53 protein-coding genes (2 of these 53 cut by a window edge) are annotated in these 55202 nt (G+C 65.4%); 27 read left to right on the top strand and 26 right to left on the bottom strand.

Features of this window, described 5'->3' with window-relative positions; all coding sequences use genetic code 11:
• Positions 1-1405: the 5' portion of an acyl-CoA dehydrogenase gene (locus MU516_RS01285; protein WP_260275401.1), read on the bottom strand. 293 nt of this gene lie to the left of the window's left edge; only the first 1405 of its 1698 coding nucleotides appear in the window; its start codon is at positions 1403-1405; its stop codon lies off the left edge, out of view.
• A 112-nt stretch (positions 1406-1517) separates the two neighbouring features.
• On the opposite strand from MU516_RS01285, the gene MU516_RS01280 reads away from it, so the two are divergent.
• On the top strand, positions 1518-2468 hold the full coding sequence (locus MU516_RS01280; RefSeq protein WP_260275400.1) for an L-threonylcarbamoyladenylate synthase: 951 nt from the start codon (positions 1518-1520) through the stop codon (positions 2466-2468).
• Between the two features lie 100 nt (positions 2469-2568).
• On the opposite strand, the gene MU516_RS01275 is transcribed toward MU516_RS01280, so the two are convergent.
• Entirely contained in the window at positions 2569-3996 is a 1428-nt protein-coding gene (locus MU516_RS01275; protein WP_260275399.1) for a Glu/Leu/Phe/Val family dehydrogenase, read from the bottom strand.
• Between the two features lie 294 nt (positions 3997-4290).
• On the opposite strand from MU516_RS01275, the gene MU516_RS01270 reads away from it, so the two are divergent.
• The 4 genes from MU516_RS01270 (at position 4291) to MU516_RS01255 (ending at position 6185) form a co-directional block, all read left to right on the top strand.
• A complete protein-coding gene (locus tag MU516_RS01270; protein ID WP_260275398.1) occupies positions 4291-4941 on the top strand; it encodes a TetR/AcrR family transcriptional regulator in 651 nt (216 codons plus the stop codon).
• A gap of 142 nt (positions 4942-5083) precedes the next feature.
• Positions 5084-5434, top strand: coding sequence for a hypothetical protein (locus tag MU516_RS01265; RefSeq protein WP_260275397.1), 351 nt, complete (start codon positions 5084-5086; stop codon positions 5432-5434).
• A gap of 5 nt (positions 5435-5439) precedes the next feature.
• Positions 5440-5724: an I78 family peptidase inhibitor gene (locus tag MU516_RS01260; RefSeq protein WP_260275396.1), complete on the top strand. Its 285-nt coding sequence runs from the start codon at positions 5440-5442 to the stop codon at positions 5722-5724.
• Between the two features lie 128 nt (positions 5725-5852).
• Entirely contained in the window at positions 5853-6185 is a 333-nt protein-coding gene (locus tag MU516_RS01255) for a DUF2794 domain-containing protein (RefSeq protein WP_260275726.1), read from the top strand.
• Between the two features lie 19 nt (positions 6186-6204).
• Here MU516_RS01255 and MU516_RS01250 read toward each other — a convergent pair whose 3' ends face one another.
• From MU516_RS01250 to argH, 4 genes are read right to left on the bottom strand one after another with little or no spacing between them, the layout of a single operon-like run.
• Positions 6205-8760, bottom strand: a complete 2556-nt coding sequence (locus MU516_RS01250) for a DUF4175 domain-containing protein (RefSeq protein ID WP_425606788.1) — start codon at positions 8758-8760, stop codon at positions 6205-6207.
• Positions 8751-10016, bottom strand: coding sequence for a diaminopimelate decarboxylase (lysA, locus tag MU516_RS01245; protein WP_260275393.1), 1266 nt, complete (start codon positions 10014-10016; stop codon positions 8751-8753). The genes MU516_RS01250 and lysA overlap by 10 nt, the downstream gene beginning before the upstream one ends.
• Positions 10017-10166: a lipoprotein gene (locus MU516_RS01240; RefSeq protein WP_260275392.1), complete on the bottom strand. Its 150-nt coding sequence runs from the start codon at positions 10164-10166 to the stop codon at positions 10017-10019.
• On the bottom strand, positions 10163-11569 hold the full coding sequence (gene argH / locus MU516_RS01235) for an argininosuccinate lyase (RefSeq protein ID WP_260275391.1): 1407 nt from the start codon (positions 11567-11569) through the stop codon (positions 10163-10165). Before argH ends, MU516_RS01240 begins: the two co-directional genes overlap by 4 nt.
• Positions 11570-11592: 23 nt before the next feature.
• Between argH and MU516_RS01230 the strand changes: the two genes are divergently transcribed.
• On the top strand, positions 11593-12141 hold the full coding sequence (locus MU516_RS01230) for a TlpA disulfide reductase family protein (RefSeq protein ID WP_260275390.1): 549 nt from the start codon (positions 11593-11595) through the stop codon (positions 12139-12141).
• On the opposite strand, the gene MU516_RS01225 is transcribed toward MU516_RS01230, so the two are convergent.
• Positions 12116-12691, bottom strand: coding sequence for a DNA-3-methyladenine glycosylase I (locus MU516_RS01225; protein WP_260275389.1), 576 nt, complete (start codon positions 12689-12691; stop codon positions 12116-12118). The two genes, MU516_RS01230 and MU516_RS01225, sit on opposite strands and share 26 nt — an antisense overlap.
• A gap of 87 nt (positions 12692-12778) precedes the next feature.
• On the opposite strand from MU516_RS01225, the gene MU516_RS01220 reads away from it, so the two are divergent.
• The 3 genes from MU516_RS01220 (at position 12779) to phbB (ending at position 15826) form a co-directional block, all read left to right on the top strand.
• Positions 12779-13606 (top strand): EAL domain-containing protein, encoded by an 828-nt coding sequence (locus MU516_RS01220; RefSeq protein ID WP_260275388.1) that lies wholly within the window; start codon positions 12779-12781, stop codon positions 13604-13606.
• A 234-nt stretch (positions 13607-13840) separates the two neighbouring features.
• A complete protein-coding gene (locus MU516_RS01215; RefSeq protein ID WP_260275387.1) occupies positions 13841-15013 on the top strand; it encodes an acetyl-CoA C-acetyltransferase in 1173 nt (390 codons plus the stop codon).
• Positions 15014-15103: 90 nt separating this feature from the next.
• Positions 15104-15826 carry a beta-ketoacyl-ACP reductase gene (gene phbB / locus MU516_RS01210; RefSeq protein WP_260275386.1) on the top strand — a complete coding sequence of 241 codons (723 nt, stop codon included), beginning with the start codon at positions 15104-15106 and terminating at the stop codon, positions 15824-15826.
• Positions 15827-15900: 74 nt separating this feature from the next.
• On the opposite strand, the gene MU516_RS01205 is transcribed toward phbB, so the two are convergent.
• The 3 genes from MU516_RS01205 to MU516_RS01195 are packed head-to-tail and all read right to left on the bottom strand — an operon-like array spanning position 15901 to position 17085.
• Positions 15901-16065 (bottom strand): YdcH family protein, encoded by a 165-nt coding sequence (locus tag MU516_RS01205; protein ID WP_209054986.1) that lies wholly within the window; start codon positions 16063-16065, stop codon positions 15901-15903.
• Between the two features lie 59 nt (positions 16066-16124).
• Positions 16125-16883 (bottom strand): tRNA1(Val) (adenine(37)-N6)-methyltransferase, encoded by a 759-nt coding sequence (locus MU516_RS01200; protein ID WP_260275385.1) that lies wholly within the window; start codon positions 16881-16883, stop codon positions 16125-16127.
• A complete protein-coding gene (locus MU516_RS01195; RefSeq protein ID WP_260275384.1) occupies positions 16876-17085 on the bottom strand; it encodes a putative signal transducing protein in 210 nt (69 codons plus the stop codon). Before MU516_RS01195 ends, MU516_RS01200 begins: the two co-directional genes overlap by 8 nt.
• 76 nt (positions 17086-17161) lie before the next feature.
• Between MU516_RS01195 and MU516_RS01190 the strand changes: the two genes are divergently transcribed.
• Positions 17162-18163: a polyprenyl synthetase family protein gene (locus tag MU516_RS01190; protein ID WP_260275383.1), complete on the top strand. Its 1002-nt coding sequence runs from the start codon at positions 17162-17164 to the stop codon at positions 18161-18163.
• Between the two features lie 107 nt (positions 18164-18270).
• On the opposite strand, the gene MU516_RS01185 is transcribed toward MU516_RS01190, so the two are convergent.
• Entirely contained in the window at positions 18271-19608 is a 1338-nt protein-coding gene (locus tag MU516_RS01185) for an ammonium transporter (protein ID WP_260275382.1), read from the bottom strand.
• Positions 19609-20030: 422 nt separating this feature from the next.
• Between MU516_RS01185 and MU516_RS01180 the strand changes: the two genes are divergently transcribed.
• Positions 20031-22340 carry a transglycosylase domain-containing protein gene (locus MU516_RS01180; protein ID WP_260275381.1) on the top strand — a complete coding sequence of 770 codons (2310 nt, stop codon included), beginning with the start codon at positions 20031-20033 and terminating at the stop codon, positions 22338-22340.
• Positions 22341-22406: 66 nt separating this feature from the next.
• On the opposite strand, the gene MU516_RS01175 is transcribed toward MU516_RS01180, so the two are convergent.
• Genes MU516_RS01175 through MU516_RS01165 form a run of 3 tightly spaced genes read right to left on the bottom strand, consistent with a single transcriptional unit; the run spans position 22407 to position 24281 of the window.
• A complete protein-coding gene (locus tag MU516_RS01175; RefSeq protein ID WP_209054739.1) occupies positions 22407-22862 on the bottom strand; it encodes a YtoQ family protein in 456 nt (151 codons plus the stop codon).
• A gap of 44 nt (positions 22863-22906) precedes the next feature.
• Complete coding sequence (locus tag MU516_RS01170) at positions 22907-23509, bottom strand: MlaC/ttg2D family ABC transporter substrate-binding protein (RefSeq protein WP_260275380.1); 603 nt, start codon at positions 23507-23509, stop codon at positions 22907-22909.
• Entirely contained in the window at positions 23499-24281 is a 783-nt protein-coding gene (locus tag MU516_RS01165; protein ID WP_260275379.1) for an MlaA family lipoprotein, read from the bottom strand. The genes MU516_RS01170 and MU516_RS01165 overlap by 11 nt, the downstream gene beginning before the upstream one ends.
• 189 nt (positions 24282-24470) lie before the next feature.
• Here MU516_RS01165 and MU516_RS01160 point away from each other — a divergent pair, with 189 nt between their 5' ends.
• The 3 genes from MU516_RS01160 to MU516_RS01150 all read left to right on the top strand — a co-directional run bounded on the left by MU516_RS01160 (position 24471) and on the right by MU516_RS01150 (position 29197).
• Positions 24471-26222 (top strand): type I secretion system permease/ATPase, encoded by a 1752-nt coding sequence (locus MU516_RS01160; RefSeq protein ID WP_260275378.1) that lies wholly within the window; start codon positions 24471-24473, stop codon positions 26220-26222.
• 329 nt (positions 26223-26551) lie between these two features.
• The gene (locus tag MU516_RS01155) at positions 26552-27814 is read left to right on the top strand and encodes an HlyD family type I secretion periplasmic adaptor subunit (RefSeq protein ID WP_260275725.1); all 1263 of its coding nucleotides are present in this window, start codon (positions 26552-26554) and stop codon (positions 27812-27814) included.
• Between the two features lie 69 nt (positions 27815-27883).
• Positions 27884-29197: a short-chain fatty acid transporter gene (locus tag MU516_RS01150; protein WP_260275377.1), complete on the top strand. Its 1314-nt coding sequence runs from the start codon at positions 27884-27886 to the stop codon at positions 29195-29197.
• Positions 29198-29300: 103 nt separating this feature from the next.
• Here MU516_RS01150 and MU516_RS01145 read toward each other — a convergent pair whose 3' ends face one another.
• From MU516_RS01145 to MU516_RS01130, 4 genes are read right to left on the bottom strand one after another with little or no spacing between them, the layout of a single operon-like run.
• Positions 29301-30089 (bottom strand): heme ABC transporter ATP-binding protein, encoded by a 789-nt coding sequence (locus MU516_RS01145; protein WP_260275375.1) that lies wholly within the window; start codon positions 30087-30089, stop codon positions 29301-29303.
• Positions 30086-31159: a FecCD family ABC transporter permease gene (locus tag MU516_RS01140; RefSeq protein ID WP_260275374.1), complete on the bottom strand. Its 1074-nt coding sequence runs from the start codon at positions 31157-31159 to the stop codon at positions 30086-30088. Before MU516_RS01140 ends, MU516_RS01145 begins: the two co-directional genes overlap by 4 nt.
• Positions 31159-32007, bottom strand: a complete 849-nt coding sequence (locus tag MU516_RS01135) for a heme/hemin ABC transporter substrate-binding protein (RefSeq protein WP_425606799.1) — start codon at positions 32005-32007, stop codon at positions 31159-31161. The genes MU516_RS01140 and MU516_RS01135 overlap by 1 nt, the downstream gene beginning before the upstream one ends.
• Before the next feature lie 53 nt (positions 32008-32060).
• Complete coding sequence (locus MU516_RS01130) at positions 32061-33095, bottom strand: hemin-degrading factor (protein ID WP_260275372.1); 1035 nt, start codon at positions 33093-33095, stop codon at positions 32061-32063.
• A gap of 147 nt (positions 33096-33242) precedes the next feature.
• Between MU516_RS01130 and MU516_RS01125 the strand changes: the two genes are divergently transcribed.
• The 5 genes from MU516_RS01125 to MU516_RS01105 all read left to right on the top strand — a co-directional run bounded on the left by MU516_RS01125 (position 33243) and on the right by MU516_RS01105 (position 37768).
• Positions 33243-35270, top strand: a complete 2028-nt coding sequence (locus MU516_RS01125; RefSeq protein ID WP_260275371.1) for a TonB-dependent receptor domain-containing protein — start codon at positions 33243-33245, stop codon at positions 35268-35270.
• Positions 35271-35381: 111 nt separating this feature from the next.
• Positions 35382-36065 carry a MotA/TolQ/ExbB proton channel family protein gene (locus MU516_RS01120; RefSeq protein ID WP_260275370.1) on the top strand — a complete coding sequence of 228 codons (684 nt, stop codon included), beginning with the start codon at positions 35382-35384 and terminating at the stop codon, positions 36063-36065.
• Positions 36062-36457: an ExbD/TolR family protein gene (locus MU516_RS01115; RefSeq protein WP_260275369.1), complete on the top strand. Its 396-nt coding sequence runs from the start codon at positions 36062-36064 to the stop codon at positions 36455-36457. Before MU516_RS01120 ends, MU516_RS01115 begins: the two co-directional genes overlap by 4 nt.
• 16 nt (positions 36458-36473) lie before the next feature.
• Entirely contained in the window at positions 36474-36842 is a 369-nt protein-coding gene (locus tag MU516_RS01110; protein ID WP_260275368.1) for a biopolymer transporter ExbD, read from the top strand.
• A 5-nt stretch (positions 36843-36847) separates the two neighbouring features.
• Positions 36848-37768, top strand: a complete 921-nt coding sequence (locus MU516_RS01105) for a hypothetical protein (RefSeq protein WP_260275367.1) — start codon at positions 36848-36850, stop codon at positions 37766-37768.
• A gap of 6 nt (positions 37769-37774) precedes the next feature.
• Here the strand turns inward: MU516_RS01105 and MU516_RS01100 are convergent, their stop codons facing one another.
• From MU516_RS01100 to MU516_RS01075, 6 genes are all read right to left on the bottom strand, one after another.
• Positions 37775-38773: an ABC transporter ATP-binding protein gene (locus tag MU516_RS01100; protein WP_260275366.1), complete on the bottom strand. Its 999-nt coding sequence runs from the start codon at positions 38771-38773 to the stop codon at positions 37775-37777.
• 11 nt (positions 38774-38784) lie between these two features.
• Complete coding sequence (locus MU516_RS01095) at positions 38785-39807, bottom strand: Gfo/Idh/MocA family protein (RefSeq protein ID WP_260275365.1); 1023 nt, start codon at positions 39805-39807, stop codon at positions 38785-38787.
• Entirely contained in the window at positions 39804-40643 is an 840-nt protein-coding gene (locus tag MU516_RS01090) for a carbohydrate ABC transporter permease (RefSeq protein WP_260275364.1), read from the bottom strand. Before MU516_RS01090 ends, MU516_RS01095 begins: the two co-directional genes overlap by 4 nt.
• A gap of 10 nt (positions 40644-40653) precedes the next feature.
• Positions 40654-41571 (bottom strand): carbohydrate ABC transporter permease, encoded by a 918-nt coding sequence (locus tag MU516_RS01085; RefSeq protein WP_260275363.1) that lies wholly within the window; start codon positions 41569-41571, stop codon positions 40654-40656.
• 94 nt (positions 41572-41665) lie between these two features.
• Complete coding sequence (locus MU516_RS01080) at positions 41666-42925, bottom strand: ABC transporter substrate-binding protein (protein ID WP_260275362.1); 1260 nt, start codon at positions 42923-42925, stop codon at positions 41666-41668.
• A 56-nt stretch (positions 42926-42981) separates the two neighbouring features.
• Positions 42982-43863 (bottom strand): N-acetylmuramic acid 6-phosphate etherase, encoded by an 882-nt coding sequence (locus MU516_RS01075; RefSeq protein ID WP_260275361.1) that lies wholly within the window; start codon positions 43861-43863, stop codon positions 42982-42984.
• A gap of 153 nt (positions 43864-44016) precedes the next feature.
• Between MU516_RS01075 and MU516_RS01070 the strand changes: the two genes are divergently transcribed.
• The 8 genes from MU516_RS01070 (at position 44017) to MU516_RS01035 (ending at position 50685) form a co-directional block, all read left to right on the top strand.
• A complete protein-coding gene (locus MU516_RS01070; protein WP_260275360.1) occupies positions 44017-44856 on the top strand; it encodes a glucosamine kinase nucleotide-binding domain-containing protein in 840 nt (279 codons plus the stop codon).
• Positions 44853-45623 carry a GntR family transcriptional regulator gene (locus tag MU516_RS01065; RefSeq protein ID WP_260275359.1) on the top strand — a complete coding sequence of 257 codons (771 nt, stop codon included), beginning with the start codon at positions 44853-44855 and terminating at the stop codon, positions 45621-45623. The genes MU516_RS01070 and MU516_RS01065 overlap by 4 nt, the downstream gene beginning before the upstream one ends.
• Complete coding sequence (locus tag MU516_RS01060) at positions 45620-46645, top strand: SIS domain-containing protein (protein WP_260275358.1); 1026 nt, start codon at positions 45620-45622, stop codon at positions 46643-46645. Before MU516_RS01065 ends, MU516_RS01060 begins: the two co-directional genes overlap by 4 nt.
• Entirely contained in the window at positions 46645-47787 is a 1143-nt protein-coding gene (gene nagA / locus MU516_RS01055) for an N-acetylglucosamine-6-phosphate deacetylase (protein WP_260275357.1), read from the top strand. Before MU516_RS01060 ends, nagA begins: the two co-directional genes overlap by 1 nt.
• A gap of 137 nt (positions 47788-47924) precedes the next feature.
• On the top strand, positions 47925-49151 hold the full coding sequence (locus tag MU516_RS01050; RefSeq protein WP_260275356.1) for a glutathionylspermidine synthase family protein: 1227 nt from the start codon (positions 47925-47927) through the stop codon (positions 49149-49151).
• 20 nt (positions 49152-49171) lie between these two features.
• Positions 49172-49756, top strand: a complete 585-nt coding sequence (locus tag MU516_RS01045; RefSeq protein ID WP_209054763.1) for a DUF1190 domain-containing protein — start codon at positions 49172-49174, stop codon at positions 49754-49756.
• A 120-nt stretch (positions 49757-49876) separates the two neighbouring features.
• The gene (locus MU516_RS01040; RefSeq protein WP_260275355.1) at positions 49877-50218 is read left to right on the top strand and encodes an ArsR/SmtB family transcription factor; all 342 of its coding nucleotides are present in this window, start codon (positions 49877-49879) and stop codon (positions 50216-50218) included.
• Positions 50215-50685, top strand: a complete 471-nt coding sequence (locus tag MU516_RS01035) for an SRPBCC family protein (RefSeq protein WP_260275354.1) — start codon at positions 50215-50217, stop codon at positions 50683-50685. The genes MU516_RS01040 and MU516_RS01035 overlap by 4 nt, the downstream gene beginning before the upstream one ends.
• A gap of 173 nt (positions 50686-50858) precedes the next feature.
• On the opposite strand, the gene MU516_RS01030 is transcribed toward MU516_RS01035, so the two are convergent.
• Complete coding sequence (locus tag MU516_RS01030; RefSeq protein WP_260275353.1) at positions 50859-51401, bottom strand: invasion associated locus B family protein; 543 nt, start codon at positions 51399-51401, stop codon at positions 50859-50861.
• Between the two features lie 25 nt (positions 51402-51426).
• On the bottom strand, positions 51427-55202 hold the final stretch of the coding sequence (locus MU516_RS01025) for an autotransporter outer membrane beta-barrel domain-containing protein (RefSeq protein ID WP_260275352.1). Its footprint extends 10993 nt past the window's final position; the window shows 3776 of its 14769 coding nt (coding positions 10994-14769); its start codon lies off the right edge, out of view — the gene reads right to left on this strand; its stop codon occupies positions 51427-51429.

Raw genomic sequence — 55202 nt, 5'->3', positions numbered from 1 at the left:
CGTCGTCGGCCAGTTCGGGGTGGTCGCCATGCGCGGCCTTGGCGCCATCCGACACCTCGTCCAGAAGCCGCATCGCCGCCTCGCCGCCGTCGGCCAGCTTGCGGCCGACCAGATCCATGGCCTGAATACCGTTGGTACCCTCGTAGATCGGGGTGATGCGAACGTCGCGCAGATATTGTGCCGCACCGGTTTCCTCGACATAGCCCATGCCGCCATGCACCTGCACGCCGGTATCGGCGACGCGACAGCCCACATCGGTGCCATAGGCCTTGGCGATCGGGGTCAGGAAGGCTGCGCGGGCAGCGCAATCACGATCGTCCGTCGCGCGCTCCATGTCGATGCTGGCGGCACAGGCCAGACAGATCGCGCGCGCCGCAAAGATCTCGGCCCGTGCCGTAGCCAGCATCCGGCGCACATCGGGATGCCCGATGATCGGCCCCATCTGGTTGCGATCCTGCGCATAGGCGACCGCCTGTTGCAGCGCCGCCTCGGCCACGCCGACACCCTGCACGCCGACGCCAAGCCGGGCGCAGTTCATCATCGTGAACATCGCTGCCATGCCCTTGTGTTCCTGCCCGATCAGCCATCCGGTCGCGCCGTCATAGCTCATCACACAGGTCGGACTGCCGTGAATGCCCATCTTTTCTTCGAGGCTGACAACCTTCAGGCTGTTGGCGACGCCGGGGTTGCCATCCTCGTCGGGGATGAATTTCGGGACCATGAACAGGCTGATGCCCTTGGTGCCCTTACCCCCGTCAGGCAGCCGCGCCAGCACGGCGTGGCAGACATTCTCGGTCACGTCGCTGTCGCCCCAGGTGATGAAGATCTTCTGGCCGGTGATCGTGTAGGTGCCGTCGCCGTTGCGTTCCGCCTTCGTGGTCAGGGCGCCGACATCGCTGCCTGCACCCGGCTCGGTCAGGTTCATGGTGCCAGACCATTCGCCGCTGGTCAGTTTCGGCAGATACAACGCCTTCAGCGCGTCGCTGGCATGATGCTCCAGCGCCTCGATCTGGCCCTGCGTCAACAGCGGGTTCAGCTGCAGTGACAGGCAGGCGCCGGACATCATGTCGGCCACCGCCATGTTCAGGGATTGCGGCAGGCCCATGCCGCCATATTCCGGATCGGCGGCAAGGCCGATCCAGCCGCCTTCGGCGATCGCCCGGAACCCCGCGTCAAAGCCGGGCGAAGACCGCAGCTTGCCATTCTCCAGCCTGGCGGGGGTCTGGTCGCCGGCGCGGTTCAGCGGCGCCAGGACGTTGCTGGCCAGTTTGCCGGCTTCTGTCAGGATGGCTGTCGTGGTTTCCGGTGTCGCCTCGGCGAATTTTTCGGTGCCGGCCACATCAGGGAAAGGCACGACATGTTTCAGGATGAATTCGATTTGCTCGACCGGCGCCGCATAGCTCATCTTGACCTCGCTCCCATGCGCCTTGGCAAAACCTGCTGGCGCGACTATCAGACTGTCTCGACCGCATCTTAGGTTCACGCGGCCAAGTCTCAACCGAAACCCGGCGTCACGGATGAAGACCGAAAGACTGACCCCCGATCCCTACGGCATCGCGCGCGCGGCAGAATTGCTGGCCGCGGGTCAGACCGTCGCCATGCCGACCGAAACGGTTTACGGGCTTGCGGGCGATGCCCGCAATGGCCGCGCGGTCGCGCGCATCTTCGAGGCAAAGGGGCGTCCGGGCTTCAACCCGCTGATCGTGCATGTGCCCGACCTTGCGGCGGCGCGGGACATTGCAAGGTTCGGCGACGAGGCGCTGATCCTGGCGCAGACCTTCTGGCCCGGTGCGCTGACCCTGGTGCTGGATCTGCACGCGACATCTGACATCGCGCCGCTGGTCACGGCCGGGCTGAACACCGTGGGCATCCGCCTGCCCGATCATCCCGCCGCCCGCGCCCTGCTGAGCCGGTTCGGCGGACCGCTGGCCGCGCCTTCGGCCAATGTCTCGGGGCGGGTCAGCCCGACCAGCGCCGTTCATGTCCTGGACCCCGACGGCGGGCTGGCCGGACGGATCGCCGCAGTCCTGGACGCAGGCCCTTGCCCCGTCGGGGTGGAATCGACGATCGTCGGCTGGCCGAACGGCCGCGCCACGTTGCTGCGCCCCGGTGGCATTCCCGCCGAAGCCATCGAGGCTGCAATCGGCCACAAGCTGATCGCGCCTTCCATCGATCCGGATCGCCCCAGTGCGCCAGGCCAGCTGACCAGCCACTATGCCCCGAACGTGGCGCTGAGGCTGAACGCCGCGGCGCCACGCCCGGACGAGACCTTTATCGCCTTCGGTGCGCCCGGACGCTTCAGCCTGTCCCGGCATGGCGACCTGACCGAAGCGGCGGCGAACCTTTTCGACACCTTGCGCCGCGCAGATCGCGAAGGTCGGCCGATCGCAGTCGCGCCGGTTCCGGAACACGGGTTGGGCGCGGCGATCAACGACCGCCTGCGCCGCGCGGCGGCGCCGCGCGACTGATCGCGACGGATCCCACGGGAAGCGGAAAATGCCGAAGCCGGACCCATCGAAGGTCCGGCTTCGGCGGCGGAGGCAAGCCTCCGCCCCGCTTACGGCATACTTACAGGCCCAGAGACCCGTAAACGTTCGAGATCCGGCGAATCGCGACCACGTAGGCCGCGGTCCGCATGTCTTCGACCCGCGGATTGGCCATCCAGACTTCTTTCATCTTGCCGAACGCCTCGCGCATGGTGTCGTCCAGACCCGACCGCACCAGATCCAGCTCGTCCGCACCATGCAGGAAGGCTTCCTTGAAGCCCTTGGCCAGCTCGAAATTCGTGCCGGTATCGGCCGAGATCCGTTCCAGTTCCTCGATCAGCATCCGGGCACGCGCCTCTTCGTGGCGGCGTTCAAGACGGCCAAGACTGATCTGCGACAGGTTCTTGACCCATTCGAAATAGGACACCGTCACACCGCCGGCATTGGCATACATGTCGGGAATGATCACCACGCCCTTGCGCTTCAGGATGTCATCGGCATCCGCCGTCACCGGACCGTTCGCGGCCTCGATGATAAGCTTGCACTTGATCCGTTCGGCATTGTCCGAATGGATCACGCTTTCGACGGCGGCGGGAATCAGGATGTCGCATTCATCCTCGAGGCGGGCCAGCCCCTCCTCGTGATAATCGCCGCCCGCGAAGCCGCGGACCCCGCCGGTCGCGACAATATGGCCGCGCAGCGCGTCGATATTGATGCCCTGCGGATTGGTGATCGCCCCGTCGCGTTCGATCACGCAGGTGATCAGCGACTTGTCCTCGGCCGACAGGAACTGTGCGGCATGGTAGCCCACATTGCCCAGGCCCTGAACGATCACCCGCTTGCCGGCCAAGGTGCCTTCCAGCCCGGCCTTCTTCATCACGTCATCATGCCGGAAGAATTCGCGCAGCGCGTATTGCACGCCGCGGCCCGTGGCCTCGACCCGCCCGTCGATCCCGCCGGCCGTGCGGGGCTTGCCGGTCACGCAGGCCTTGGCGTTGATGTCATCGGGATGCAGACGTTTATAGGCATCGGCCATCCACGCCATTTCCCGCTCGCCGGTGCCCATATCGGGTGCCGGCACGTTCTGCGACGGCGAAATCAGGTTGCGCCGCGACAGTTCATAGGTGAAACGGCGGGTGACCTTTTCAAGTTCGTCCTCGTTCCAGGCACGCGGATCGATGCACAGCCCGCCCTTGGATCCGCCGAACGGCACCTCGACCAGCGCGCATTTGAAGGTCATCAGCGAGGCCAGCGCCTCGACCTCGTCCTGGCTGACATCCAGAGAATAGCGGATGCCGCCCTTGACCGGCTCCATATGTTCGGAGTGGACCGAGCGATAGCCGGTGAAGGTGTGGATCTCTCCGCGCAGCCGGACGCCGAAGCGGACCGTGTAGGTCGAATTGCAGACCCGGATCTTTTCTTCCAGGCCGGGCGGCAGTTCCATCAACCCCGCCGCATGTGTGAACATTCGCTCGACCGAGCCCCGGAACGACTGGTTCGGGTTCGCCATTGCAGTCTCCTCGCCTTATAAGTGGCGTTGATTCGCCACACCCCAAGGCGAAGCTAGGACAATTGTCGCAGATGATCCACGTTGCGTGGCTGTACAAGGAAGTGCATTTTCAGCAGTCGGACAGCCTGATCGACAGGTCTGAAGAAAGGGGAAAAACAACTTTCAGAACACCTACATACGCCTGCATTCATCAAGATTTTTGAAACCAAACCGCTCGTTTCGGCCTTTTTATACAGGCGCGTCATTTTTCTATGGGCGCGTTGCCGCATACTTTCGACTTACAGGGACATTTTAATGACCAAGAAACAAACACCGAACAAGGGACGCAAATTCGAACAGGTCCGCGAGGGCGCGAAGTCAATTTTCCTGCGGGACGGTTATTGCGGGGCAAGCGTCGATGACATCGCCGCCGCCGCCCGTGTGTCCAAGGCGACTCTTTACAGCTATTTCCCCGACAAGGCATTGATGTATCGCGAGGTGCTACATCACGAGATCGGCAGGCTGCGGGACGTCAGCCCCATCGACATTCCAGACGATGAGCCCGCGCCACAGGCGTTGCAACGGATGGCGCAGCAAATCGCCGCTTGGCTGGCATCGGACGACATCGTGAGGCTGCGTCGCGCCGGGATCGCCGAGGCCAATCGCTTTGGCGAGCAATCGCGTCAGCTTCACGCGGTGCTTTCCGACGGACTGCGCGAAGCCGCGCGACGGCACCTGGACTGCTGGATCATGGCCGGCCATCTGACGATAAAAGACAGTTCCATGGCCGCCGAACATCTGATCCGGCTGGCCGGTGCATTCGTGCAGGATCGTGCCCTTCTAACCCCTGACGACCCTGCGGATGAGGAGGCGATCCGTCAGGCTGGCGACGCCGCGGCATCCATGTTCATCGCCGCCTACGGCATTTGCACGAACAAGCCTGTCTCGCTTGCAGCGGCAAGCTGACCGCGACAGCGCCGCGACATCACGCGGTTGATGCAAACGTGATTCCGCGCTCGGGTTCTCAACCGGGTGCGGACGCCGTATGATATGGAGTCACAAACGATACAGCCTCGGACACACGAGGCAAACGAGGGACGCAGTCACTATGAGAACAACAACCCTCCTGTCGCTGGCCGTGATCGGCACCGCATTGGCAGGTTGCGCCCCGGCGCCCGCTCCGCTGCCGACACCGGCACCCGTCACGGCGCCGGCGCCAGTGCCACCTGTGCCGGCCGAGGGCATCGCCGGGCTGGAAGAGCGCGAACCGGATCTGTGCCACGCCAAGGACTACGTCGCCAATCTGGGTCAGCCGGGCACGGTGATCCCGACGCTTGGCATCACCCGCGAATATCGCGTGGTCGAGTATCGCGGCATCGAGCCTCAGGAATACAATCCTCAGCGGATTGTGTTCCGGCTGGACGCCTCGGGCAATATATACAACATCGATTGCGGATGACGATCATGCACAGAAATTCCTTTCTTGTCGGCCTGGCTGTGATCGCGGCTGTGGCCGCCTGCGAACCGGTGCCCCAGGAAGTCGCGGACCAGCCGGCCGAGGACAGCTGCGGCGCCGAAGGATATCAGGGTCTTCTTGGGCAACCGCGCGAGGTGGCGAACCAGATGACCTTCCCGGCCGGAACGCGGATCATCGGTCCCGAAGACGCCGTTACGGCGGATTTCCGGCCGGATCGGCTGAACATCGAATACGGCCGCACCGGACGGATCGACAAGATCAGCTGCTACTAGGCAGATCCGGACCGACTCGAGCGCCCGGCGCGTTCTGCACCGGACGGATGCCCTGACGGGCGCGGCATCGACCGCGCCCGTTTTTTTGCATTGCTTTGCGTAGGGGCCAATGTCACCATTCCGACATGATGAACGCATCGACGCCCCTTCACGCCGACCCGGACCGAGTGGTGTTCGACCGGCGCGAACTGGGCGCGATCATGTCGGTTTACGGTCAGTTCGTCGCCGCGGGCGAATGGCGCGATTATGCAATGTCGTTCTTGCGTGAGGTCGCAGTGTTCAGCGTGTTTCGCCGCGCGACCGAACATCCGCTGTACCGCATCGAGAAACGCCCAAGGCTGCGCGCGTCGCAGGGGGCCTATGCCGTGATCGGCATGGACGGACGCATCCTGAAGCGCGGACACGACCTGCCACAGGTGCTGAAGGTGCTTGAACGCAAGCTGATCCGCGCCGTCGATTGATCAGGCCAGGTGCCGCCGGTCAGAACCGCTCCAGCAACCGGTCCAGATAGTCGCGCTCGTCCTGCGGACGGTCGCGCTGGCCGCTGCGCCGCCGGATCTCGTCCAGCAGGTCACGTGCGCGCTTGGCCGGGTCGATGCCTTCGGCCAGGGGGTCGCCCATGGTGATCATGTTGCCGTTGCCATCGGTCTGCCGACCCAGAGGATCCAGCATCGGGCGGCGATCGCTGCCCATCCCGTCTTGGGCGGCCTGGCCCTGTTCACCGCCGGGCTGCTGGCCTTCCTGACCGTCTTGTCCCTGCTGCTGGCCGTCACCTGCCCGGCGTCGTTCCTGTTGGCCCATCATGTCCGACAACGACCGCATGCCTTCGCGCATTGATTCGATCGCGTCGGCCTGACGCTGCAAAGCGCCGCCGGTATCACCGTCGCGCAGTGCCTGTTCGGCGTCCTCCATCGCGCGACCGGCCTCGTCCAGCTGCTGCCGCGCGCGGTCGCCCTGTTCGGAACCCTGCCCCGGCAGCATGCCGCGCTGCTGGCCCAGCTCTTCGCGCAGTCCGCGCTGGCGTTCCGCCAGATCGCCGGCGTTCTCGGAAGGCTGGCCCATCTGGCCCTGTCCGAACTGTTCCTGCATGTCACGGAACGCCTCGTCCGACAGGCGCTGCTGTTCGCGCAGCGTGTCGGCCAGCCGGTTCATCTGCTGGTTGCCCTGGCTGCCCTGCTGGCCTTCCCCGCCCTGGCCTTGCGTGACCTGCAAATTCTCCATCATGCGGTTGAACTGTTCCAGCAATTGCTGGGCCTCGGCCATCCGACCCTCGTTCATCAGGCGCTGAATCTCGTCCATCATCTGCTGAATCTGGTCGCCGGTGATGCTCTGGCCCTGCTGGTTCTGGGCAAAGCGGTCAGCGGGATCCTGCTGCCCCTGTTCGGCCAGCATGCTGGTATAGGCATCGGTGGCCTCTTTCAGCTCGTCCATCAGGCGCTGGATTTCGTCGGGGCTGGCCCCGTTCCGGATCGCCTCGGACAGTTTTTCCTGCGCCTGTCTCATGCGTTCCAGCGCGTTCGACAGCCCGCCGTCCTCCAGCAGGATCGCGGCCTTCCACAGGGCTTCGGCCAGCTTGTCGCGCGCCTCTTCGGTCAATGCGCCCGACTCGAGCTGCCGGACAGCACCGCGAAGTTGCAGATACAGCGTCTGATCGATGAAGCCGTCGGGCTGCCATGTGATCGCGCGCAGGATTTCGGCGCTGCGGCGGGCGTTCTGACGCGACCACAGCAGATCTCGTCGCATCTCGATCAGCGCCGCGGCGCGCGGCTCGAAAAAACGCCTGCCGGGCAGGACCGTGTCGAAAGGTTCGGATCGACCGGTCTGATCGATGCCGTCCACCGCCTCCAGCGTCAGCGTGACGGGAAGATTCGCCCACGGGTGGCGGGCCAGATCCTCGACAAGCTGACCGGTGACCTCGCGCCGGTCGCCACCACGCGGCAAGGGCAGGGTCAATTCGACGGGATCGCGCGGCTCGGGCTGGGTCTTCAGGCCGAACTGCCGGTCCACCGAGGCCAGATCCAGCGTGATCCGCGCCTGCCCGGAGGTGATGCCGTTGTCATCTTCGGCCTCGAATTCCTGGACCATCCGACCGTCGGCGCGCCTGGTGGGCGCGGCACCTGCGCGGATCAACGGCGGGCGGTCGGGCAGAACCGTGACCTCGAACAGCCTGTCACCGATCTCGATCCGGCCCGACCGTTCGGCCCGAAATCCCGGCGCCCGCGCGTCGTCGCTGACGACGCCGCCAATGTCCTGTTCGACCGAAGCCCCGTCGCCATAAAGACGAAATGTCACCGCGCTGCCCTTCGGCAGTTCCAGAGTTTGCCCCTCGGCCAGTGCGTTCAGGTAGATTGTCGGGCGGCGCGTGTAGGCAGGCGGTTCGGCCCACCCCTCCCAGCTTGGCCCGGACGCGACAGTCCCACCGGTCAGCGGCCGACCGACCGTCGCCGCGATAGCCTCGACACCCTGTCCCATCTGTGCCGCACCGCCAAAGATCAGCGCCATGACCAGTGCGACCAGCGAGACCAGCCGCAACGCGAACGGATCGCGCCGCGCAAGACCGGCATCGGGGCGGACTGCCCTTGCATCCCGGCTGCGCGCCTGCATCTGCGCCAGATGTGCGCGCCACAGCGCACCTTCGCCACCCAGTGCAGCGTGGTCACCCAAGGCTGTCAGGGGCCTGCCCGGCAGGGTTCTGTCAAGCCGCTCGACGGCCTCGATCTCGCGCACCCTGCGATAGCGAAGCCCGCCCCGCACGGCCGTCGCGATCACCAGGATCAGCGCCAGCCCGGCCAGCCATGGCAGGGCCGCAGGCGGTACTGCCAGCACGCCCCCAAGGGCGAATGCCGCGAATAAAAGACACAGCACCGCCCCCAGCGGCCAGAACGCCCGCGCGCCCCGTTCCCAGGTCATTCCCCAACGGGTCAGACGAAGCGCGCGCGTCAGACGCGTGTTCTTCCTTGTCCAGATATTCTCTTCGGGCCGGGGAATGACTTGCCCCGGCTGCGACCTCGGATCCTTGCGTCCTGTCAAAGCCATTCCGGGATGGTATCCCGGGACAGCATTTCCTCAAATGTCGGTCGCGCCCGGATGACGGCGAAGTGATCGTCCTTGACCAGCACCTCGGGCACCAGCGGGCGCGAATTGTATTCGGACGCCATCACCGCGCCATAAGCGCCGGCTGACCGGAACGCCACCAGATCACCGGCGGACAGGGCGGGAAGCTGCGTGCCCTTCTGGAACGTATCGCCCGATTCGCAGACCGGCCCCACGACATCGAAGGGACGCACCTCGGCGCCCGGCGCGGATTCGGACACCGGGACGATGTCGTGATGCGCACCGTACATGGCGGGGCGCAGCAGGTCGTTCATCGCGGCATCGACGATCAGGAAGTCGCGGCCCTCGCCCTCTTTCAGATAGATCACCTGCGCAAGCAGGATGCCCGCATTGCCGACGATATTGCGCCCCGGCTCGATCTCGATCTCGCATCCCAGGTCGCCGACCGCGTCGCGGATCACCTGTCCGTATTCAAGCGGCAGAGGCGGGGCATTGTTGTCACGGCGATACGGAATGCCCAGACCGCCGCCCAGATCCAGACGCGTGATGTCATGGCCATCCGCCCGCAGCGCCCGGGTCAGATCTGCCACCTTGGCATAGGCCATGCGATAGGGGTCCAGATCGGTCAGCTGACTGCCGATATGGACGTCGACGCCAACGACGCGCAGCCCCGGCAGCGCCGCAGCCTCGGCATAGACGGCCCGTGCCTTGGCGATGGGGATGCCGAACTTGTTGTCGGATTTGCCCGTGGCGATCTTTTCGTGCGTCTTCGCATCCACGTCCGGATTCACCCGGATCGCCACCGGCACCTCGACGCCCATCGACGCCGCCAGCGCGGACAGTGCCCGCATCTCGGGTTCGCTTTCGATGTTGAACTGCCGGATGCCGCCTTCGATGGCCTGACGCATCTCGGGGATGGTCTTGCCGACGCCGGAAAACACGATCCGGTCGCCCGGCACGCCCGCCGCCCTGGCGCGGGCGTATTCGCCGCCGGAAACAACATCCATCCCGGCGCCCATATCCCCCATCAGCTTCAGGACGGCCAGGTTCGAATTGGCCTTGACCGCGAAGCAGACCAGATGCGGGGTCCAGTCCAGCGCCTGTCGGAACAGGCCGAAATGCCGGGTCAGCGTGGCGGTCGAATAGACGTAGACCGGGGTGCCGACCTCTGCCGCGATCCGCGACAGGGCCACATCCTCGGCGTGCAATTCGCCATCGTGATAGTTGAAATGATCCACTTACAGCTCCGAGACGACACCCACGGTGGCGTGCCCCGAGATCGACACGCCAGATTTCGGCGGCGACTTGGGCGCGGTTGGCCGTTCCGGCGGGCCATCGACACCGCAGGCCGTCAAGGCCAGCACCGCAATCAGGATCAGTCGCATCATGCCAGTTTCTCCTTCCAGCGCGAAATCTGTGCGCGCACCTGATCGGGCGCGGTGCCACCATAGCTTTGCCGGGACGCGACCGAGTTGTGGACACCGAGAACCGAATAGACGGACTGGTTAATGGCGGGATTGACCGATTGCATCTCGGCCAGCGACAGCTCGTCGAGGTCGCATCCTTTTCTCTCGGCCAGCGCGACCAGCGCGCCGGTGGCGTGATGGGCCTCGCGGAACGGCAGACCCGCCTCGCGCACCAGCCAGTCGGCCAGGTCCGTCGCGGTCGAGAACCCTGCCGAGGCCGCAGCCTCCATCCGGTCCTTGTTCGCCGTCAGATCCGCCAGCATCCCGGCCATCGCCGCCAGGGCAAGCAGCACGTTGTCGGCGGCATCGAAGACCTGTTCCTTGTCTTCCTGCATGTCCTTGGAATAGGCCAAGGGCAGCCCCTTCATGACCGTGAACAGCGCGACGGTAGCGCCAAGGATGCGCCCGATCTTGGCGCGGATCAGTTCGGCCGCGTCGGGGTTGCGCTTTTGCGGCATGATCGATGACCCGGTGGACCACTTGTCCGACATCGACACGAACCGGAACTGCGCCGAGGACCAGATCACCAGCTCTTCCGACAGGCGCGACAGGTGGACCGCGCAGATCGACGCCGCAGACAGGAATTCCAGCGCGAAATCACGATCGCTGACGGCATCCAGACTGTTGGCCATCGGGCGGTCGAAATCCAGTGCCTTCGCCGTCGCCTCGCGGTCGATCGGATAGCCCGTGCCCGCCAGCGCGGCCGCACCCAGCGGCGATTCGTTCATACGGGCACGCGCATCGCGGAATCGCCCAAGATCGCGGCCGAACATCTCGACATAGGCCATCATGTGATGGCCCCAGGTGACCGGCTGCGCGGTCTGCAGATGGGTAAAGCCCGGCATTACCCAATCCGCTCCGGCCTCTGCCTGCGTCAGCGCCGCGCGGATCACGCCCTCAAGCCCCGAAATCGCCGCGTCGCACTGATCGCGCACCCACAGCCGGAAATCGGTGGCCACCTGATCGTTGCGCGACCGGCCTGTATGTAGCCTTCCCGCCGGTTCGCCGATGATGTCCTTCAGCCGCGCCTCGACATTCATGTGGATGTCTTCCAGCGCCGCGCTGAACGGAAAATCGCCCGCCTCGATCTCTGACAAGACCGTGAGAAGCCCTTCCCCGATCGCGTTTGCATCGCTATCGCTGATGATGCCTTGTGCCGCCAACATGGCGGCATGGGCCCGGCTGCCCCGGATATCCTGGGCGTAAAGCCGCCGGTCGAAGCCGATCGAGGCATTGATGGCCTCCATGATCGCGTCGGGCCCGGCTGCGAAGCGTCCGCCCCACATGCTGTTGGCGGCGTCCTTGGTCTGGGGCCGGTCGGTCATTAGGTTCGTCCTTCGGAGGTCACATGCTGCGTTCTGTCCTGCTTTATACGGCGCTGGTTATCGGTGCAAACACCGCCTTTTCGGGCGAGGTGGACTGGCAGGCCGCACATGATGCCGGTCTGGCCAAGCTGGTCCCGTCAGAAAACGCACCCGCGATCTCCCAGACCGAATTCACCGACCCGGATGGCGGCACCCACATGCTGTCCGACTGGCAGGGCAAGGTCGCGCTGGTGAATTTCTGGGCGACCTGGTGCGCGCCCTGCCGCGAGGAAATGCCGTCGCTCGATGCGCTGCAATCCGAGCTGGGCGGCGATGATTTTCAGGTCGTGACCATCGCCACTGGCCGCAACGCACCCGCCAAGATCGACGAATTCTTCGAAGAGACTGGGGTGAAGAACTTGCCGGTTCTGCTGGACCCGAAACAGCAGCTTGCGCGCAGCATGGGGGTGGTGGGCCTTCCGGTCAGCGTGCTGATCGACCGCGACGGCAACGAAGTTGCACGGCTTCTGGGCGACGCCGACTGGTCAAGCGACGCCGCCAAGCAGGTCATCCGTCAGCTGACTGCCGACTGACCTGGGCGTGGCGCGGACAACCGGTCATGTGATCGTTGACCATGCCCGTGGCCTGCATGAACGCATACACGATCACCGGGCCGCAGAAATTGAAGCCGCGTTTCTTCAGGGCCTTCGACATCGCAGTTGATTCGGGTGTCGCCGCGGGCACTTCGGCCATGCTGGAAAAACGGTTCTGGATCGGCTGGCCGCCGACAAAGGACCACAGCCACGGGGAAAAACCTTCCTTTTCCTCGATGTCCAGGAAAAGCTGCGCGCCCTTGACGGTTGCCGCGATCTTGCCCCGATGCCGGATGATTCCCGGGTTCTGCAGGGCGCGCTGGATCCTGGCCTCGTCCCAGGTCGCGACCCGCTCGGGGTCGAACCCGTCGAATTCCTGGCGAAAATTGTCGCGCTTGCGCAGGATCGTGATCCAGCTAAGACCCGCCTGGAACCCGTCCAGCACCAGCTTTTCCCACAAGGCGCGGGGGTCGCATTCCGGAACTCCCCATTCCTCATCGTGATAGGCGACATAGAGCGGATCAGTTCCACACCAGCTGCATCGCGTCATCTGCCGTTAACCTCGAGTCCAGAATTTCCTGCGGATTTACGCGAAATTAGGGGATCATGCGCAAAGTGCAACAAGACCCTACCTTGGATGAGGCCCGATGTGAGCAACGGCACACCCCCCAAAGGCTCGCCGCTGGACTATGCCATCGACCAGCAAAGCCGGATCACCCTGCCCGCCGTGCGCGCGGCGGTGGAAAAGGGCAATGGCGTCCTGGCCTTTCAACCCATCGTGCAGGCGCAGCGCACCGAACGCGCCGCGTTCTATGAAGGGCTGATCCGGATCATCGACGATTCGGGCCGGATCGTGCCGCTGAAGGATTTCATGCCGGTGGCGGAGAGCACCGAACTTGGCCGCCAGATCGACTGCCTGTCGCTGTCACTGGGTTTGCAGGCCCTGACCGAAGACCCGTCGCTGCGACTTTCCATCAACATGTCTGCACGCTCGATCGGCTATCCCGACTGGATCCGCACGCTGCGCGACGGGATTACCGACGATCCGCATGTCGGCGAAAGACTGATCCTCGAGATCACCGAAAGCTCGGCGATGGGCATGCCCGACCAGGTGCGCAACTTCATGGCCGAAGTGCAGCGGCTTGGAATTTCGCTGGCACTGGACGATTTCGGGGCGGGATATACATCGTTTCGGTATCTGCGCGATTTCTGCTTCGACATGATCAAGATCGACGGACAGTTCATCCGCGAAATCGCCGAACATCCCGACAATCAGGTCCTGACCCGCGCGCTGATGTCGATTGCCCATCACTTCGACATGTTCACCGTCGCGGAGTCGGTCGAGACCGCAGACGACGCCAGTTTCCTGATTGAAAACGGGATCGACTGTCTTCAGGGCTTCTATTTCGGCGCCCCGACGATCGCCCCGCCCTGGAAGTCGCCCCCCTCGGTCGCACGCCGCTGACCGAGCTCACGACGTGGCTCGCGCAGCGCCGTTCAGACAAGGCGGCGCCCGCCCCGGCAAGCCGGACCAGCATGCAGGCGGGCAGGAAAGACCACGCCTGTACCGCGGCCCGGGTGGGCGCAAAGCCCCGCCGCGAGCTGCATCATCGGTCGTGATCGGCTTGACGCGACGGCACGAACCCGCATCCTGACATCGATTCGCCGAAGTTTCGGCGTCGATGGTAAGGAGCTCGCCATGACCAAAGCCGTAATCGTTTCCGCCGCCCGCACCCCGGTCGGCAGTTTTCTTGGATCGTTTGCCAATGTGCCCGCCCATGACCTTGGCGCCGCGGTGCTGAAAGAGGTGGTTGCCCGCGCGGGCGTCGATCCGGCCGAAATCAGCGAGACCATTCTGGGCCAGGTGCTGACTGGCGCCCAGGGCCAGAACCCTGCCCGTCAGGCCCATATCAATGCCGGATTGCCGCAGGAATCCGCCGCCTGGCTGATCAACCAGGTCTGCGGGTCGGGGTTGCGCGCCGTCGCGCTGGCCGCGCAGCAGGTCATTCTGGGCGATGCAAAGATCGTGCTGGCCGGAGGGCAGGAAAGCATGTCCCTGGCGCCGCACGCCGCCTATCTTCGCGCCGGCCAGAAGATGGGCGACATGAAGATGATCGACACAATGATTCGTGACGGTTTGTGGGACGCGTTCAACAATTACCACATGGGCCAGACGGCCGAGAACGTGGCCGAGAAATGGTCGATCAGCCGCGACCAGCAGGACGAATTCGCCGTCGCCAGCCAGAACAAGGCCGAGGCGGCGCAAAAGGAAGGCCGTTTTGACGATGAAATCGTCGCCTACACGGTCAAGACCCGCAAGGGCGACATCGTCGTGGACAAGGACGAATATATCCGCCACGGCGCGACACTGGATGCGATGCAGAAGCTGAAACCGGCCTTTGCCAAGGAAGGCTCGGTCACCGCCGCCAACGCCTCGGGGCTGAATGACGGCGCGGCGGCCGTAATGGTCATGACCGAGGAAGAGGCATCGCGCCGCGGACTGACGCCGCTGGCCCGCATCGCGTCCTATGCGACCGCTGGTCTGGACCCGGCGATCATGGGCACCGGCCCGATCCCGGCCAGCCGCAAGGCACTGGAAAAGGCCGGCTGGAGCGTCGGTGACCTGGACCTGGTCGAGGCGAACGAGGCTTTTGCCGCACAGGCCTGCGCTGTGAACAAGGACATGGGCTGGGACCCGTCCATCGTGAACGTGAATGGCGGCGCCATTGCCATCGGCCATCCGATCGGGGCGTCGGGCTGCCGCGTGCTGAACACGCTTCTGTTCGAAATGAAGCGCCGCGACGCCAAGAAGGGCCTGGCCACGCTGTGCATCGGTGGCGGCATGGGCGTCGCGCTGTGCGTCGAACGTTGAACCATCCACATGGACGCGCAATGATCTTGCGCGTCCAGCATCTGATCAGTAACAAGATTGCCTGAATACCATTTCCGGAAGGGGGGAAACATGTCGAAGGTTGCATTGGTCACAGGAGGTTCGCGCGGAATCGGCGCGGCTATTTCCAAGGCGCTGAAAGACGCGGGCTATACCGTTGCCGCGAACTATGCCGGCAATGACGAAGCCGCGAAGGCCTTCACCGACGAAACCGGCATCAAGACCTACAAATGGTCGGTCGCCGATTACGACGCCTGCGCTGCTGGCATCAAGCAGGTCGAGGATGAACTTGGCCCGATCGCGGTCCTGGTCAACAATGCCGGGATCACCCGCGATGCGCCGTTCCACAAGATGACGCCGCAGCAGTGGAAGGAAGTCATCGACACCAACCTCAGCGGCATCTTCAACATGACCCATCCGCTGTGGCCGGGTCTGCGCGATCGCAAGTTCGGCCGCATCATCAATATCAGCTCGATCAACGGCCAGAAGGGGCAGTTCGCGCAGGCCAACTATTCGGCCGCCAAGGCGGGTGATCTGGGCTTTACCAAGGCCCTGGCGCAGGAAGGCGCGCGCAACAACATCACCGTCAATGCGATCTGCCCCGGCTATATCGCGACCGAAATGGTGATGGCGGTGCCCGAGAAGGTGCGCGAATCCATCATCGCGCAGATCCCCGTCGGGCGCCTGGGCGAACCCGAGGAAATCGCCCGCGCCGTGGTTTTCCTGGCGTCGGACGACGCGGGGTTCGTGACCGGATCCACCATCAGCGCGAATGGCGGGCAGTATTTCGCCTGATCCCGCGGCCTGAAACAAAGACGGCCCGCGCGGATCGCGCGGGCCTTTTTGCAAACAGTTCACCGTTCAACGGATCAGTGGGACAGCCGGGTGATTTCTTCCTTGATGCGAAGCTTCTCGCGCTTCATCGCAGAAATTTCCAAATCGCTTGCTCCCGGACTTTTCTGCGCCTTTTCAACGGCTTCCGAAAGAGCATTGTGCTTCCTGCGCAGCTCCTCGACATGGGAAGTAACCGACATCGCGTCCTCCTCTGTGGTTGTGTCGAACAAGACAATTGCAGCACAGCTTTTCGATTCTGTCACGAGACTTTCGTAAACAGCGCCGTGATCGGCTCACCCCGGCGAAGCACCGCTTGCGCGGCATGCGTCAGATCCTCGGCGTCGGTATTGTGCCGCGCCGCACCATGCATCACGAAGGGCGCCAGCAGCCGCAGCGGCGCCCTCCCCCCCTTGCGCGCGGTCAGCAGAATGCGCCCGGCCTCTCGCCCCTCGCGTGCCGCGATCGGCAGGACAGTGATCGCCCCGGCACGGCCGGACAACGCGCAGATGACCGAATCCAGTCGGTCGGCGCGCTGGATCAGGCTCAGAGTGCCGCCGGGCAACAGCCGCCGCAGTCCGGCATCGATCCAACCTTCAAGTGGCGTGTGTTCCTGCCGCGCGATCGCGCGGCCCGGATCGAGGGCGGCGGTGCCCCCCTGAAAAAAGGGCGGATTGGCGATCACATGATCGAAGCTTGCATCGCGCACGCCCGAGGGCGGCGACGTCAGATCGCCGGTCACCACGCTGAAGGGGATGTTGTTGGTTGCGGCATTGTGCCGCGCCAGATCGGCATAGTCCGGCTGGATCTCGATCCCCGTCAGGCGCAGATCCCGCACCCGCCACCCCAGGCACAGGCTGGCCACGCCCACGCCGCAGCCCAGTTCCAGAACGGCCTGTCCGGCCCGCGCCGGGCAAGCCGCGGCAAGCATCACCGCATCCGCGCCCGCGCGATAGCCGCGCGTCGGCTGTACGATGCGCAATCGCCCGTCCAGAAAGCCGTCTTCCCGGGTCTCAGTCATCCAGTCCCGCGTCGCGCAGAATGGCGCGCGCCATGAATTCGTCGCGATCCGCGACCATCACCCGGCGCGGCAAAATCCCGATGGAACCCTCAAGGACACTCATGTGCTGGTCCATCTCGAAGGCGGGAATCCCTTCGCTGTCCAGCAGGTCAAGGACGCGCGAGATGCGGACGGGGTCGGTGCTGCGCAAAAGCTCTTTCATGATGAAACAGGTAAGGGGCGGTTGCGAATTTGTCGATGGCGTGGCAATGCGTTGGCCTGCATAACGGGGTGTGGGCATGGGTGTGCAAGAAGACGTCCAGAAACCGCTGGATCGGTTGTCAGAGGCTTTGGCGGCCGAAATGGAGGCCGTGAACGCACTGATCCGCGCACGCATGGCCAGCCGCCACGCCCCCCGCATCCCCGAAGTCACGGCGCATCTGGTAGAAGCCGGGGGCAAACGGCTGCGCCCGATGCTGACCTTGGCGGCGGCCAGACTCGCCGGGTATGACGGTCCCTATCACGTTCATCTGGCCGCGACGGTCGAATTCATCCATACCGCCACGCTGCTGCATGACGACGTGGTCGACGAAAGTCGCCAGCGCCGCGGACGGCCGACGGCGAACCTGCTGTGGGACAACAAATCCTCGGTTCTGGTCGGCGACTACCTGTTTGCACGCAGTTTCCAGCTGATGGTCGAACCGGGCAATATGCGCACGCTGGAAATCCTTGCGAATGCCAGCGCGACGATCGCCGAAGGCGAGGTGCTGCAACTGACCGCAGCGCAGGATCTGCGAACCGACGAGGACGTGTATCTGCAGGTGATCCGCGGCAAGACCGCTGCGCTGTTCTCGGCCGCGACCGAGGTCGGCGGCGTGATCGCAGGCGCCCCCGAGGCGCAGGTTCAGGCGCTGCATGATTACGGTGACGCGCTGGGGATCGCGTTCCAGATCGTGGACGACCTTCTTGATTATGGCGGCGCGACGCAGACCATCGGCAAGAATGTCGGCGACGATTTCCGCGAACGAAAGCTGACCCTGCCGGTAATCAAGGCGGTGGCCCTGGCCGACGCGGATGAACGCGCCTTTTGGGTCCGGACCATCGAGAAGGGTGATCAGCGCGAGGGCGATCTTGAACACGCCCTGCAACTGCTGGCACGCCATGGCGCGATGCAGGCCGCGCGCGAAGACGCATTGGACTGGGCCGCGCGCGCAAGGGATGCATTGACGCCGCTGCCCGACCATCCGATCCGCGACATGCTGTCCGATCTGGCCGATTTCGTCGTCAGCCGCGTCGCCTGACCAGCACCGCCCGCACAGATCCTGCTGGTTTCGACTTTGCCCCCTTCGGTACCGAAAGGGCGGACCGCTTGCGCGGCCCGCCCTCTCTCCGGGAAGAGACCCTGAGTTTATTTTGCCTGGACGAAGTCGGGATAGGCTTCCATCCCCATCTCCGAGATATCCAGCCCGGTGATCTCGGCCTCGCGGTCCACGCGAATGCCCATCGTCGCCTTCAGGATCAGCCAAATCACCAGGCTGACGACGAAGGTGAAGGCCCCGATTGCGACCACGCCGATGATCTGCGTGACGAAGCTGGTGTCCGGGTTGGTGGCAGGAACGATGATGGTGCCCCAGACGCCCGCCACAAGGTGGACCGGGATCGCACCGACGACATCGTCGATCTTGAACTTGTCCAGCATCGGAACCACGAACACCGCGATCGCACCGCCCACACCGCCGATCAGCAAGGCCGCGAAGATCGAGGGCGTCAGGGGTTCGGCGGTGATCGACACCAGACCGGCCAGCGCCCCGTTCAGGACCATCGTCAGGTCGATCTTGCCATACAGCAGTTGCGTGGTGATGACCGCGGCAATGGCACCGGCCGAGGCGGCCATGTTCGTGTTCACGAAGATCCGGCTGACATCGGCCGCGTCATTGACCGACCCGATGGCCAATTGCGAGGCACCGTTGAAGCCGAACCAGCCCAGCCACAGGATGAACGTCCCGAGCGTGGCCAGGGCAAGGTTCGAACCCGGCATCGGTTGCAACCTGCCGTCCGGACGATACTTGCCGTAACGCGCGCCCAGCACGATTGCCCCCGCCAGCGCCGCGAAGCCGCCCGTGGCATGAACCAGCGTCGATCCGGCGAAGTCCGAGAAGCCCATCTCGGACAAGAAGCCGCCGCCCCACTGCCAGCTGGCCTCGATCGGGTAGATGACCCCGGTCAGGATGACGGTGAAGATCATGAACGGCCACAGCTTCACGCGCTCGGCCAGCGTGCCGGAGACGATCGAGGCGGTCGTCGCACAGAACATCAGCTGGAAGAAGAAGTCCGATCCGGCGGAATAGCCGTCATCCGCGACACCCGTGCCGACCGCATCGATGCCCTTGGGACTGAAGATCTCGCCGATGATTCCCGGCACGGTCCAGTCGGACGGATACATCAGGTTATAGCCGATGACCCAGTACATGATGCCCGCGATCGCGAACAGAGAGATGTTCTTGAACAGCTGCGTGGTGACGTTCTTCGACCGGACCAGCCCCGCCTCCAGCATGGCAAAGCCTGCGGCCATCCACATCACCAGGAAGCCGCCGATCAGGAACAGCAGCGTGTTGAAGATATAGGCCACATCGGCGCTGACGGCCGGGGCGGCGGCGGGGTCGGGCGTGGCGGCGGCATCCTGCGCGATGGCGGGCAGCGCAGTCAGCACAAGGGCCGCGACCAGTCCGGGGATCATCTTTTTCATCAGTCGTCACCTGTCTTCTGGTGGAGCGACCGCCAGGAGGGCCGCTTACTCTGGCTTTGATCCCCAGTTAGCCCCCATCTGCACAAGAGATGGGCGGCGCGCCGCATCGCAGAAACAGAATCTGCCCTAAAAACAGTCAGAATGTCATCGAACTGCACGAAGTGTCGGCAGGTCGCGGGCGCACGGGCACAGCCTTTGGCAGAACCAAGGGCCCGTCATGCATCAGCAAGGCGTATCAGGTATGCCGCCAAACGAATCCCGGAAGGGCGTGGCCCAGCACCGCCGGATCGCCGGAACGGGCAGTATTGTTTCGCCGAAATCACGGATTGGTCAGGTCAATTCCCTCACCCCGATTATTGCTGTATGCTGTCGCGCAATTTGGCCGTAACAACCGGCCCGGCAGAGACGCAGGCACCCTACGCATGAAACGACCCACTGGCACCCCGAAACGCACGGGACGCAGTCCCGTTGCCGACAAGCGCGGTTTATCGAAGCCTTCCGACGGCAAGAAAACCGGCGTCAAAAGGCACAGCACGCGCCCCAAACGGCGCGGGAATGCCGTGGTGCGCGCGATCACCGGCACGGTCAGCCTGATCTGGCGGATCATCTGGGGGTCGGTCTGGCGGCTGACCATGGTCGTGCTGCTGATCATCGGCGCGGCATCGGCCTATTACTACACCGGCCTGCCCGAGCCAGAGGATCTGTTCGACGCACGCGCACGCGGCAGCGTCACCATGCTGGACCACGAGGGCCGGGTCTTTGCCTGGCGCGGCGAGACATTCGGCACCGTCACCAGCGACAAGATCGCCCCGGTGCTACGTCAGGCCGTGGTCGCGACCGAAGACCGGCGATTCTTCAGCCATCTGGGCGTCAGCCCGCGCGGCATCGCCGGCGCGATCAGGATCAACCTTGCCGAGGGCCGCGGCCCGCTGGAAGGCAATGGCGGTTCGACCATCACCCAGCAGGTCGCCAAGCTTCTGTGCCTTGGCGAGACCTTCGATCCGATCCGCTGGAAGAACGAGGCCGAATTCGAGGCCGACTGCCGCGTCGGCAGCCTGTGGCGCAAAGTCAAGGAAGTGCCGTTCGCGCTGGCGCTGGAAGCCAAGTATTCCAAGGACGACATTCTCAACATCTACATGAACCGGTCCTATCTGGGTGCCGGGGCGCGCGGGTTCGAAGCCGCCAGCCAGCGTTATTTCAACAAGCCGGCCACCGATGTGACGCCGGCCGAAGCCGCGATGCTGGCCGGTCTGCTGAAAGCGCCCAGCTATTTCGCGCCGACCGCGAACCTGCAACGCAGCCAGGACCGCGCCAGCGTGATCCTGGGGCTGATGCACGAACAGGACTATCTGGATGATACCCAGTTCGCCGAGGCCAAGGCGAACCCCGCCGTGCTGTCGAGGGCCGCATCGGAACGCGCGGGCGGATATTTCGCGGATTGGGTGATGGAGACCGGTCCCGGCTTCCTGACCAGCGAGACGACCGAGGACGTGACCGTCAAGACCACCTTCGACCAGCGTATCCAGCGGGCAGCGGAACGGGCGGTCAAGCGGATCTTCGACGAGAAGGTGAAGGAAGGCAGCAAGGCGCAGGTCGCCGTCGTGGTCATGTCGGCCGACGGCGCCGTGCGCGCCATGATCGGCGGACGCGACACGACGGTGAATGGCGCATTCAACCGCGCGATCCAGGCCAAGCGGCAGACCGGCTCCAGCTTCAAGCCCTTCGTCTATGCGGCCTCGCTCGAGGCCGGGCATTCACCGTCCGACATCGTGCAGGACGGCCCGCTCACCATCCGGATGTCGGGGGGGCGGACGTGGTCGCCGCAGAACTATACGCGCCGCTTCTATGGCCCGGTCACGTTGACCGACGCGCTGAAACGGTCGCTGAACACGGCGACCATCAGGGTGCAGGAATCCGTCGGCCGTGACGCCGTGCGCCGCGTCGCGCATGATTTCGGGATCGTCAGCAACCTGACCAGCAGCCCCTCTCTTGGGCTTGGCGCGTCGGAAGCGACGTTGCTGGAACTGACCGGCGCCTACGCAGGGATCCGCAATGGCGGCACGTCGGTCGCGCCCTATGGCCTGGTCGAACTGAACATCAAGGGCGACGATCAGCCGCTGATGGGACAGATGGGCGGCATGGGTGCGCGGGTCATCAGCCAGCGCGCCGCCGGTCAGCTGATCTACATGATGCAGCAGGTGATCGCATCGGGCACCGGCACCCGCGCACAACTGGGTGATCGGCCCGCGGCGGGCAAGACCGGCACGACCAGCAGCTATCGCGACGCGTGGTTCGTGGGCTTTACCGAACAATACGTGACCGGCGTCTGGATGGGCTACGACGACAACACGCCGCTCAAGGGTGTAACGGGCGGTGGGCTGCCGGCCGAGATCTGGCAGGCCGTGATGAGCGAGATCCACGACGGTCTGCCGGTCCTGCCCCTGTCCACCGTCTCGCCCGACGGCAGCGGCATCATCATGTCGCAGGGTCAGGGAATGCCGAAGGTGGTTACGTCGGGGTCGGCCGATGATCCTTTGGCCGCGGCTCTGGCAGGCGTGATGAACGGTGTCGACAGCCAGCGCCGCGCGGCACAGAATGGCGGCGGACGTGTCATTACCGCCCCGACCGAGGTCGGCGGCAGCGGCGCGCCACAGACCCCTGGGTCCAGCAGCAGTGCCAGTTCGGATGACGCGCTAAGCCGCGCGCTGAACGGTATTCTGGGCGGAAACTGACGGCGCCAAGGCGCCTTGGCCGCGCATGGATGATGTCATCCGGCGCGGCCCGTTCCTTTGTCTGTGTCAGCCCGGCAGCGTGCCGCGCTCGACATAGGTCAGGATCTGCACCACCTGTTGGGGTGTCTCGGCAACCGCCAGCGCGGCGGCATCAACCTCTTTCAGGGCGTGCTGATGTTCGGGGCCGTGCAGCACGATGATGGATTTGCCAAGCGCGGCGGCCATGCCTGCATCGAACGCCGCGTTCCACTGCTTGTAGCGGTCACCGAAGCGCACCACGACGATATCGGCATCGGCGATGCCTTTCCGCGTCCGGATCGCGTTCAGCCTTGCGCCCTTGTTGTCGTGCCAGAACTTGTCGGGTTCGCCCCCCAGGATTCTGACCCCGCAATCATCCGAGGCATCGTGATCGGTCACAGGGGCCGAAAAGCGCATGTCCAATCCCGCCGCTTCGCAGCCCTGGATGATGTCGTCGCGCCAGCCGGTGTGGATCTCGCCCGAAAGATAGATCGATATCGTCATTGGTATCTCCGTCCTTGTGTCGCCACGCAACCGGGCGGCGTCTTCTAGCCGGCCTGTTGCAGATCCTTCGTCAGGGTCGCGACATCGCCGCGCCGCGCCGCCAGCATGGCCGCGATCTCGGCGCGTTCGCTGGCCAGCATGTTCACGCCCTCGATAATGATGTTGAAGAACAGGTCGCGCCCGGATTTGTCAGACACGTGCCATTCGACCTCCATCGGCGCACGCCCGTTCAGATAGGCGACCGAGGTGACCGCATAGAAGCTTTTCAGGGGCCGTGCGCCATTCACCTCGATCCGCGATCCGACGAATTCCCGGAAACGCTTGCCATATTTCCGGCCGATATACCCTTGGAACGCCTGCCGGTAGGCGGCGAATTGCCCGGCGCTGATCTGCCGCGCGGGCGGTCCCAGCGCCGATCGCGCAATGATGTCCACATCCGCATATCGCGTGAAGATCGTTTCGAACTGCTGATACATCCGGGCCGGCTGCTGGCCCGAATTGATGACCGCATAAACCTCGCCCAGTGCGGTGTCGATCAGCGCCCGCGCCTGTGCGGCGTCAAGCGCCATGGCGGGTCGCCCGCCCAGAAAGGCCCCGCCCGCCACACCGGCAAGCAGCGCCAGGACATGGCGGCGGTCACTGTTCATAGGGGTCGATTGCGGCAGCGTCGGCATAGGGGTCCGCGTATGGGTCGATGTCACTGGATTCCTCTCCCAGATCGTGGCGGCGGTGCATCAGATAGATGAGCCGCGTTTGAGCATAGCTGTCGGCACTGTCACGAAGGACGCTGTCCACGGTATCCCCGAACCGCGCCCGATCCCCGGCTTTCGCGCCGGCCCGCAGACCGAACGCCAGCGCGCGCTGCCGGTCCGTCTGCAGGATCGACCACATCGGGTCGATCGCCAGATCGACCACCTTGCCAACCGCGTCGCGCTGGGTCGATGGGCCAAGCACCGGCAGTTCGACATAGGCGCCTTCGGGCACGCCCCAGACGGCCAGCGTCTCACCGAAATCGGTGTCCTCCTCGGGCAGGCCGAAATCGCTGCCGGCCGGATCGAACATGCCGCCGATCCCCAGCGTGGAATTGACCGCGAATCTGAAGAAGTTCCGTGTCGCTGGACCGGGGCGGCCCTGCAGAAGACTGTTCACCACCTTGCCCGGAAGCGACAGGTTCGACCCCATGTTGATGACCAGATCCAGCGCGCCCGGCTGGCCCGTATCGGATGCCGCGTCGTCGCCTCCGGTCGACGCCAGCCGCGACACCGGCCCGATCAGCCTGGCGTCGACCGCCTTGTTGAAGTCGTGGATCTGCCGGTTCTGCGCTTCGTAAGGGTCATTGACGCGGATGCCGTCCTGCATCACAGGTTTCGACGCGCATCCCGCAAGGGCGGCGATCAGAAAAGCTGCGGGAATGGCCATGCGGCGGAGACTGGGACGCAAAGGATTTCCTAATCTTCTGGGCGTAAAGGCAAAGCATGCCTTACAGGTGCTGACAGATCGCTTCCGACGGGGGATAATGGGCCGGGCGGTCGGCGGCAAGTCCGGCGAACAGGACGGCGGCAGGACTGAACACAAAGTGACGGGACACGGGATGAGGACGGCACAGCGATGAGCAAGGCGCCATTTTCCGAAAGTGGCAGCCGCGAGCTGCGCAGCGCGCGCGCCGCCGGGCTGCCGCTGTTCACGGCGGTCGCGGTATTTTCAGCCGTGGTCAACCTGCTGATGCTGACCGGACCGCTGTTCATGCTGCAGGTCTATGACAGGGTTTTGGGATCACGATCACAGGAAACGCTGGTGGCGCTGTTCATCCTTGTGATGTTCCTGTTTCTGCTGATGGGCGTGGTCGATCTGGCCCGGAACCGCGTGACCCAGCGAATCGCCGCGCGCTTTCAGGACCGGATGGAGGGGCGGGTGTTCACCGCGGCCCTGCGCGAAGGCGCGATCACCGGCGACGAATCCGCCGCAACCGCCAGCGGCATGCGCGATCTGGACGCGGTGCAGCGGTTTACCGGTTCGCCGGTGATGCTGGCCATGTTCGACCTGCCCTGGGCGCCGCTTTTTCTCGCTGCGGTCTACATGTTTCATCCGCTTCTGGGCGTGGTAGCCACGATCGGCGGGCTGATCCTTGTTGTGTCGACCATCCTGAACCGCTGGATGACGCGCCGCCCGCTGCAAAGTTCTGCCGTGGCCGCGACACAGGCGCAGCGCATGGCGGATCTGTATCGTGACGAAGGCGAGGTCATTGGCGCGCTTGGAATGCGAGGCGCGACCTTCGCCCGCTGGCGCAAGGCGCGCGCCGAGGCGCAGGAAAATGCGGTTCGCGGCGCAGATGTCTCATCCGGCTTCACCGTCTTTTCGCGCAGCTTCCGGCTGTTTCTGCAAAGCGCGATGCTGGCCGCAGGCGCCTATCTTGTGCTGCGTCAGGAAATCACCCCGGGCGCGATGATCGCCAGTTCCATCATGATGGGCCGGGCGCTGGCGCCGGTCGAACAATTGGTCGGCGGTTGGGCTGTCGTCCAGGCCGCGCAGGATGGTTGGGAGCGGCTGTCGCGCCTGTTGTCGCGCCAGCCAGCCGAGAAACCGCGGACCCCGCTGCCGCGCCCCGAGGCGCGACTGGATGTCCGCCAGCTTTCCGTCGCCCCGCCGGGTCAGGGCGTCGCCACCCTGCGCGGTGTCAGCTTTTCCGTCGCGCCGGGACAGGCGATGGGCGTGATCGGCCCGTCCGGGGCTGGCAAGACGACACTTGCGCGGGCGCTGATCGGCGCGTGGCCGGTTGGTGCGGGATCGATCCGGCTTGGCGGCGCGACGCTGGATCAGTTCGATCCCGACGTGATGGGTGCGCTGATCGGATATCTGCCGCAACAGGTAACCCTGTTCGACGGAACCATCGCGGAAAACATCGCCCGCCTGACGCCGAACCCCGATCCCGACCGCGTGGTGCGCGCCGCACGCGCCGCCGCCGCGCATCAGATGATCCTTGATCTGCCGCAGGGCTATGACACGCGGATCAGCCAGACATCGGGCCGGTTGTCGGGGGGTCAGATCCAGCGGATTGGCCTTGCACGGGCGCTGTATCCCGACCCGGTGATGCTGGTGCTGGACGAACCGAACTCGAATCTCGACAATCAGGGGTCCGAGGCGTTGAATGCAGCGATCCGCCGCGTGAAGGCGCAGAACGGGGTCGTCATCATCATGGCTCACCGGCCCGCCGCGATCAATGAATGCGAGTTGCTGCTGGTGATGGAACAGGGCGTTCGCCGCGCCTTTGGCCCGCGCGATCAGGTCTTGCAGGAAATGGTTCAGAATTCGGCGCAGATCAGGAAGGCGCAGGAAACCGGCCGCAGCGGAGGCGTGACATGAGCGATGATGACCGCAAGGACGGCGCTTCCGATGACGGGAAGCGTCTTGCCGATCCCGCAGGAACAACGCCCACCGAACGCCCATTGCGGCTGAGCGAGCCGGTGGCAAGCCAGACAACACGACCGCAGGAACCCGCAGCAGGCACGCAACCCCGTCAAGGCGCTGCCCGCATGGCCGGAGAGGCAGGCAACAGGCCCGGCCCCGGCGCGCCCTCGGGTCGCGCGCCGACGCCGCCGCGATCCGGTCATGTGCCGCCGCCATCGCCTCCGCCTCCGCCCGCGCCCATCGCGCAACCCGATGATGGGCGATGGCCGGTCCGCGGCCCGCTGATGCTGGGCATCGTGGCGATCTTCGTTCTGTTCGGCGGCTTCGGGCTGTGGGCCTCGCAAAGCCGGATCGCGGGCGCGGTCGTCGCCCCCGGCCAGGTCGAGGTGGAGCGGCAGCGTCAGGTGGTCCAGCACCCCGATGGCGGCGTAGTGCAGAAGATCGCCGTCACCGAAGGTCAGTCGGTGGCCGCAGGCGATCTGCTGATCAGCCTAGACGGCACGCTGCTTTCGACCGAACTTGCCATCGTCGAAGGTCAGTATTTCGAGATTCTCGCGCGCAGGGGCCGGCTTGAGGCCGAACGTGCGGACGCGACCGAGATCACTTTCCCCGAGCATTTGCTTGAGGTCGCTGAATCGAACGACGATCTGAAAAGCCTGATCGCGGGCCAGCGCAGCCTGTTCGAATCACGGCGCGACACCCAGCGGCAATCGCTTGACCAGTTGCAGAAGCAGGCCGAACAGGTCAGTTCGCAGGTGGTCGGCATCGACGCGCAGATCGACGCCCTTGGCAAGCAGCGCGAATTCATCGGTGAAGAGCTTGAAGACCAGCAAAGCCTGCTGTCGCGCGGCCTGGCCCAGGCGTCGCGGGTTCTGGCGCTGCAACGCGAAGCGGCGCGGCTGGACGGACAGCTAGGCGAATTGCAGGCCAGCCGCGCCCAGGCCGAAACCCGCCAGACCGAACTGGACATCCAGCGTCTTCGCCTGGCCGCCGAACGGCGCGAAGAGGCCGAAACCCAGCTGCGCGATCAGGGTTATCGCGAGCTTGAACTGGCCGAGCGCCGCCGCAGCCTGATCGAACAGCTTGATCGGCTGGACATTCGCGCCCCGGTCGCCGGGTTGATCTATGACCTGACGGTGACCACGCCGCGTTCGGTCATTCGCCCTGCGGATCCGCTGCTGTATATCATCCCGCAGGACCGGCCCTTGGTTATCGGCGCCCGACTTGCCACGATCAACGTGGATGAGGTCAGTGTCGGCCAGCCCGTGGTGCTGCGGTTCTCGTCCTTCTCCTCGCGCACCACGCCCGAGATCGACGGGCGGCTGGACCGTGTGTCCGCCGATGCGCTGATGGACGAGGCCACGCGCACCCCCTATTACCGCGCCGAAGTGACGATCCCACCCGAAGAACGCGAGAAGCTGGGCGATCTTGCCCTGATTCCCGGCATGCCGGTCGAGGTGTATATCCAGACCGGCGAACGCAGTCCGATGGCCTATCTGCTGAAGCCGCTAGCCGATTATTTCAACCGGGCGTTCCGCGAGAACTGAACCCGCACACGGGCTTGTCTTTTGTGACGCCCTGCCACAGCCTGCCTACAGATAGCGGAGGAAAATCACATGCTCAGAGTGCTTTCGCGTCCCGCGACGCGACTGATGGAGAACTGGCTGCCGGACGCCTTCATCTTCGTCATCATCCTGACGCTGGTCGCTGCGCTGGCGGCGATGGTGACGCAGGATGTCACCCCGGTCGCGCTGATCGGGATCTGGGGCAACGGGTTCTGGTCGCTGCTGCAGTTTGCGATGCAGATGCTGCTGGTGCTGGTCACCGGCTTCATCCTGGCCAGTTCGCCACCGGTCAGACGGATCCTGCAATGGGTGGCGGGTCTGGCCACGTCGCGCGGGTCGGCGATCATTCTGGTCAGCGTGGTTTCGCTGGCGGCCAGCTGGATCAACTGGGGGTTCGGCCTTGTTGTGGGGGCGATCTTCGCCAAGGAACTGGCGCGGCAGATCCGGGTGGATTATCGCCTTTTGGTGGCGGCCGCCTATTCCGGTTTCGTGATCTGGCATGGCGGCCTTTCGGGCTCGATCCCGCTGACCATCGCGACCGAGGGACATTTCACCCAGGATCGGATAGGGGTGATTCCAACTGCACAGACAATCTTTTCGCCCTGGAACCTGGTCATCGTCATCGCCGTGCTGATCGTGGTGCCGCTGGTCAACCGGCTGATGCTGCCGCTGGAATCGGAACAGGTGCTGGTTGATCCGGCCAAGCTGGCGGATGACAGCAGACGGTCGGCACTGCCCCCGCACGCCACCCCGGCCGAGCGGCTGGAAAACAGCCCCGTGCTGATGTGGCTGATCGGCGTGCCGGGCCTGATCTGGCTGGCCACCTATTTCGCCGGTGGCGGAGGCATCAACCTGAATGTGGTGAACTTCCTGTTCCTGTTCCTTGGGATCCTGTGTCACGGCACGCCGCGCAGCCTGCTGGCCGCGCTGGATGACGGTGTGCGCGGCGGCGCGGGAATCGTGATCCAGTTCCCGTTCTATGCCGGCATCATGGCGATCATGACCGATACCGGGCTTGCGGCCAGCCTGTCGGAATGGTTCGTGTCGATCTCGACCGCCGATAGCCTGCCGTTCTGGAGCTTCATCAGCGCGGGTATCGTCAATATCTTCGTGCCGTCGGGCGGCGGGCAATGGGCTGTGCAGGCGCCGGTTATGCTGCCCGCAGCCGAGGCACTGGGGGCAGATGTCGCGCATGTCGCGATGGGCGTTGCCTGGGGCGATGCCTGGACCAACCTTCTGCAACCCTTCTGGGCACTGCCGATGCTGGGCATTGCCGGTCTGAAACCCCGAGACATCATGGGATTCTGCGTCGTGCAGTTGCTGATTGTCGGCATCGTCGTCGGCGGGCTTCTGTATCTGCTGTGACGAGGTAACATCCACGACAGTGCGGATATCAAGACCGGGGCGGCATTGCCGCCCCGTTTTTCGTCGGGATCACCGATATGCGCTCCAAGCGGCGAAAATCCGGTCAGGCAACAGCGCCATGGGGCAGCAACCAGACGCCATCCTCGGGCGCGTGCCGAACCCGCAGGGCGCAGCCATAGGCGCGCGACAGCAAATCGTCGGTGATGACATCGGCGGGCCGCCCCTCGGCCAGGGCACGACCGTCCTGCATCAGCAGAACATGGTCCGCGAACATCGCCGTCAGGTTCAGGTCGTGCATGACCGCGATCACGCCCCCACCGCGCGTTGCATAGTCGCGCGCCAGCCGCATCACCGTCAGTTGTTGCGCGATGTCGAGGCTACTGACGGGTTCGTCCAGCAGCAGCCAGCGCGGACCGTCGGAGCCGACCGGCTGCCAGACCTGCACCAGCGCGCGGGCCAGTTGCACGCGCTGTTGTTCCCCTCCGGACAGTTCCTGCCACAGTCGCCCCGCATGTCCCGGCAGTCCCACAAGGCCAAGGGCGGCGCGGATCAGGCGGGCGCGCTCGGCCTCGGTTCCGACATGTGTGGCAAGGCCGATGCTGACGATCTCGGCCACGTTGAAGGAAAACCCCAGTGCGCTGTGCTGCGGCAGCACCGCGCGTCTGCGCGCAAGGGTTTCGGGGGCAAGCCGGTCGATCGGCTGACCGTTCAGGGTGATCGTGCCGCCCTGCGGTGCGATCTCGCCCGTCAGGGCGCGCAGCAGCGTGGTCTTGCCGGATCCGTTCGGTCCGATGATCGCGCTGAAATGGCCCGGTCGCGCAGTCAGGCCGATACCGTTCAGAACCTGCCGACCGCCAAGCGACAGATGCAGGGACCGGGCGCGCAGGCTCATGCGTCCAGCACCCGGCGATTGCTCAGCAGCACCCACATGAAGAACGGACCGCCGATCATCGCGGTCACGATCCCGATGGGCAGTTCGGCGGGGGCCACGACACTGCGGCTGATCATGTCGGCGGCGATCAGCACGGACGCGCCCAGAAGTCCGGAATTAATCAGCAACCAGCGATGATCCGGCCCGGCGATCAGCCGCAGCAAATGCGGCACGACGATGCCGACAAAGCCGATCCCGCCAGATATCGCGACCGATGCGCCGGTCGCCGCCGCGGCCGACAGGATGCAGGCAGCCTTGATCCGCTGAACCCTCAGACCGACATGGGCGGCTGCCGCCTCGCCCAGGGCCAACCCGTTCAGGCCGCGCGCCAGAAACGGCGCGGCGACCAGCGCCAGGATGATGACCGGTCCGGCCGCGGACAGCTTGGTCCAACTTGCCCCGGCCAGTGAGCCCAGCCCCCAGAAGGTCAGGTCACGCAGCTGATCGTCGTCGGCACGATAGATCATCAACCCCGATACCGCCGCGATCATCGCCGCCAGCGCGATCCCGGCCAGCAGCATGGTGGCGACCGAGGTGCGACCCTGCCGCGTCGCAATGGCATACAACGCGACCATCGCAAGCCAGCTTCCTGCAAAGGCGGCCAGCGGCACAAGATGCCAACCGGCGAAGGCCGCGACCGCCGGCGGCAGCAGCCCGCCCAGCACGATCGCCGCAATCGCCCCCAGCGAGGCACCCGCGCTGACCCCAAGCAGTCCAGGATCGGCCAGCGGGTTGCGAAACAGCCCCTGCATCACCGCGCCGGACACGGCCAGCGCCGCGCCGACCAGCACGGCCGTCAGCAGACGCGGTAGGCGGATGTCGAACAGAACCACCCGGTCGGTCGCAGACAGGTCGCGCCCCGCAAGCCAGTCGCCCATCACCGCGGATGCCGACACGCCCGATGCGCCGTGGCCAAGCGACAGCAGCGACACCGCGATCAACAGCAGACCCAGCCAGATGGCCAGGGCGCGGCCCAGATGGCGGCGGTCGCCCGCCTGACTGTAGGCCTGCGGCGGCGCCAGCGCGACCATCAGCCTTGTCCGTAGATGGCGTCGTGCAGATCCCGTGCGGCGCGTCCGGTGCGCGGCCCGAACCCCAGCAGATAAAGCCCGTCCATGCGGATCACCGTGCCGGTCGTTGCCGCCGGGGTCGTGGACAAGGCGGGCATGGACAGCAGCTCGGCATCGGGGGAATCGTGGCTGGCGGTCGCCTCGCCACGCTGCATCATCAGTATCACATCGGGGGCAGCAGCGGTGATCGCCTCGTCGGTGATCGGCTTGTAGCCCTGGAATCCCTGAACCGCGTTCTCGGCCCCGGCAAGCTGGATGATCGCCTCGGCCTCGGTCCCCTGCCCCGATGCCATGATCCGGCCGCCCTGCGCCGACAGGATGAACATGACCCGCCGTTTCTGCGGCTTGGCGACGACATCGGCCAGTGCATCAAGATCGGCGCGCAGCGCGGCGATCACATCCGTGGCGGTGTCTGGAACACCCAGCGCCTCGGCAACCGCGCGGATTTTCGTGGCCAGCCCTTCGGCATTGGTGCCCGAGGGAATCGTTTCGAACGGGATTCCCGCCTCTTGCAGCACGGCGATGGTTTCGGGCGGTCCGGCCCCATCTTCGGCCAGGATCAGATCGGGTTCGACCGACAGCACACCCTCGGGCGACAGCGCGCGCATATATCCCACATCCGGCAGTGTCTCGGCCTCGGGCGGATAGCTGGAGGTCGTGTCGCGCGCCACCAGACGGTCCTGCTGCCCCAGCGCATAGACGATCTCGGTGACCGAGCCGCCGATCGACAGGACACGCCGGGCACCGGGATGCGGGTCAGCGAAGGCAGCCTGTGCCAGCAGGACCGCCGAAGCGGCGAACGGCAGCATCGCCCGGATCAGACGGGGAACGTGCGGGATTGCGACACGGGCGGCGATCAGTTTCATGCATGCTCCGCCGCGGGCAAACCTGCCACCAACCGGGCCCAGCCTTCGGCGTCGCCGCCCTTCTCGGGGCGCATCCCGAAACACTGGAATACCAGGTCTCCGTCCCCGTCGAACGCCTCGACCGAGATGGCGGGACCGCGCTTGGTAGGCTTGTCGACAAGCCAGACCTCGGTGATGTGGTCTGCGCGAAGATGCAGGTTGAAACGGTCGTCCAGCACATTCAGCCACGGACCCAAGGGTTGAATGTTGCGGATCGGACCGGAATGGATCTGGATACAGCCCAGATTTCCGACGAACAGCATCACCTGCTGGGCCTGATCGCGGACAGCGTCGAACAGGGCGGGAACCGCGCCGGCAGTCAAGGGCCGTGCATGCGGGGCACCGACCGTGCGATAGGCCCCAAGACGGTTCATCTTCAGCCGCGCCACCAGTGCATTGAACTGATGAGTGTCGGTCATCTTCACCCATTCGGCGCGCAGCGTGTCAGCGCGGCCCTCGGCGATCTTCGCCCCCATCGGGGCCGCGCGCTGGCCGAACTCGGACAAGGTCTGCTGGTCATCCAGGGCCAGGCCGCGGCGCAATGCCTGCCACGCGCGCAGATCGGACCCGGCGCGCAGATGCACCTTGTGAACGGCATCCCCGGCCCTGTTGAACACCTGGACCGACCGGCGCGGACCATCCTTGCCTTCGGTTTCCACCGCATAGGCATGCACCCAGCGCGACGGGAACATCCGCAGGTCGATTTCGGGATCAAGCGTCATCGCGGCATGATCGCCGTCATGGAAATCGTTATAGGTTCCGACCTTCTCGATCACGCAGGACCTGTTGCGGGTCAGCGCCATCACCTCGCCCAGCGCGCCGATGGCCGGGATCAGCCGGGCCAGCGCGGGGTCAAGGCGGGTCGCGCCCTGCCCAAGATCGGCCTCGACCAGCGCGGCTTCGGGCAGACCCAGCTGTTCGGCCAGATCGAAAGGTCGGATCGTTGCCTCGCGTTTCAGTTCGCGCAGGCGCGCCGGGGTCAGATCGTTCATCAACTGCCTCTGCATCATGCAAGTCCGCCGGCATCCGGCAGCAGCGCCGGTTGCCATTCTTGACATCTTTAGTAAGAATAATTAGCCGACGCAAGACGCCAGCATCCGCAAGCGAGTTCACGACAACGCTTTGCGAGGGAATGGCGTATGAACATGACGAAAAAGGCGATCGCCTTGCTGCTTGGAACGACATATCTGGCCGCACCGGCCCACGCACAGCAGGAAGGAAACAGCATTCCGCTGGATCCGATCGTGTTGCGCGCCGGCACCCAGAAGGTTGCGTCCTCGGTCCCGCAATCGGTCAGCGTGATCGATGATCAGGATCTGGACGATCTGCAGCCGGGCAATATCGGCGACGTGCTGGCAACGGTGCCGGGTGTCGCAGGCGTCGGTTCCTCAAGCTTTTTCGGACAGGGTTTCAACATCCGCGGCTTTGGCTCATCCGGCACGGCGGCATCCGAAGCCGGGATCGTTCAGCTGATCGACGGCGAAAAGAAATACTATGAATCCTATCGCCAGGGTTCGCTGTTCGTGGAACCGGATTTCCTGAAACGGGTCGAGGTTCTGCGCGGTCCAGGCGCCTCGACCTTGTATGGATCGGGCGCGCTGGGGGGCGTGATCGCGATGGAGACGATCGACGCGGGGGACGTGATCTCCGAGGGCCGGACCAGCGGCGGCCGGGTCAAGCTGGGCTATGCCTCGAACCCGGACACGGCGTTCGGCAGCATCGCCTGGGGCTGGCGGCCGACCGAGGGCTTCGAGGCGCTGGCCGCCTTCGCATGGCGCAAGCTGGGCGAGACGGAAACGCCCGATGGCGATACGCTGGTTCGGGCCAATTCCGACAGTCCCAACCTGCTGCTGAAGGCGCGCAAGACATTCGGCGATCACTATCTAGAGGCGTCGTATCAGCATCTTGAAGCGAGGGGCGATGATCAGGATTTCAACCAGTTGGAAGGCGCTCAACCCGGCCTGTTTCCGGGCTTTACCGGCTGGGGCGTCGGCGACATCCTGACCCGCGATCAAGTGGCGCGGCTGGAATGGGGCTGGAACCCCGCCAACAACCGCTACATCGACACAAAGGTCACGCTGTCCTACACCAACACGATCAAGGACGTGCAGCAGGGCGACGACCCGTCCGAGCCGATCATGGACAGTCTTCTGGGGCGGCGTGACTATGCGCTGTGGCGGCTGAAGGCGCAGAATACCGCGGACCTGTCCACCGCCAGCCATGACCATTTCCTGACCGTCGGCGCCGAAACATTCCGACAGGATCGGGCCAGCACCACCCTTTCGGCCTCGCATCCCGAAGGATATACGCGCGCAGCGGCCGTCTTTGCCTGGTCAGAAATGGATTGGGGCCGGTTCACGATGAATTCCGGCCTGCGATACGAACGCCAGCGGACCCAGCCCAAGGACAGCGTCACGGTGTCTTCGGACCGTGTCGATTCGGAATCGATAGAGCCGCAGGTGGCGCTGATGTATCGGCTGAACGACAATTGGTCGGTGTTCGGATCGGTCGCGTTCGTGAACAGGTTGCCCACCGTGGACGAGCTTTATGACGGATTCTCCGGCGGTGCGGCCTCGCCCGGCCTGAAGGACGAGAAGGGCAAGAACATCGAGATCGGTGTCAGCTATCGGGCCGCCGACCTGCTGCGCGCGGGCGACGAGGCCGCTATGAAGCTGACCCTGTTCCGCAACCATATCGACGACATGATCATGCGCACCAACATGCCCGCGCCGGTCCCTGCCTACATCAATATCGACCGGGCCTATCTGCGCGGCGGCGAGTTGGAGGCCAGCTATCGCAGTGGCGGCTGGCAGCTTGGTGCGGCGGTGTCTGTCGTGGACGGCGAAGATCAGGATGGCAAGGTACTGGACACGCTGCCCAACGATCGGGTGGTGCTGTCGGCGGCATGGCAGGCAAGCCCGGCCTGGCGACTTGGCGCGCGCAGCACGCTGGCCGATGGCCGCGACAAACCCGGCGGCGCGCATCGGTCGGGTTACGGGGTCCATGACATCTTTGCCACCTGGACGCCCCGAACCGGTCCCGCACATGGGATCGAGGTAAATCTGGGCATCGACAACGTGACCGACCGCGACTACGTCCCTGCGACATGGCTGACTGGCCCCGCCCCGGGTCGCAACTTCAAGATTTCCCTGTCGCGCAGCTTCTGAGGACGTCATGAATTTCACCATATCGCATCAAGGTCGCACCATTTCCGCCGCACCCACCGGGACGGCGGCGGCAGCCCCCGCAACCGGACTCATATCCCGACGGAGACCCAGATGAACGACATCGCCCCCACCCTTGCCAGCCTGCCGCTGATCGCGATGATCCGCGACGGCGGCTGGACCATGTGGCTGATCGCCGCGCTGTCGGTCCTGACGCTGGCCGTCGTGCTGTGGAAATTGTGGTCGCTGTGGCGGCTGGGGATGTGGGGCGGCAGCCATTCGCGCCGCGCCCTGGCGTTGTGGGCCGAGGGCCGCAGGCACGATGCCTTGGCCGAGGTGCGGGGCCGCCCATCGGCGCGCGCGCGCGTCGCACAGGCCGCCATCGGCACATCGCTGGATCCGGCCATTGACGACAAGACGGCGCGCGAGGAAACCGGCCGGGTCGCCCGCCAGACCCTGTATCGCGCCCGCGAAGGGTTGCGCGCGCTGGAACTGATCTCGACGATCGCGCCGCTTCTGGGGCTGCTGGGAACCGTGCTTGGGATGATCGCGGCGTTTCAGGTCTTGCAGGAATCCGGCAACCGGGCCGATCCCTCGGCACTTGCCGGCGGCATCTGGGAGGCGCTGCTGACCACCGCCGCAGGCATGTCGGTGGCCATCCCGGCGGGCATCGCGCTGAGCTGGTTCGAATCGCTGGCCGACCGGTTGCAGGCCGATCTTGAGGATCTTGCGACCCGCATCTTCGTCAAGGCGCCCGACGCCCCCCGCAAGCCGCGCCTGTTCGAGGCCGCGGAATGAGCACAGGCGGCTTCGATTTCGGCCCGCGCCCGCATCCGCGCCGCATGTCGCTGACGCCGATGATCGACGTCGTCTTCCTGCTGCTGATCTTTTTCATGCTGTCGTCGCGCTTCGGGATGGACGCGGTTCTGCCGATCGCGGGCGGCGCCGAAGGCGCGGGCAGCGAATGGCAGGGTGCGCCCAGGCTGATCGACATCGCCCCCGACACGGTCAGCCTGAACGGCGTGGCAACCGATATCGACGCGCTTGCCGTCGAATTGGCGCCGCTGATGCCGTCGGCGGATGCGGCGGTGATCCTGCGGCCCCGCGACGGCGCCGACCTGCAACGGCTGGTGGATGTCATGGACCAGCTGCGCGGGGACGGTCTTCAGAACATGATCCTGGTCGAGTAGCCCCATGCAGATCGACATGCCCAAACGGCGCCCGCGCAGCGAATCGATCATCCCGATGATCAACGTGGTCTTCCTGTTGCTGGTGTTCTTCCTGCTGACCGCGCAGCTCAGCCCGCCTGAACCGTTCGACCTGACGCCGCCGGATAGCGCCTCGGATCTTCCGTCGCAGGATCGCGGCGTGCTGTATGTCTCTGCCGAAGGGGAACTGGCCTATGACGAGGCGCGCGGCGACGCCGTCTGGCCGCTGATCGTGGCCCGCGACAGCGACGAGCCGCTGGAAATCCGTGCCGATGGGGCCACAGAGGCCAGGCGCATCGCCGCGCTGCTGAAGCGTCTTCGCGACATCAGCCAGACCGGCGCGCAGCTGGTCGTGAACGGAGGTTGAACCGAATGCACCGCAGTTGGGAAATCGCCGGGTTCGTGACCATCGCCGCCGCGCTGCATGTGTCGGCGGCGGCCATGATCCTGACCGATCCGCCCGCCGCAGGCGCTCCGCTGAACAGCGCGCCGGCGCCGATCTCGGCGGGGTCGGGCGACATGGCGGATCTGGTCAAAGAATGGGAACGACCGCCCGAGGCGGAGACCGCGACCCAAATGCAGCAAGCCGAAGACATCGCCGAACCCAACATCGAACCGCCCGCCCCAGAGGAGCCACCGGTGACGGCGGCCATGCAGCCGCCGCAGCCGATCGCGCCCCAGCCTAGCCCGGCACAACCCAACCTGCCCGAACCGCCGGAACCGCAACCCGCGTCTGTCGACCCCGAACTGCCCGAGCTGCAAAGCTTCGAGCCGCCGCAGATCGACGCCGAGCCGACCCTGGCCCTGCAGGCGTCCGACCGCCCGCAGCGGCGACCGCAGCGCCCCGACCCCGAACCCCGTCGCGAGGTTCAGCGCGAACAGCCACAACGCCATCAGCAGCCCGCCCGTCAGGCGGCCGAACCAAGACGGGCCACGCAGGGCGGCGGCGCGGGCGGAACCGCGACGCAACGATCATCGGGCGGCGGCGGAGGCGGCAGCGGCCTGACCGCCGGCCAGCGCGCCAGCCTGATGGCCCGCTGGCAGGGGCAGTTGAAGTCCTGCCTGCTGCGCAGCATCGCCCGCACCTCGGGCGCGCCCGGCACTCGCGGCGTGATCACCCTCACCATCGGTCGCAACGGACGTGTTCAGGGCGCGCGCGTCACCGGATCGACCGGCAATGCCCGCATCGACCGCGAGATCGCGCGTCGGGCGCAGCGGGCGCGCTGCCCGGCGGCCGCTGCCGGACTGACAGAGTCCAGCTATTCATTCACTCTGCCCTTCAACTCGCGCTGATCCGGTCTAGCGCAGCCGTTGACCATCGGCGTCGAAATGAAAGGCGCGCGACTGGTCGGGCGTCAGCCTGACCGTGCTGTCCACCGGGTGATCATGTTCGCCGAACTGGCGCACCGTCAGCAATCCGTGATCGGGCGTGCGGACATAGGTCAGCGTCTCGCCGCCCAGCTTCTCTAGATGACTGACGCTGCCTTCGATCGGGCCTTCGGTCGCCGAGATGGCAAGATGTTCGGGCCTGATGCCCACCGTGTCGGATGACAGGCCCAACAATCCGGCTTTGAGGAAGTTCATCTGCGGGCTGCCGATGAACCCGGCCACGAAGGTGTTGTCGGGATCGTTGTACAGATCCATCGGCCGGCCCACCTGTTCCACCCGGCCCGCGCGCAGCACCACGATCTTGTCGGCCAGCGTCATCGCCTCGACCTGGTCATGGGTGACATAGATCATCGTCGCGCCCAGATCGCGGTGCAGCCGCGCGATCTCGATCCGGGTGGCGACGCGCAGCGCGGCATCCAGGTTGGACAGCGGCTCGTCAAACAGGAACAGCTTTGGCGTGCGAACGATGGCGCGGCCGATGGCGACACGCTGCCGCTGGCCGCCCGACAGTTCCGACGGCCTGCGCTCCATCAGCGGACCCAGATCCAGCATCGCGGCAGCCTTGTCGGCAGCCTCGACGATCTGCGCCTTGGGCGTGCCCAACTGCTTCAGGGCCAGCCCCATGTTGTCGCGCACCGTCAAATGCGGATAAAGCGCATAGGACTGGAACACCATCGCGATCTCTCGGCGGGCCGGGGCCAGATCGTTGATCCGCTCTCCGTCGATCTCGACATCGCCCGAGGTCACGTCCTCCAGCCCCGCGATCATCCGCAGCAGGGTGGATTTCCCGCAGCCCGAAGGCCCAACGAACACGCAGAATTCGCCGTCTTTCACGTCCAGATCGACACCCTTGATGACTTCGGTCTTGCCGAAGGCCTTGGTGACGTTTTTCAGGGTCAGGGCTCCCATCGGGGTCTCCTTCACAATTTCACGGGGGCGCCGGTCCGCACGCTTTCATCTGCCGCAAGGCAGACGGCCAGCGAACGGACGGCGTCGGTCATATGGCGGGACAGGTCGATGTCGTCGGCGATGGCGCGGGCGACGAAAGCCTGTTCGGCGTCGCACAGATCCTGATGGCCGGGTTCATCCTGCATGTTCAGGTCTTCGTCACCTTGCCCGACGCGATGGACGCGCAGGGTCGAGGTCTTGGTGTGGGTGTCGATATCGTCCGAGCGCGCGTCATGCGGCATCCGGATCGAGACCGCACCTTGGGGCGAGACGACATCCTTCACGAAGAAGGCCGTATCCGACATCATCGGCCCCCAGCCGGCCTCGTACCAACCGCAAGACCCGTCCGCGAAGATCACCTGGAAATGGCCGTAGTTATACATCTCGGGGGCGATCTCGTCGGACAGGCGCAACCCCATGCCGCGCACCTCGACGGGGGCGGAATCGGTGATCTGGCACATCACGTCGACATAGTGCACGCCGCAATCGACGATCGGCGATGTGGTCTGCATCAGGGCCTTGTGGACCGCCCAGGTCGGCCCGCTGGACTGCTGGTTCAGGTTCAGCCGGAACACATAGGGTCCGCCCAGATCGCGTGCCTCGGCGATCAGCCGCTGCCAGCTTGGGTGGTGGCGCAGGATATAGCCGACCACCAGCTTTCGCCCGGTTTCGACGGCGCAATCCACCACACGCTGCGCATCCGCGACGGTCGTGGCCAGCGGCTTTTCCACGAAGACATGCGCGCCCGCCCGCATCGCCGCCACCGCATAGTCGGCATGGCTGTCCGAATAGGTCGCGACGCAGACCAGATCGGGCCTCAACCGGTCCAGCGCCTCGGCATAGTCATGGCTCAGCGGATAGTCCCGCAGCGCATCGGGCAGGTCGGGCAGGCTGCGATTGACCAGCCCGACGATCTGGAAATCCGGGTTCTGGTGATAGGCCAGCGCATGGCTGACGCCCATGTTTCCCAGACCGGCGACAAGGACACGGATCATTTCACGGCTCCTGCGGTGATGCCGCGGATCAGCTGGCGCGAGAAGATCAGGTACAGGACCAGCACCGGCACGATGGCCAGCCCCAGCGCCGCCAGCACCGCGTTCCAATTGGTGACGAACTGCCCGATGAACACCTGGCTTCCCAGCGTGATGGTCTTCGTCTCTTCGGACGGCGCAAGAATCAGCGGGAACCACAGATCGTTCCAGATGGGGATCATCGTGAACACCGCGACCGTCGCCATGGCGGGCCGCACCAGCGGCAGGACCAGACGGAAGAAGATGGTGTATTCGGAAAGCCCGTCGATGCGACCCGCGTTCTTCAGATCGTCCGACACGGACCGCATGAACTCGGACAGGATGAAGACGGCCAGCGGCAGCCCCTGCGCGGTATAGACCAGGATCAGCGCCGTCAGCGTGTTGACCAGCCCAGAGGCGACCATCATCTGCAGGATCGCCACGGTTCCCAGCCGGATCGGGATCATGATCCCCAGCGCCAGATACAGACCCATCAGCGAATTTCCACGGAACCGATATTCGGACAGCGCAAAGGCGGCCATCGCGCCGAACAGCAGCACAAAGAACAGGCTGCCGACCGTCACGATCATCGAGTTCTGGAAATACAGCAGGAAGTCGCCCTGCTGCAGGACCGTGCGGTAACCGATCAGGTCGAAGGTTTCGGCTGTCGGCAGCGCCAGCGGATCGGCGAAGATGGCGCGACGCGACTTGAAGCTGTTGACGACGATCACGAAGACCGGGAACAGCGCGATCAGCGTGTACAGGATCAGGACGCCGTGGGCCGCGATCGTGCGGGTGGTGGATTGACGTGCGGTGCTCATGTCTCCGACCTCAGAACTGATAGCGGCGCAGCCGCGTCTGGATGGTGAAAAGATACAGGCAGACCCCGACCAGGATGATCCCGAACATCGCGGTCGCGATCGTCGCCCCCATATGCGGATCGCCCAGTTGCAGCTGGAACCCAAAGAAGGTGCGATACAGGAACGTGCCAAGGATATCGGTCGAGAAATTCGGTCCCGCCAGAGCCCCCTGGCTGACATAGATCAGGTCGAATGCGTTGAAGTTGCCGACGAAGGTCAGGATCGAGATGATCCCGATCGAGGGCAGGATCAGCGGCAGCTTGATCTTCCAGAACTGCGACCAGCCGGTGACGCCGTCCATCTCGGCGGCTTCGATCACCTCGTCCGGGATCGACAGCAGCGCCGCATAGATCAGCATCATCGGAATACCGACGAACTGCCAGACCGAGATCAGCGCCAGCGTCGTCAGCGCGGTGCCTTCCCGGCCCAGCCACGGCGCGAACAGCGATTTCAGCCCGACGGCGTCCAGCATGCCCGGCGCGATCCCCCAGATCGGCGACAGGATCAGCTTCCAGACGAAGCCGACGATCACGAAGGACAGGATGGTGGGAATGAAGATCGCCGTGCGATAGAACGCGGCCATCCGCAGCCGGGGCGAAGACAGCAGCGCCGCCAGCATCACACCGACCGGGTTCTGCACCAGCATGTGGACCAGGAAGAACCAGGCGTTGTTGGCAAGCGCGTTCCAGAACGCCCCCGACCAGCGCGGATCGCCGAACAGCGTGGCGAAGTTCCGCAGGCCGACAAAGATGCGGTTGCCCTCGTCCAGATTGAACAGCGACAGGTTCAGCGTGCCGATCAGCGGCACGATCATGATCGCCGTGTAAACCAGCACAGCGGGCGCAAGAAACACCGCGATATGCCAGCGAAACGATTTCCGCTGCGCCATGACGCATCCCTTCTTCTTTGTGAAAATACCCTCGGGGGGACCGGGGGACGGAACGCCCCCCGGCGGCCGCCGGGCCGTCAGGCCCGGCTGCGGATCACTGCTGCTGCGGCTCGTACCACGACGCGAGGCCTTCCTGCAGGCGCGCGGCCGCATCCTCGGGCGTTTCGACGCCGTTGATGACGTTCGCGCTGGCGTTCCATGTCTCGTTTTCCAGATTCGGGGTGCCGCGCGACAGGATCTGGTAGGTGGACCGGATCGTCGGTTCGCAGCTTTCGCGCCAGCTGACGAATTCCTGCGCCAACGGATCCTGCATCTCGACCGGTGTCGAATTCAGCGAGAAGAATCCCGGCAGCGAATTGGCGTATAGCGTCGCGAATTCGGGCGAGCCGACCCAGTTCAGGAACGTCCTGGCCGCTTCGGGATGCTCGGTCGCGGCGTTCATCCCCATGGCGATGTCGGTGTGGTCGCTGATATAGCAGGTGTCGCCCGCGGCGGGGACGGGTGGCGGGAACGCCCCCATCTCGAACGCGCCATCGATCTGCGGAGTAAAGACGCCGATCTCCCACGAACCGGCGGGATAGATCGCCGCGCGCCCCAGCGTGAACAGGTTCTGGCTGTCGGGATAGGTCTGCGCCTCGAACCCGTCGCCCAGATAATCCTTCCACCGGGCCAACTGCCGGAAGGGTTCTACCCAGCCCTCGTCCGTCAGCTTCTGGCTGCCATCGATCAGCGCCTGACGGCCCTGTTCGCCCTTCCAGTAGGTCGGACCGATGTTCTGATAGCCCATGGTCGCGGCTTCCCACTGATCGGCGGTGCCCATCGCCATCGGGATATAGCTGCCGTCTTCCTTGATCTTGTCCAGAACCGCATAGAATTCGTCCACGGTCTTTGGCGGCTGGATGCCAAGCTCTTCGAAGGCCTGCTTGTTGTACATGAAGCCATGGATGACCGAAGCCATCGGCACGCAGAAGGTCGAGGCGCCGTCATCCGTCTGCCAGGCCGACTTCGCCACGTTCGAGAAGTTCGACATCGCCTCGAGATCGGTCAGGTCGGCCAGCTTGCCGCTCTTGAACAGGTCCAGCGATGCATCGAAGGGCCGGCAGGTGATCAGGTCGCCCGCCGAGCCGGCATCCAGCTTGGAATTCAGCACGGCATTGTATTCCGCCGGAGCGGTCGGCGCGAAATCGATCTTGATGCCGGGATTGGCCTCCTCGAAGGCAGGGATGATCGTGTCCTGCCAGATCTGCAGGTCGTCATTGCGCCAGCTTTCGATGGTCAGCGTCACATCCTGGGCCGATGCCGCGCCGGCAAGCACCGTGCTGGCCAGCAATGCAAGGCGAAGTGTTCCTGTCATGGTCGTCTCCCTGAGTTCGGGCCTTGTCCCGGCCCGTGGTTGAAATCCGAAAATCGTCATTTCATCAGCGGGCCAAGATGCCCGCCTGTCTCCTCCAGCGCAGCGCGCGCCCTGTCCGGGTCCATCCCCCGCGCCACCAGAATTGCAGGCTTCACCGCACCGCCGGTCGCGGTCAATGCCGCTTCGGCCTGCGCGGACGGAACCCCGGCCACATCGGCGACGATGCGGGCCGCACGGGCGACCAGCTTGGCGTTGTCGGCCACGACATTGACCATGTGACCGTCGTGAACGTGACCCAGCCGGATCGCGACCAGAACCGACAGCAGGTTCAACGCCACCTTCTGTGCGCTTGCGGCGCCCATCCGGGTCGAGCCAGCGATGATTTCGGCCCCGGTTTCGATCAGCACCGCGATATCGGCGACCTGCAGCAGGTCCGATCCGGGGACATTGGCGAAGCCCGCCACCGTCACGCCGCGTGCCTGTGCCGCGTGGGCGGCAGCCAGCGCATAGGGGGTCGTTCCCGACGCGGACAAAACCAGCAAAAGATCGCCCGCCACCAGGCCTGCGCGTTCGACATCCGCCCGCGCCAGATCCGGGTCATCCTCGACACTGCCCTTCATGTGCAGCAGTGCGTCCGCACCTCCCGCGAACAGCATCGGCGTCCGGTCCGGCGGCAGACCGAACGTGCCCGAAAGCTCCAGACAATCGGCCATCGCCATCAGCCCCGAACTGCCCGCCCCGGCATAGCCCATCCGGCCGCCGGCCCCCAATGCCCGCGCGCCGGCCTCTGCCGCGCGCTCGATCGCCGGCAAGGCCGGGCGCAAGGCGTTCAAGGCGTCGACCTGACCCTGCAGCAGCAGCGACAGCACGCGCCCCGCCGGCTGCAAATGCAGGCGGTCGGATTCGGGGTGCCTCGCTTCGGTGCTGGGGTCGGCCATGTGATTCCTCCTGTTTCGCTAGATAATGCCAAAACAATACCAATTGTAAACCCCCTTCGTGAAATCCACTGAAATTTGGATTTTACAGTGCTATCGAACTTTCCTCTTTTCATTTGGTATTGCTTTGGTATCTTATGCCTCAAGGAGGCCCGAATGGCATTGTTTCTGGGAATCGACGGTGGCGGCACGGGATGCCGCGCGGCGCTGGCCGATGCGCAGGGGCGCATTCTGGGCCGCGGCGCGGGCGGACCCGCCAATATCAACACCAATGTCCAACGCGCCGCCGCCAGCATCATGGATGCGACAAATCAGGCACTGGGAGACACCGGCATCGATCCGCGCGACCTGATCGCGACGCTGGGACTGGCGGGAGGCACGATGCGGCAGGCGACGCAGCGCCTGACCGTGTTGCTGCCGTTCGCACGTATCCAGATCGTCAATGACGGAATCACCACGGCGCGTGGCGCGCTTGGGCCCGGCGACGGAATCCTGGCCGCGATCGGCACCGGATCGGTCTTCGCCGTCCAGCGCGCAGGCCAGATCCGGCAGGTCGGCGGGCGCGGCTTTCTTCTGGGGGATGAAGGCAGCGGCGCCGTTCTGGGCCGCAGCCTGATGGCGCTGGCGATCAGGGCCCAGGACGGGTTCGCACCGATGACCCCGCTTCTTCAGGCGATCCTTGATGAACATGGCGGCATCGAAGGCATCATCGAATTCGGCAATCAGGCCAGCCCCGGCGATTTCGGCGCGCTTGCCCCGCGCATCGCGGGCAGCGACGACCCGGCCGCACGCAGCATCTTCGGCGAGGCGGTGGGGCAGATACGCCACATCCTGACCACGCTTCAGGCGGGCGACAACCTGCCGGTGGTCTTCGTCGGCGGGCTGGGCACGGCTTATGCCGCGCATCTGAACAGTCCTTGGCAGGTCCATCCCGCCCTTGGCAGCAGCGTCGACGGCGCCCTGGCGATGGCCCGGCAGATGGAGGATCGGGCATGAGCGACCTGTTTTCGCCCGATACGTTCAGCGACAGCGGCGGCGGGCCGCTTTATGTGCAGCTGCACCGACGGATCGCCGAAGCCATCGCCTCGGGCCGCCTCAAACCCGGCGACAACCTGCCGCCCGAGCGTGAGATGGCGGCGATGACCGGCCTGTCCCGCGTCACCGTGCGCAAGGGTGTCGAGGCGCTGGTCGGGTCCGGGCAACTGATCCAGAAGCGCGGCTCGGGCACCTTCGTCGCGCCCCGGGTCGAACGACTGGAACAGGCGCTGTCGCTGCTGACCTCGTTCACCGAAGACATGGCAAGGCGCGGACGTCAGGTCGAAAGCCGCTGGATCGCGCGCGGCCTGCATGCCCCCGCCCCAGAAGAGGTGATGGCCCTTGGGCTTGGGGCAAACGACCGGGTCGCCCGGCTGGAACGGGTTCGCAGTTCCGACGGCGTTCCCCTGGCCATCGAACGCGCCTCGTTGCCCGCCTCGATCCTGCCCGACCCCGAGGGCGTGGACCGCAGCCTTTACGCCGTGCTGGAAGGCCGCAATCTGCGCCCGGTGCGCGCGGTGCAGCGCATCTCGGCCGCCAATCTTGCGGTCAAGGACGCCGATCTTCTGGGCGTGCCCCCCGGCGTGGCAGGCCTGCGGATCGAACGCGTTTCCTATCTGCCTTCCGGGCAGGTGGTCGAATTCACCCGATCCCTCTATCGCGGCGATGCCTATGATTTCGCCGTCGAGCTGAAACTGGCCCCCGAGGCCGAAAGGACATCGACATGACCCAAAGCCACATGGCCCGCGAAGTGGCCGAAATCCCCGAGGCCGCCGCCCGTTTCATGGATGCGTCCCGCGACGCCGTGATCGCGGCCGGCCAGTCGCTGCGCGAGCGCGATCCGACGGTGATCGCGACCGTCGCGCGCGGATCTTCAGACCACGCCGCAACCTATCTGAAATACGCCATCGAACTGCAGGCGGGGATTCCCGTCGCGTCGGTCGGCCCATCGGTCGCCTCGATCTACAAGCGGCCCCTGCGACTGGGCGGTGCGGCCTGTGTCGGCATTTCGCAATCCGGGCGCAGCCCCGACATCGTGGACCTGATGCGCGCGGCGGGTCAGGGCGGGGCGCTGGGGATCGCGATCACCAACCATGCGGACAGCCCGATGGCCGACGCCTCGGCCCACTGCCTTGCCTTGCAGGCGGGCGAGGAAAAAAGCGTCGCCGCCACCAAGACCTTCGTCAACTCGGTCCTGGCGGGGCTGGCCCTGGTGGCCGAATGGCGACAGGACGACGACCTGCGGGCCGCCGTGGCGGACCTGCCCGACGCACTCGCGCAGGCCGTTTCGATGGACTGGTCGCCGCTGTCGTCGCGCCTTGCGCGCGCATCGTCGGCCTTCGTCCTTGGACGCGGCCCCGGCTATGCGATCGCCTGCGAATCGGCCCTGAAGATGAAGGAAACCTCGGGCATCCACGCCGAAGCCTACAGTTCGGCCGAGGTGCTTCATGGCCCCGCCGCGATCGTGCAGGCGAATTTCCCGGTCCTCGCGCTTGGGGTCGAGGATGCCGCCCTGCCGCATGTGGTCAGCACGGCTGAACGGTTGGCCGCGCAGGGCGCCGATGTATTTGTCACCGGCGCGGACGCTGCCGGCACCACGCGCCTGCCATCGGTCCCCGGACTGCACCCGATTGTCGCGCCGCTTGTCGCGATCGCCAGTTTCTATGCCTGTGTCGAGGGGTTGGCACGGCGGCGCGGCTTTGATCCCGACACGCCGCCGCATCTGCGCAAGGTGACGGAGACGGTCTGATGCGACATGTCATTGCGGGCGCACGAATCTTCGACGGCTTCCGCTTCTGGCAGGATCACGCCCTGGTCCTGGATGGCAGCCGAATCGCCGAGATACTTCCGGCGGGCGAGGCCGGCACGCCCACCGAGAGGGTGCAGGGAATCATCGCGCCCGGTTTTCTGGACCTGCAGGTGAATGGCGGCGGCGGGCTGATGGTGGATGGCACGACGGATGTCGACGCGCTGCGGACGATCTGCGACACACATCGTCAGCTTGGCTGCGCGGGCGTCCTGCCTACCCTGATCACCGACACGCCACAGGCGACGGCACGCGTGATCGACGCAGGGGTTCAGGCCGCGCGGATGAACTTGCCCGGCTTTCTCGGGCTGCATCTGGAAGGTCCGCATCTGGACCCGCGCCGAAAGGGCGCCCATGATCCGGCGCTGGTGCGACCCATGGAGGATGCCGACCTTGCGATTCTGTGCGACGCGGCGCGCGCCCTGCCCGCGTTGATGGTGACGCTGGCCCCCGAGGCCGCGACGCCACGACAGATCAGGGCGCTTGCGGGGGCTGGCGCGATCGTCAGCCTTGGCCACAGCGATTGCGACTATGAAACCGCATGCCGCGCCTACGATGCCGGGGCAAACTGCGCCACGCATCTGTTCAACGCAATGAGCCAGATGGGCCATCGCAGCCCCGGCATGGTCGGCGCGGTGCTGGCGGGCCAGGGGTTCGCAGGGCTGATCGCCGACGGGATCCATGTTCACCCGGCCGCGATGCGGGCGGCGCTGCGGGCACGCACCGACGGCCTCTTTCTGGTGTCCGACTGCATGGCCTTCGCGGGCACCGACATGACCCGGATGGCCCTGAACGGTCGGCCTGTGCTGCGCGGGAACGGTCGCCTGACGCTGGCCGACGGCACCTTGGCGGGTGCGGATCTGCGGATGGATCGCGCCATCGCGACCCTGGTCGGTCAGGTCGGCATCACCCCTGACCGGGCACTGGCGATGGCGACCTCGGAACCCGCGCGGGCCATCGGAAAGTCCGACAGGTTCGGCATGATCGCCGCCGGGCGCCGCGCGGATCTGGTTCTGCTTGGCAACGATCTGTGCCTGACCGGCATCTGGCAGGAAGATGGCTGGCGGGAACCGCTGGCCGCCTGATAAACGACACCTTCGGCACGATGCCCAGACCGCGCGGGCGGGGGGTCCGGGGGGCGGCAAGCCCCCCGGCCATCGCGGGACGCAACCTGCCTCGCTTGGATCTGGCGCAACGCCCGCCCACAGGCTAGGGAAGACACATGGAAAAGATCACCCTGCCCGAGCGCCCCGACTGGCGCGACACCGCCAGCGAGGTCGGCTTCACCTTCGCCGACATGCATGGTGAACCCTACTGGGACGAAAGCTCGGCCTATCGTTTCTCGCTGCGCGAGATCGAGGATGACATCGAAGACCCCTCGACTCAGCTTCACCAGATGTGCCGCGAGGCCGTGTCGCGCATCGTCACCAGCGAGGAACTGATGTCGCGGCTGGGGATTCCCGACCCGCATCGCGATCTGGTCGCGGATAGCTGGCGCAGGAACGAACCCGAGATCTATGGCCGTTTCGACCTGGCCTATGACGGGCAGGGACCGGCGAAGCTGCTGGAATACAATGCCGACACGCCGACCTCGCTCTATGAAAGCGCGGCGTTTCAGTGGCAGTGGCTGGAAGATCAGCTTGCAGCCGGTGTGCTGCCCCAAGGTGCCGATCAGTTCAACGGCATCCACGAGGCGCTGGTCGAACGGTTCCGGGCCCTGTTCGCCCCGGATACCGACCTGCATTTCACGGCCGTTGCCGGCAATCCTGAAGATTACGCCACGGTCGAGGCGTTGGGCTGGGCCGCGCGCGAGGCCGGGCTGGGCGCGCATTACAGCGATCTGGACAAGATCGGCATCAGCCCTGACGGTCAGTTCGTCGATGCCGAAGACCGCGTGATCGGCACCTTGTTCAAGCTGTATCCGTGGGAGGATCTGCTGGCGGACGATTATGCCGCGCGGATCGCCGGATCGGGCTGCATGTTCCTTGAACCTGCATGGAAGGTCCTGTTGTCGAACAAGGGCATCCTGCCCGTGCTGTGGCAGATGTTCGAGGGCCATCCCAACCTGCTGCCCGCCTTCTTCGCCGATGACGTCGCAGGGGCGCTGGTCGAGGGCGGGCGCCCCGTCGCGGATGTCGCCGACAGCTTTGGCCGCGCGAATGATGTCCTTCGTGCCGGGCATGTCGTCAAGCCGATCTTCTCGCGCGAAGGGGCCTCGGTGTCGATCGTCGAGGATGGCGAGGTCACGGAAGCCTCACCCGCCAGCGATTACGACCGTCACCCGCGGATCGTGCAGGCCTATCATCCCTTGCCGGTGATGGACGGGTTCCGACCCGTCATCGGCGCCTGGATCGTCGGCGACACCTGCGTGGGGATGGGGATGCGCGAGGACCGCGACCGCATCACCCGCGACCTGTCCCGTTTCAAGCCGCATTTCATTTCCGACTGATCCACGCTAGGAATATCAGCATGAGAAAACGTTCCAGCACCGTTGCCCTGACCATTCTCGGCGCCGCATCGTTCGCGCTGGCGGGCTGCAAGGAAGAACAGGTGGACGCGCAGGCGTTTCCCGACCTTGCCAGCTGCCAGGCGGCGGCGACCGATGGCGGCCTGTTCACGGCCGATCAATGCCAGCAGGCCTTCGCCGATGCCGAGACGCTGCATGTCGAGGCCGCGCCCCGATATGAAAGCCTTGCGGTCTGCGAGGAACAGCATGGCGAAGGAAACTGCGGCTCCGAAGCCGAACAGGTGCAAAACGGCGGATCGGGCAGCATCTTCATGCCGCTGCTGGCCGGATACCTGATCGGCAGCATGCTGGGCCGCGCCGGCGGCGGCATGGCCGCATCGCAGCCGATGTATCGCAACGCCTCGGGCGGGTTCACCAACGCGGCCCGGACCAGCAGCTTTTCGGCCAATCAGGGTCGCGCGACAATGGGCGCACAGCAGTTCACGCGCCCCGCGGCCACCGCGGGCAAGGCGCCGATGACACGCGCCACGGCCGCTTCGCGCGGCGGCTTCGGCGGCACCGGCGGATCGCGCGGCTTTGGCGGCTGAAAGCCGGCGCATCGCGGCGATCCGGTTGCAGGGCTGTGACGCCTTACCTTGCCCGCATCTTCAGTAAGGCAAACGGCTAACAATTCTTGACGACCCGACCGCGGCCCGATACTTAGTCATATGGCTAAGTCAGACCCGAACCTCGACCTGTGCTTTTCCGCGCTGGGTGATCCGACACGTCGCATGATCCTGCACCGCCTTGCGCGGGGCGATGCCAGCGTCAGCGAATTGGCCGCGCCCCACGACATGGCGCTGCCATCCTTCATGGGCCACCTGCGGAAGCTGGAAGAGGCCGGACTGGTCATCTCTACCAAGCAGGGCAGAACCCGCATCTGCCGGCTGGCCCCCGATGCCTTCACGCCCGCAAGGGACTGGCTGACGGAACAGCGCGACATCTGGGAGGGCCGTCTTGACCGATTCGATGACTACGTCACCGACCTGATGAAGGAACGCAGCAAATGAACCTGGACCCTGAACGCGATCTCAGCTTCGCGCGCACATTGAATGCACCCCGTTCGGTGCTGTGGGAATGCTGGACCACGCCAAAGCACCTGATGAATTTCTTCGTGCCAAGACCCCACAGCCTTGTCGCCTGCGATATCGATCTGCGGGTCGGCGGCAAGTTCAACACCACCATGAATGTCGATGGCGCCCATATCGAAAACACCGGGGTCTTCCTAGAGATCATCAACGGCAAGCGCCTTGTGTTCACCGACGGCTACAGCGAGGGCTGGGTGCCCGCCGCCGATCCGTTCATGACCGCCATCATCGAATTCGAGGACGATGGGAATGGCGGCACGACCTATACCGCGATCGCCCGGCATCGGTCTGCGCAGGCGCGACAGACACACGAGGACATGGGCTTCTTCGATGGCTGGGGCACGGTTGTCACCCAGCTTGAGGAATACGCTCAGACACTGGGCCGATAACGCGCGGCCCCCGCAAGCATGGGGATGGTTGATCGGAACACCGCCACTTTTCGCGCAACAGCGGCGGGGCGGAACATCGCTGCTCATGCCGCCACTTCTGAAGCCCGCCGACGATCTTGCGGACGATGGCAGCCTTGGCCGGAAAATGATCCGGCCCCGCGAGACACCGTCGCTCAGGGCAGCATGTCGTCGGCCTTGCTGAAGCCCCTCAGCTGGAAACTCAGGGCGATATCGCGACCGTCGCGGCCCCTGACCGACGCAGTCAGCTGTTCCCCTGCACGCATCGCCTGCAACCACGCATCATCGACCGGGCCAGTGGCATAGCAGCCCTGCCCGTCGCAGCTGTCATATTGCAGGGTTCCCACGTCATTGTCGTCCACAGACACCGTTACGCCTTCCGACAGGGACACACCGAACGGCACCGTCAGCACGGCCTCTGTCGCATCCTGTCCGGCCACGCGCGTGAAAGATGCCGTCGCCAGTCGCTGGTTCCCCTCCGAGACGATCAGGCTTTGCGAGAATTCGCACAGCAACTGGTCCGGGTTTGCCTGGTTCGAACAGGAAATCAGCCAGAGCGGCGCTTCGGGCGGGGTTTCCGCCGCCGGTGCCTGCTGCTCGGCCGGCTGCGCCTGGGGCGCTTCGCCCTGCGCGGTCGCGTCGGTCCCGGTCAGCAATGTCAGCGCCACGGCCAGCGTCGTCGCGGTATTCCAGATCATGTCGTCCTTTCCATATTTGCAATTGTCAGAAACGCATTCCGAAGCTGAGGCTGGCGGTATGACCGACAGTTCCCTGACGTCCCCATTCGCCCTGATAGCCGACATTCATGTAGCCGTCCCCGTCCTTGCCATAGAAGGTCATTCCGGCCTTCAAGCGGCGGGTACGGTCGCTGATCTGGCTGTAGTTGCGGAACGTGCCGTCGGACGGGTCCGCGCCCGGGAAGGTCGCGTTCACATACACGTCGTCGGCGTTCGAGAATGTCATCTCGCCGCGCAGATAGGCGCGCATCCGGTTCTGGCCATCGGTCGCGATGTCGGTGCCCAGCTCGACCGATGGCGTCGCCGACAGGACCCACTGGCTGGTCTTCTTCAACTCCAGCCCATAGCGGTCGCCGCCTTCACTGGCCGAGGCCGAATGCAGCCATGTCGCATCCAGGTCCAGGCCGGGCCGCAGATAGAAATTGCTGCCCGCCGGCTGATAGCGATAGCCGCCGCCAAGCCGGATATTGGCCTGGCTGATGGTCTGGCTGACATGGGCCGTGCCCGCCGTCACGACATCGCCGTTGGGCAGCACCCCCGAGATGCCGATCACGCGGGTCGCATCCGCATCGCCTTTGCTGCCGGACAGCTGGCCATACACCTCCCACGGGCCGCGATAGGTCGCCAGCGAGACGCCAAGATGGGCACGCTTGCCATCGGCCATGAACCGGTCGCCGTTCGACATGCTGTAATTCTCGAACCCGGCGGCCATGCCCAGATACAGCTCGTCCCCGACCGGCATCCGCATTCCCGCCGAGAAGGTCGAGGTGTCCAGCGCAAAACGCTTGCTTTCGCTGGTCGCGTCGCGATCCAGATTGGCGGCTTCGGCCGCGATCCAGTAACAGGCGCGCGGATCGTCCGCCGCGCCAGCCATGTTCGCCTTGTCGCAATTCGACATCGTGCGCGCAAACTGCCGGCCTGAATACAGCGCGCCGACCTGCGTCGCCGCATAGCCTTCCGAACTCAGCCGGTCCAGCGCGTCGATCACCTCGGCGCGGGTCTGCATGTTCGCGATCAGCGCGAACATCGGCCCCATCTGCGCCGACCCCTGCCCGGCCAGAACCCGTCCGATGTGATCGCCAAGCAGCCGTTGGTTTCGATTGCTGCCGGCCACTGCGAAATCGGCATCTGCCAGCAGGTTGATGCTGCTGATGCCGCCCGACCGCGACACATCGATCGAATAGTCGATCACCACCGTATCGACGACGCGCGTGCTGTCGTCGATGGCCGAACCCTCGGCCTGGATCAGCGCAAGCGGCGCCGTGCGCTGCAACAACTGCAGGACCGGCCGGATCGTGCCCGACAACGTCGCGTCGCCGGACACACGGATCAGGTCGCTGTCACCGCCCGCCGCGCCATCGGTGCGGAAATAGACATCGGGCGTATAGGTCGCGCTGCGACCAAAGCTCAGCGATCCGGTCAGCTCGGTGGTCTGGCTGACATTCTGGGTCAGTCGGAACTGGGTTGCACGGGTCCGGACGCCAAGGTTGCGCCCACCGGCCAGATAAGGATCGCCGCCCAGATACAGATCGCCGTCGATCCGCATCGCACCGTCATCGCCCAGATCGATCCGGTCCAGCGCGGTAAAGCTTGCGCCGCGCGTCACCGCCAGCCGGTTGGCACCTCCGCCCAGATCGACGTTGCCGACCGCGCCGCCGTTCAGTGTCACCTGATCGGCACCGCTGCCGCCCGAAAGGATGCGGTCGTTGAGCGACATCAGGAAGCTGCCCGAGGACAGATCGACCGTGTTCACCGTGCCGCCATCAATGACGATGGCCGCCGGACCCGCTGTCGATCCCGCGGGCCGGGTCGGTGCGCGGGCCGACAATACGCCGCCCGACGCTGTTCCGCTGCCGCCGACGATCACGCCGTCCAGCGCCACCGAGATGCTGTCCGCGCCATCGCGGCCCGCCGATTGCGCCATCACGGCGATGCCATCCCGGCCAAGCGACAGGATGTTGCCGGTCAGATCCATATCGATCGCACCGCCGCTGCCCGCGCCGCCCGCGCTACCGCGATACAGCCCGTCCACCGCACCGCCGCCGCCGCCAAGGCTTTGTGCCAGGACTCCGACCGCATCCCGACCGGCCGTCAGGACATAGCCGCGATTCTCAAAGCCGATATCGCCGCCGTCGCCACCATTTTCATCGGACAGGTTCACGCTCAGCGAACCGGCACGCAGGTCGGTCGCGACCATGCCGCCACCGCCACCGATCGACTGCAGCACGAAACCATGCGCCCCACCCCCCGCGGTCTGCACGTTGCCGCGATTGGCCAGCCTGATCGCACCGCCATCGCCGGTCGAGCCGTCGCTGGCCCCCAGGGTGACTCGGGCACGATCCAGCCCTGCCATCATGGCCTGCCCACCGCCCGCGCCGATCGACTGCACGATCTGGGCGCTGGCGTGATCGCCGCGGGTCGCGACCGCGCCGCGCAGGCGCAGCGACACGTCGCCACCATCGTTGCGGAAGGACGGATCGGCACCCAGCGTGACATTGGCGCTGCGCTGCCCCGATCCGGCTTGCCCGGCGCCGGTATTCAGCATCAAGCGACCACCACCACCACCCACGGACTGGGTCAGCCCGCCGGCAGACATGTCGCCGCGCGTCTCGACCGTGCCGTTCCGGCGGGCGGTGATGTCGCCGCCCCCGGCATCATTGGTGTTCACCGCGCCCAGCATGGCATTCAGGCTCAGATCCCCGGTGCGGCCGGCCTTCACATCCGTCACTGCCGTGCCGCCGCCGCCGCCGACGCTTTGCAGCAGCATGCCCGTTGACCGCGCCGCCGTCGTCAGCATGTCGCCGCGATGAACCTGGGTTACGTCCGATCCGACACTGCCGCTGACATCCTCGCCGCCAAGCGACAGGCTACTGGTGACACCGACATCGGGGCCGGTCTCGGGTGCCGCCGCCAAGGCCCGCGCCGACGCAGCCTCGGTCTTGGTGAAGTCCAGGAAGGTCTGGACGTTGCCACCGCCGCCATTCACCGACTGGCTGAGGATCGCTTGGCTGTTCGCGCCCAGCACGACGATATCGCCGGTGCTGTTCACGGTAACCGTGCCCGCCGTCCCGTCGGTTCCGGTGCGTGCGCCCAGAAGGGTCGAGATGACATAGTCCGCCGCCATCGCCACGGGGGTCGAGATCGACAGCCCTGCATTGCCGCCCGCACCGCCGACCGACTGCGCGAAGATGCCATAAGCGTTGTCGCCACGCACGGTGATCATGCCGCTGTGGGTGACGGTGACATCGCCGCCATCCGCACCGTCGCCGCCCGCGCCACCCACGGCCAGCTTGGTATAGGATTGCCCCTTGGCCTGTGCAGCCAGGTCGTTCAGCGACAGCGCTATGGCCATGCCGCCATTGCCACCGCCGCCGCCGACGGATTGCGCCAGCACGCCATAGGCGCCGTCGCCCGCGACGTCGATCTGCCCGCCATTCGTGACGCTGACCGCGCCCGACGCATTGCCGCTGCCGCCCGAGCCGCCGACATTCAGTGCCATGGTCGGATCCGAAGACGTCCCCTTCTGCAGGGTCGCGGTGCCGGTGATCGAATAGCCGCCATTGCCGCCGCCGCCGCCGACAGACTGTGCCAGCACGCCATGTGCAGCCGCGCCCGTCGTGACGATCACCCCGTCATTGCGGACATCGACCGCGCCGCCGGTGCCGCCGGTGCCACCCGAACCGCCGATCCCCAATTGCAGACCCTGCTGCCTGACCTTGGCGGTGCTGCCGGGACGGCTGACCGATACCGACAGGACATCGC

The organism is Paracoccus maritimus, assembly GCF_025195095.1.
GTDB classification, from domain to species: domain Bacteria; phylum Pseudomonadota; class Alphaproteobacteria; order Rhodobacterales; family Rhodobacteraceae; genus Paracoccus; species Paracoccus maritimus.
The sequence above is the reverse complement of the archived record's forward strand: the minus strand, read 5'-3'. Positions and strand labels throughout refer to the sequence as shown.

What these genes read in the sequence shown, in the direction of transcription:
- MU516_RS01280 (WP_260275400.1), top strand. Translation starts at nt 1,518, where the DNA reads ATGAAGACCGAAAGACTGACCCCCGATCCCTACGGCATCGCGCGCGCG.
- MU516_RS01275 (WP_260275399.1), bottom strand. Translation starts at nt 3,996, where the DNA reads ATGGCGAACCCGAACCAGTCGTTCCGGGGCTCGGTCGAGCGAATGTTC.
- MU516_RS01270 (WP_260275398.1), top strand. Translation starts at nt 4,291, where the DNA reads ATGACCAAGAAACAAACACCGAACAAGGGACGCAAATTCGAACAGGTC.
- MU516_RS01265 (WP_260275397.1), top strand. Translation starts at nt 5,084, where the DNA reads ATGAGAACAACAACCCTCCTGTCGCTGGCCGTGATCGGCACCGCATTG.
- MU516_RS01260 (WP_260275396.1), top strand. Translation starts at nt 5,440, where the DNA reads ATGCACAGAAATTCCTTTCTTGTCGGCCTGGCTGTGATCGCGGCTGTG.
- MU516_RS01255 (WP_260275726.1), top strand. Translation starts at nt 5,853, where the DNA reads ATGAACGCATCGACGCCCCTTCACGCCGACCCGGACCGAGTGGTGTTC.
- MU516_RS01250 (WP_425606788.1), bottom strand. Translation starts at nt 8,760, where the DNA reads ATGGCTTTGACAGGACGCAAGGATCCGAGGTCGCAGCCGGGGCAAGTC.
- MU516_RS01240 (WP_260275392.1), bottom strand. Translation starts at nt 10,166, where the DNA reads ATGATGCGACTGATCCTGATTGCGGTGCTGGCCTTGACGGCCTGCGGT.
- argH (WP_260275391.1), bottom strand. Translation starts at nt 11,569, where the DNA reads ATGACCGACCGGCCCCAGACCAAGGACGCCGCCAACAGCATGTGGGGC.
- MU516_RS01230 (WP_260275390.1), top strand. Translation starts at nt 11,593, where the DNA reads ATGCTGCGTTCTGTCCTGCTTTATACGGCGCTGGTTATCGGTGCAAAC.
- MU516_RS01225 (WP_260275389.1), bottom strand. Translation starts at nt 12,691, where the DNA reads ATGACGCGATGCAGCTGGTGTGGAACTGATCCGCTCTATGTCGCCTAT.
- MU516_RS01220 (WP_260275388.1), top strand. Translation starts at nt 12,779, where the DNA reads ATGAGGCCCGATGTGAGCAACGGCACACCCCCCAAAGGCTCGCCGCTG.
- MU516_RS01215 (WP_260275387.1), top strand. Translation starts at nt 13,841, where the DNA reads ATGACCAAAGCCGTAATCGTTTCCGCCGCCCGCACCCCGGTCGGCAGT.
- phbB (WP_260275386.1), top strand. Translation starts at nt 15,104, where the DNA reads ATGTCGAAGGTTGCATTGGTCACAGGAGGTTCGCGCGGAATCGGCGCG.
- MU516_RS01205 (WP_209054986.1), bottom strand. Translation starts at nt 16,065, where the DNA reads ATGTCGGTTACTTCCCATGTCGAGGAGCTGCGCAGGAAGCACAATGCT.
- MU516_RS01200 (WP_260275385.1), bottom strand. Translation starts at nt 16,883, where the DNA reads ATGACTGAGACCCGGGAAGACGGCTTTCTGGACGGGCGATTGCGCATC.
- MU516_RS01195 (WP_260275384.1), bottom strand. Translation starts at nt 17,085, where the DNA reads ATGAAAGAGCTTTTGCGCAGCACCGACCCCGTCCGCATCTCGCGCGTC.
- MU516_RS01190 (WP_260275383.1), top strand. Translation starts at nt 17,162, where the DNA reads ATGGGTGTGCAAGAAGACGTCCAGAAACCGCTGGATCGGTTGTCAGAG.
- MU516_RS01185 (WP_260275382.1), bottom strand. Translation starts at nt 19,608, where the DNA reads ATGAAAAAGATGATCCCCGGACTGGTCGCGGCCCTTGTGCTGACTGCG.
- MU516_RS01180 (WP_260275381.1), top strand. Translation starts at nt 20,031, where the DNA reads ATGAAACGACCCACTGGCACCCCGAAACGCACGGGACGCAGTCCCGTT.
- MU516_RS01175 (WP_209054739.1), bottom strand. Translation starts at nt 22,862, where the DNA reads ATGACGATATCGATCTATCTTTCGGGCGAGATCCACACCGGCTGGCGC.
- MU516_RS01170 (WP_260275380.1), bottom strand. Translation starts at nt 23,509, where the DNA reads ATGAACAGTGACCGCCGCCATGTCCTGGCGCTGCTTGCCGGTGTGGCG.
- MU516_RS01165 (WP_260275379.1), bottom strand. Translation starts at nt 24,281, where the DNA reads ATGGCCATTCCCGCAGCTTTTCTGATCGCCGCCCTTGCGGGATGCGCG.
- MU516_RS01160 (WP_260275378.1), top strand. Translation starts at nt 24,471, where the DNA reads ATGAGCAAGGCGCCATTTTCCGAAAGTGGCAGCCGCGAGCTGCGCAGC.
- MU516_RS01155 (WP_260275725.1), top strand. Translation starts at nt 26,552, where the DNA reads ATGCTGGGCATCGTGGCGATCTTCGTTCTGTTCGGCGGCTTCGGGCTG.
- MU516_RS01150 (WP_260275377.1), top strand. Translation starts at nt 27,884, where the DNA reads ATGCTCAGAGTGCTTTCGCGTCCCGCGACGCGACTGATGGAGAACTGG.
- MU516_RS01145 (WP_260275375.1), bottom strand. Translation starts at nt 30,089, where the DNA reads ATGAGCCTGCGCGCCCGGTCCCTGCATCTGTCGCTTGGCGGTCGGCAG.
- MU516_RS01140 (WP_260275374.1), bottom strand. Translation starts at nt 31,159, where the DNA reads ATGGTCGCGCTGGCGCCGCCGCAGGCCTACAGTCAGGCGGGCGACCGC.
- MU516_RS01135 (WP_425606799.1), bottom strand. Translation starts at nt 32,007, where the DNA reads ATGCTGCCGTTCGCCGCTTCGGCGGTCCTGCTGGCACAGGCTGCCTTC.
- MU516_RS01130 (WP_260275372.1), bottom strand. Translation starts at nt 33,095, where the DNA reads ATGAACGATCTGACCCCGGCGCGCCTGCGCGAACTGAAACGCGAGGCA.
- MU516_RS01125 (WP_260275371.1), top strand. Translation starts at nt 33,243, where the DNA reads ATGAACATGACGAAAAAGGCGATCGCCTTGCTGCTTGGAACGACATAT.
- MU516_RS01120 (WP_260275370.1), top strand. Translation starts at nt 35,382, where the DNA reads ATGAACGACATCGCCCCCACCCTTGCCAGCCTGCCGCTGATCGCGATG.
- MU516_RS01115 (WP_260275369.1), top strand. Translation starts at nt 36,062, where the DNA reads ATGAGCACAGGCGGCTTCGATTTCGGCCCGCGCCCGCATCCGCGCCGC.
- MU516_RS01110 (WP_260275368.1), top strand. Translation starts at nt 36,474, where the DNA reads ATGCCCAAACGGCGCCCGCGCAGCGAATCGATCATCCCGATGATCAAC.
- MU516_RS01105 (WP_260275367.1), top strand. Translation starts at nt 36,848, where the DNA reads ATGCACCGCAGTTGGGAAATCGCCGGGTTCGTGACCATCGCCGCCGCG.
- MU516_RS01100 (WP_260275366.1), bottom strand. Translation starts at nt 38,773, where the DNA reads ATGGGAGCCCTGACCCTGAAAAACGTCACCAAGGCCTTCGGCAAGACC.
- MU516_RS01095 (WP_260275365.1), bottom strand. Translation starts at nt 39,807, where the DNA reads ATGATCCGTGTCCTTGTCGCCGGTCTGGGAAACATGGGCGTCAGCCAT.
- MU516_RS01090 (WP_260275364.1), bottom strand. Translation starts at nt 40,643, where the DNA reads ATGAGCACCGCACGTCAATCCACCACCCGCACGATCGCGGCCCACGGC.
- MU516_RS01085 (WP_260275363.1), bottom strand. Translation starts at nt 41,571, where the DNA reads ATGGCGCAGCGGAAATCGTTTCGCTGGCATATCGCGGTGTTTCTTGCG.
- MU516_RS01080 (WP_260275362.1), bottom strand. Translation starts at nt 42,925, where the DNA reads ATGACAGGAACACTTCGCCTTGCATTGCTGGCCAGCACGGTGCTTGCC.
- MU516_RS01075 (WP_260275361.1), bottom strand. Translation starts at nt 43,863, where the DNA reads ATGGCCGACCCCAGCACCGAAGCGAGGCACCCCGAATCCGACCGCCTG.
- MU516_RS01070 (WP_260275360.1), top strand. Translation starts at nt 44,017, where the DNA reads ATGGCATTGTTTCTGGGAATCGACGGTGGCGGCACGGGATGCCGCGCG.
- MU516_RS01065 (WP_260275359.1), top strand. Translation starts at nt 44,853, where the DNA reads ATGAGCGACCTGTTTTCGCCCGATACGTTCAGCGACAGCGGCGGCGGG.
- MU516_RS01060 (WP_260275358.1), top strand. Translation starts at nt 45,620, where the DNA reads ATGACCCAAAGCCACATGGCCCGCGAAGTGGCCGAAATCCCCGAGGCC.
- nagA (WP_260275357.1), top strand. Translation starts at nt 46,645, where the DNA reads ATGCGACATGTCATTGCGGGCGCACGAATCTTCGACGGCTTCCGCTTC.
- MU516_RS01050 (WP_260275356.1), top strand. Translation starts at nt 47,925, where the DNA reads ATGGAAAAGATCACCCTGCCCGAGCGCCCCGACTGGCGCGACACCGCC.
- MU516_RS01045 (WP_209054763.1), top strand. Translation starts at nt 49,172, where the DNA reads ATGAGAAAACGTTCCAGCACCGTTGCCCTGACCATTCTCGGCGCCGCA.
- MU516_RS01040 (WP_260275355.1), top strand. Translation starts at nt 49,877, where the DNA reads ATGGCTAAGTCAGACCCGAACCTCGACCTGTGCTTTTCCGCGCTGGGT.
- MU516_RS01035 (WP_260275354.1), top strand. Translation starts at nt 50,215, where the DNA reads ATGAACCTGGACCCTGAACGCGATCTCAGCTTCGCGCGCACATTGAAT.
- MU516_RS01030 (WP_260275353.1), bottom strand. Translation starts at nt 51,401, where the DNA reads ATGATCTGGAATACCGCGACGACGCTGGCCGTGGCGCTGACATTGCTG.